Genomic DNA, 54333 nt, shown 5'->3' with positions numbered 1-54333 from the left:
TGTCGGCGTACTCGGCCAGCGGGCCGTTGACCAGGCGTCGGGCCTCGTCCAGTCGGTCATTGCCGGCGGCGGCGCGGATGGCTTGCTGCAATGCGTGATAGCGTTCGCTCAGGCCCATGAAGGTGTCGAACAGGGCGCGGTCATCCGCAGCGTTGATGGTGCGCTCGTAAGCCTTGAGGTCGCTCTCGAGCTGCTGGTTGATCTGGACGATCTTGTCCAGGGTGGCGTGGCGGGCGCTGCTGCTGTCCTCCAGGACACTGCGCAGGGTCAGGGCGCGGGCCCGGCCGAGGTTGCTGCTGACCTCGCCCAAGGCGAGTACGGAGGGCATCCAGGTGAGACGGATTTCGTCGGTGGCGCTGTCCATCCGCCGGGTTTCGTAGAGGGCGATCAGGCCCAGGGCCAGGACCAGGACCCCGAGCAGGGTGAACATTCCTGCTGCCCGAATACCGATCTTCATGTTCCGTAACTGCATGCGACGCTCCTTGACGGTGGCTGGCAGGCGTCAAGAGCGCGGACTGACCGGGCTCGGCTGGAAAGGCTCTCGATGCACTGCGAAAGGGGTTATATCCTCACGGTTCATGTTGTTTTTTCTGAATGATGACATAACGCCACTATTATTGACCAGTCGTTCAATGTAATGACGCATGCAAACAGGCCCGTCACTTCTGGGACGGGCCTATTATTTTCGTTCATGCGACGATCGGAATCAGCGGGTCAGCCGCCGCCAGGGCCTGGGCGCGGTCAGCGGCTGGTGGGTAGATCCATACCGAGTTGATCTGGCGCTTTAGGTCCTTGCCTTCCTGGCCCTGCAGCTTCAGTTCGCGGGTCCAGCCTTCGCTGTACGCGGCGCCCCAGTCGCCAAGATCCAGGCAGGTGACGTACTTGGGCTGGCGGTACGCCACCGGCGCCACGCCCAGCAGGTCGGCCATGGCGTTGTTGCCGCTGTGGCGGCCCATGGGGATGGCGTGCTGGCAGGTCATCAGGGCGTGGTTGCCCAGTTCGTCCACCGCGGCCCAGGCCATGTCGCCGGTGGCGTAGATGTGCGTCTGGCCGATCACCTTGAGGTGTTCGTCGACCCGCAGGCGACCGAAACCGTCACGCTCGCCGGCCACCTGCGCGGTCAGCGGGCTGGCCTTGACGCCGGCAGTCCAGATCCACGGTCTTGCTGGCGATGTACTCGCCGTTGTCCAGGGTCACGCCGCCAGCATCCACCGCCATCACCGAGGTGCCGGTCAGCCATTCGACACCCGCCTGTTCGCTGGCGGCGACAATGGCCGGGGTGATTCCGGCGCCGAGGGCGGCACCGACGCTGGCGCCACGGTCGATCAGCACCACGCGGGCATTGCCTTCACCGAGGATGGCGCGCAGGCGCGACGGCATCTCGGTGGCGGTCTCGATGCCAGTGAAGCCGCCGCCGCAGATCACCACGGTGTTGCGTGCCGGCGAGGCGGGGAGGCTGGCCAGGCCGTGCAGGTGCTGTTCCAGGCGCATGGCCGATTCCATCTGGTCGACATCAAAGCTGTGCTCGGCCAGGCCCGGCACGGCGGGGCGGGCCACCTGGCTGCCGGCGGCGAGAATCAGACGGTCGTAGGCGAGCTGCTGCGGCAGGCCATCGGCATCGCGATAGCCGACCTGGCGGGCAGCACTGTCGATGCTGTCGGCGGTGCCATGGATGAATTCCACGCCCACCACGTCGAACAGTGCCTCCAGCGGTGCCTGCATGGTGTGGACAGCGGCTTCGTAGAAGCGTGGACGGATGCGCAGTTGCGGCTGTGGGGCGAGCACGCTGATGCGCACGTCGTCGCGCTGGGCCTGGTCAAGCAGGCGGGCGGCGCTCAGGGCGCTCCAGACACCGGCAAAGCCGGCACCGATGATCAGGATACGAGAGGTCATGTAGGTGCTCCGCAAGGGTAGGAAAAAGGGCTTCGATGAGGCGTTCACTGCCCGCCGCATAACTACGACTTTATTGGTCGTAGTTTGATTCGGCAAGTGTTTTTTCCCGGGGCGTGTTTTCGCAAGCGTTGATGTATCGGCTGTAGCTAGCGTGTTTATTGGCTTATGTGGGGGTGTTGATGTACTTGCGCGGCGACGACCGGCTTTGCCTGTCATCAATGAAGAGCGTACTATTTGCGACAGATTTGGTCGGAGATTGATATGTCCCTTTACAGCGCCGGCGTCGAATACGGCATCCACTGCCTGCTATTTTTGGTGGACGAGCGCGGCGATAGTCGCGAGTCCAGCGTGCGCGACCTGGCTGAGTTGCAGGGCGTACCCCAGGAATACCTGGCCAAGGTTTTTACCAAGCTGGCTCGTGCCGGACTGGTGGCGGCGACCGAAGGCGTGCGCGGTGGCTTCCGTCTGGCGCGACCCTCCGACGAGATCACCGTGCTGGATATCGTCACGGCTATCGACGGGCCGAAGAAACTCTTCGATTGCCGGGAGATCCGCGAGCGTTGCGCGGTGTTCGAAGGCACCGCGCCGACCTGGGCCACCGAAGGCACCTGCGCGATCCATGCGGTGATGCTGGGGGCGCAGAAGCGCATGGAGGAGGCGCTGGCCCAGCAGACCATCCTCGACCTGGCGCGGCGTTTCGGGCGCAAGGCGCCCGCCGAGTTCGGGCAGAAGGTCAATGACTGGATGAGCGAGCGGCGCGACGGCAAGGGCGGTGCCGGGGAGATTCCGTTGCAGACCGTCTGACGACTGGGGTCGGTTTGGCGGCGCAACGGAAAATTATACTCAACCTCAAGGTAAATCCTTGGCTGGGCGATCGGCGCGTAGGCGTCAAGCCGAGGTAAGCTGGCAGAAAAGATCCCGCGAGAGGTCAACGTGGCTTCCTATACCTTGCGCCAACTCAGATACTTCGTCACCACGGTGGAGGCCGGCAGCGTCGCCGAGGCCTCGCGCCAGCTGTATATCGCCCAGCCGTCGATTTCCACTGCGATCAAGAGCCTGGAAGAGAGCTTCGGCGTGCAGCTGTTTATCCGCCATCACGCCCAGGGCGTGTCGCTGACGCCCAGCGGCAAGCGCTTCTACGCCAAGACCCGGGCCCTGCTGCAAATGGCCCATGAGTTCGAGCAGAACGCCTTGGCCGACAACGACACGGTGGCCGGGCAGATCGACATCGGCTGTTTCGAGACCGTGGCGCCTTTGTACCTGCCGCGGCTGATCGCCAGTTTCCGCCAGCGTTATCCGGGGGTGGATATCCGCCTGCGCGACGGCGAACAGCAGGACCTGATCCAGGGCTTGACGGCGGGCACTTTCGATCTGGCGTTCCTCTACGACCATGATCTGGACGGCACCATCGAAACCGAGCCGCTGATGCCGGCGCAGAAACCCTATGTGCTGCTGCCGGAAAAGCACCGTTTTGCAGGGCAAACCCAGGTATCGCTGCGCGACCTGTGCCCGGAGCCGATGATCCTGCTCGATGTGGCACCAAGCCGCACCTACTTCGTCAGTCTGTTCAATGAGCTGGGACTGACGCCGAACATTGTCTTCAGTTCGCCGTCCATCGAAATGGTCCGGGGCATGGTGGGGCAGGGCTTCGGCTTCTCGTTGCTGGTGACCCGGCCGCACTCCGAGTTTACCTATGACGGGCAGCGCCTGGTGACCCTCGACATCACCGAGCCCGTAGCCCTGTCGGGCTTGGCGGCGGCGCACCTCAAGCGGGTGCAGCTGACCAAACCGGCGCAATTGTTCGTGGAGTTCTGCCGTGAGGAGCTGGCGCAGCTGTAGGTGGCGACCACCCGTCGCGAAATTGACGTTGACGATCGAACGTCGACCTGCCGGTGCTTTCTTCCACTAAGGTGCTAGAGGTACTTCGACGAAGTCATTGCCTGGGCGAATGGACCTGTACCCAGGCATGGGCAATATCAATTGGCGACACGCTAGTCGAGGGCGTACCACACCCAACAGGCCATCCAGTACAGAGAGGGTCGTACCATGTCGTTGATTGGCGTTTCAATGCTTGAGATGCGGCAGATGATCGAACAGGCCTGCCTGCCTGACCGCTGCGAGGTGAGCTGCCCGGACGGCGAACACCTTACCATTCGCCTGGGACAGGGCGAGAGCCTGGACAGCTGCCTGACCGTGACCGGCGTGCCTGTGGCCAGTCTCAATTCCTGCCATGATTTGTTGGGATTGGTCGCTCGTGTGAAAGCACAGCGTGACGTTCAGCCAAGTGTGCGTAAGGCTATCGCTTAGCGTAAGGTTTATTGCAGCTCAAGTAGCAGGTTGATTCCGCCATCGCCGCATTTGACGGAGTCGCGGACCAATCCGCGGTAGCTACGCCCCTCCCAGGCGAAGGCGACACTGTGGGCCTTTTCCATCTTCACCGGCAAAGGTGGTTGGATATGCAGGCGCAAAGCTGCGCGGCCTTGTAGATTGATGGCCGCCAACTGAACCTGGCATTCGGCGCGCTGGGCCATCGGTCCGAACAGGGTATCGCGGACGAAGTCCAGTTCCAGCAAGACGCAGGGGGCGCGGCAGGGCATCTTCATGGTGGCTTTCCGGGGGCAGAGGCATACCTCGAACGTTGGAAGCTTAAAAGCACAAGACGTTCAAAATATTTCAGCCTGTGCCTTTGCTGGACGCCGAGGAGCGGCCTTTTGCCGACGGCGATCCGCTATGGCGCGCCGAGAATCTCCAGCACTTTATCGCGCAGCTGATCGATGCTGAACGGCTTGCCAATCAGGTGCATGCCCTCGGGCACAGTAAAGCTCTCGGCATAGCCGCTGGCGAACAGCACCGGCAGCAGGGGCCGGACCTCGCGCACCTTGGCGGCCAGTTCCTCGCCGCGCAGGTCGGGCAGGCCGACGTCGGTCATCAACAGGGCCAGGGGCTGGTCGGGATCCTCGATGATCTTAAGGGCCGCGCCGGCGCTGTCGGCCTCGATGGCGGTGTAGCCCAGTTCGTCGAGCACTTCGACTATCAGCATACGTACGATGTCGTCGTCTTCGACTACCAGAAGGTGCATGGTGCGGGTCCTGTTTCGATGGATTGTCTCTACTCTGTGCGCAAGGCGATGGCAGAAGTTCCCAAGCTTAACGGCATGGGCAAATAGATGGAACGATTGCTGCAGACAGGCTTCAAATACTGGCTAAATGCCCTGCCAGATCCACCAAAGCTGGTTAGACTCGCTGTATTCTCCGGCCAGTCTGGCACAGGCAGTATTTACAAGACGTAGCCGTCGGACTGTTCAATGGATTTTTTTCACTCGGGCACTTTCAGATGATTCAAGCAGCCTCGATGGACCAACGCAGCTTTCGCAAACTGCTGAGCCGCAACGTCGGCCTGCCCCTGGGCGTGGGGCTACTCGGTGCCGTGGCGTTTGTCGCGGTGATCAACTACCTGCTCTCGGCCATGCAGTGGGTCGAGCACACCGACCGGGTGATCGGCAATGCCAACGAGGCGATCAAGCTGTCGATCGACATGGAGACCGGCATGCGCGGCTTCCTGCTGACCGGCGAGGAGCGCTTTCTGGACCCTTACGAGGTGGCCAAGCCACGTATCCTGGGTAGCCTGGACACGTTGAAGGTGATGGTGGCGGACAACCCTCAGCAAGTCGACCGTATCGACCGCATCGCGGCCTTGCAGCGCGAGTGGAACACCTTCGGCAACGAAATGATCAGTCAGCGCCGCAACCAGGGCGACGTAACGTCGTCGATCGGTCGTGGGCGGGGCAAGCGCCTGACTGACGAGATCCGCAGTGAATTCGACGCCTTCATCAACTCCGAGCAGCAATTGCGCACGACGCGCAACGAGACGGTGAGCACGGTTACGGTCACGGCGATCTCGGCCTTCATATTGTTCATTGTCACGCTCAGCGCCTTGCTCGCCTACCTGGGGCGGCGCGACCTGCTGGCATTGTCGTCCAACTACGTGGCGAACCTGGAGGCCCAGCAACGCGCCGCCGAGCGCCTGGAACACCAGGCCTGGCTGCGCGCCGGACAGACCCAGCTGGCCGAGCAGGTACTGGGGCAACTGACGTTGCCCATGCTCGGGGACAATATCCTGCGCTTCTTCGCCGGCTATCTGGGCAGCGTGGTCGGCGCACTGTACGTACGCGACGAACATGGCCAATTGGTGCGCGTCGCCACCTATGGCCTGGACGCCGAACAGCAGGGTAGCGAGCCGCGCCTGGGCGATCATGCCGGCTTGTTGGGCGAGGCGGTGGTTCAAGGGCGCATGATGCGCCTGGACGCGTTGCCCGAGGACTACTACCGTTTGAGCTCGGGCCTGGGCCAGGGCCTGCCACGCAGCGGCGTGCTGGTGCCGTCCCACGACGATGGGCGGGTCAATGGTGTATTGGAACTGGGCTTCCTGCGCGCGCTGCAGGACCGAGACGTGGAGCTGCTGGAGCGGATCACCGAGAACCTGGGTATCTCCATCGAGAGCGCGCGCTACCGCCAGCGCCTGCAAGAGGTGCTGGCCGAGACCCAGCAGCTCAACGAGGAACTGCAGGTGCAGCAGGAGGAGCTCAAGACCGCCAACGAAGAGCTCGAGGAGCAGTCGCGGGTGCTCAAGGAGTCCCAGGCGCACCTGGAAACCCAGCAGGCGGAACTGGAGCAGACCAACGAGAAATTGGCCGAGCGCACCGAGGCCCTGGACCGCAAGAACAGTGAGCTCAACCAGGCCCAGGTCGAACTGCAGGCCCGTGCCGACGACCTGCAGCGTTCGAGCAAGTACAAGTCTGAGTTCCTCGCCAACATGTCCCATGAGCTGCGCACGCCGCTCAACAGCTCGCTGATCCTGGCCAAGCTGCTGGCCGAGAACGCCGAGGGCAATCTCAGCGGGGAGCAGGTCAAGTTTGCCGAGTCGATCTATTCGGCCGGCAACGACCTGCTGAACCTGATCAACGATATCCTCGATATCGCCAAGGTCGAGGCCGGCAAGATGGAGGTGCGCGCAGAGAGCACCCCGCTGGAACGCCTGGTCGAAGGCCTGCGGGGCATGTTCCAGCCGTTGGCCCAGGACAAGGGCCTGGGCTTCGAGGTGAAGCTCGAGCAACCATTGCCGGCGACCTTGTTCACCGATCGCCAGCGCCTGGAGCAGATTCTGAAGAACCTGCTTTCCAACGCCATCAAGTTCACCGAGCGCGGCCAGGTCAGCCTGGGCATCAGCCACCAGGCCGGCCTGGGCATCGTCTTCGCGGTGCGCGATACCGGTATCGGCATCGCCGCCGACCAGCAGAAGGCGATCTTCGGCGCCTTCCACCAGGTCGACGGCACCAGCAACCGTCGTTACGGCGGCACCGGGCTGGGCCTGTCGATCTCCCGCGACCTGGCGCACCTTTTGGGCGGGCAGATCAACGTCGACAGCAGCCCGGGGCAGGGCAGCGTGTTCAGCCTGATCCTGCCCGAGCACTTCGAACCGTCGGCGCAGCAGGTCGAGGTGCATAGCCTGCGTCCGGCGGTCGATGAACTGCCGCCTGCACCGCCGGTACCGGCGCCGGTGCACACCGAGCGTCCGGCCCCGACCTTCGCCGACGACCGCGCCCAGGCGCCGTTCGACAACCGCTGCATCCTGGTGATCGAGGACGAGCCGAACTTTGCCCGCATCCTTTTCGACCTGGCCCACGAACTGGGCTATAGCTGCCTGGTCGCCCATGCCGCCGATGAAGGCTTCGAGCTGGCCGCGCAGTACCTGCCCGACGCCATCCTGCTGGACATGCGCCTGCCCGACCATTCCGGGCTCACCGTGCTGCAGCGCCTGAAGGAACAGGCCGCTACCCGGCATATCCCGGTGCATATCATCTCGGTCGAGGACCGCGTCGAGGCGGCCATGCACATGGGCGCGGTGGGCTACGCGGTCAAGCCCACCAGCCGCGAGGAGCTCAAGGCGGTGTTCGGTCGCCTGGAGGCCAAGCTCACGCAGAAGCTCAAGCACATCCTGCTGGTGGAGGACGATGACCTGCAGCGCGAGAGCATTGCCCGCCTGATCGGCGACGACGATATCCAGATCACCGCGGTGGCCATGGCCCAGGACGCCCTCGCATTGCTGCGCGAGAACATCTACGACTGCATGATCATCGACCTCAAGCTGCCTGACATGCTCGGCAACGAGCTGCTCAAGCGCATGACCGCCGAGGATATCCGCAGCTTCCCGCCGGTGATCGTCTATACCGGGCGCAACCTCACCCGCGAGGAGGAGGCCGACCTGCTCAAGTACTCGCGCTCGATCATCATCAAGGGCGCCCGTTCGCCCGAGCGCCTGCTCGATGAGGTGACGCTGTTCCTGCACAAGGTCGAGTCGCAGCTGTCCAACGAGCGCCAGCGCATGCTCAAGACCGCGCGCAGTCGCGACAAGGTGTTCGAGGGGCGCAAGATCCTGCTGGTGGACGACGACGTGCGCAACATCTTTGCCCTGACCAGCGCCCTGGAGCACAAGGGCGCCATCGTCGAGATCGGCCGTAATGGGCGCGAGGCCATCGAGTGCCTGGAGGCCAACGACGACATCGACCTGGTGCTGATGGACGTGATGATGCCGGAGATGGACGGTTACGAGGCCACCCGCCTGATCCGCCAACAGCCACGCTGGCGCAAGCTGCCGATCATCGCCGTGACCGCCAAGGCGATGAAGGACGACCAGCAGCGCTGCCTGCAGGCCGGGGCCAACGACTACCTGGCCAAACCGATCGACCTGAACCGCCTGTTCTCGCTGATCCGGGTTTGGCTGCCGCAATTGGAGCGAATCTGAAATCTTGACCAGTGAACGCAACACCGATATCGAGATCCGGCTGCTGATCGAGGCGATCTACCTCAAGTACAGCTACGATTTTCGCGATTACTCCGGCGCCTCGATCAAGCGCCGGATTCTCCACGCCGTGCGCCAGTTCGAATGCCGCACGGTGTCGGCGCTGCAGGAGCGGGTGCTGCACGACCCGGGCATGTTCCTCGAGCTGCTGCAATACCTGACGATCCCGGTCAGCGAGATGTTCCGCGACCCTGGTCATTTCCTCGCCCTGCGCAACGAAGTGGTGCCATTGCTGCGCACCTGGCCGTCGCTGAAGATCTGGATCGCCGGCTGCAGTACCGGCGAGGAAGTGTACTCAATGGCTATCCTGCTGCGTGAGGAGGGCCTGCTGGAACGCACCATCCTTTACGCCACCGACATCAATCCGCACTCGCTGGAGCGCGCCAAGCAGGGCATCTACTCGATGCAGGTCATGAGCGAGTATGAGGAGAACTACCGCAAGTCCGGTGGTCGACGGGATTTCTCCGAGTACTACACCGCCGCCTATGGCAACGCCATCATGGACTCCAGCCTGCGTGACAACGTGACCTTCGCCGACCACAGCCTGGCCACCGATAGCGTGTTCTCCGAGACCCAGCTGGTGTCGTGCCGCAACGTGCTGATCTACTTCAACAAGGGCCTGCAGGACCGTGCCCTGGGCCTGTTCCACGAGTCGCTGTGCCACCGCGGCTTCCTGGTGCTGGGGAGCAAGGAGTCGGTGGACTTCTCGGCCTACAGTGAAGGCTTCGAGCCGCTGGTGCGGCCCGAGCGGATTTACCGCAAGACATGAACGGCGTGCGCGCAATCGTCATCGGCGCCTCGGCGGGCGGCGTCACGGCGCTGTTCAGCGTGCTTGGCGCGTTGCCGGCGGATTTCGCCATTCCGGTGCTGTGCGTGTTGCACCTGCCGGACGACCGCCACAGCCAGCTCGCCGAGGTGCTGCAGCGGCGTCTGCAGCGGCCGGTGCACGAAGCCCTCGACAAGGCGCGGATTGAACCGGGCCAGATCTACGTGGCGGGACCGGGCTATCACTTGTCGGTCGAGCGCGACTTCAGTTTCTCGCTCAGCCAGGAAGCGCCAGTGCATTTTTCGCGTCCGGCGATCGATTTTCTTTTCGAGTCGGCCGCCGATGCCTATGGCACGGGCCTGCTTGGCGTGCTGTTGACCGGGGCCAACGAAGACGGCGCCCGCGGACTGTTGCACATCAGACAAAGCGGAGGCCGGACAGTTGTCCAGGACCCCCGCGACGCACAGGTCGCGTTGATGCCGGAAGCCGCACTGGCCCTGCACGACCCCGACCATATTCTTTCCCTTGGCGGTATCGGGCAGCTGCTCGCTACCCTGGAATCCAGCGCATGCTAAGCCACATTACCGCGAAACTGCTGATCGTCGACGACCTGCCGGAGAACCTGCTGGCCCTCGACGCCCTGATCCAGGGCGAGGACCGCGAGGTGCACCAGGCGCAGTCAGCCGAGCAGGCCTTGTCGCTGCTGCTCGAACACGAATTCGCCCTCGCCATTCTCGATGTGCAGATGCCGGGCATGAATGGCTTCGAGCTGGCCGAGCTGATGCGCGGCACGGAAAAGACCCGCAACATCCCCATCGTCTTCGTCAGCGCCGCCGGGCGCGAGATGAACTATGCCTTCAAGGGTTACGAGAGCGGCGCCGTGGACTTCCTGCACAAACCGCTGGAACCCCTGGCGGTGAAGAGCAAGGTATCGGTGTTCGTCGACCTGTTCCGCCAGCGCAAGGCCCTGGATCGCCAGTTGCAGGCCCTGGAGCAGAGCCGCCAGGAGCAGGAGCTGCTGCTGGCCCAGCTGCAGCTGGCGCGTGGCGAGCTTGAGCGCGCGGTGCGCATGCGTGATGACTTCATGTCGATCGTCTCCCACGAGGTGCGCACGCCGCTCAACGGCTTGATCCTGGAAACCCAGCTGCGCCGCCTGCACTTGTCCCGTGGCAACTTGGCGGCGTTCAGCGAGGACAAGCTCAAGGCCATGGTCGAGCGCGACGAGCGCCAGATCAACAGCCTGATCCGCCTGGTCGAGGACATGCTCGATGTCTCGCGGATCCGTACCGGCAAGCTGTCGATCCGCCCCCGGACCTTCGACCTCGGTCAGCTTGTACGGGGGCTGGTGGAGAACTTCGCCGCCCAGGCTGGCGCGGTGGACACCCCTCTCGAACTGCAGCGCTGTGACGCCCTGCAGGGCGAGTGGGACGAGTTTCGGATTGAACAAGTGGTGGCCAACCTGTTGTCCAATGCCTTGCGCTATGGCGATCGCAAACCGGTACAGGTGCGGGTGTTCGAAGAAGCCGACATGGCCTGTGTGCAGGTGCAGGACCATGGCATCGGCATCGATGCCCAGCACCTGCAGCGGATCTTCCAGCAGTTCGAGCGCGTCGCCGCGCAGCAGGCCACGGGCGGTCTGGGCCTGGGCCTGTACATCTCCGAGCAGATCGTCCTGGCCCATGGCGGGCGGATCCAGGTCGACAGTCAGGCCGGTGTCGGCTCGACCTTCACCGTGCATCTGCCGCTGTCGGCACAGTCGCAACAATGTGACCCCGCCCGCGCAACCTCTGCGTAGCGCTGGGGTCTGATGGCCAACCTGTTGAATTTGAAGGCGTTGTCATGAGTGAAGATGCACAAGATGTAGTACTGGTGGTCGAGGATGAGCCGGCTATCCGCATGATCCTGCGCGATTACCTGGCCGGCGAGGGCTACCACGTGCTGGTGGCCGAGGACGGGGAGGAGGCGTTCGCGATCCTGGCGAGCAAGCCGCACCTGGACCTGATGGTCACCGACTTCCGCTTGCCTGGCGGGATTTCCGGGGTCGAGATCGCCGAGCCTGCGGTGAAGCTGCGCCCGGACCTGAAGGTGATCTTCATCAGTGGCTACCCGGCGGAGATCGCCGAGTCGGGCAGCCCGATCGCGCGCCAGGCACCGATCCTGGCCAAACCGTTCGACCTTGATACCTTGCACGAGCAGATTCAGGCGTTGTTGCGCTAGGCCAGGCACTGGGCACCGGCGTTCGCGGGCAAGTCTGCTGCAACGGGGAGCGTAGGACAGCCGCCCTCAGGCGAAAATGCATGCGTCTGGGGGAGCCGGCTTGCCGGCGAAAGGGCCGCAGAGCGGCCCCATTGCGACAAGTGGTGCCTCAACCAACCTGCGTGCGCAACAGCGCCATGGCCCGGTCGACCTGCTGCTCGTCATTGAGCAGGCTCGGCGCAAAGCGGATTACCGGCCCGACATCGCGGTCCACGGCATCGACCATGATTTTGTTGGCGTTGAGATAAGCCGCCACGGCGTCGGGGTCGCGGTCCTTGATACGGAAAAAGGTGAAGCCGGCGGAGAACTCGCGGCTGGTAGGCGTCACCAGCTCGATGGCGCGGTGCTCGGCCAGGCGCGCCTTGAGGTAGTCGTTGAGCTGGTGGATGCGCGCCTGGATATCGGCCTTGCCAAGCGCCAGGTGCAGCTTGAAGGCCTCGCCTAGCGCCCAGCGGTGCTCGAAGGCGTGATAGCCGCCCGGCGTCATGATGGTGCCGAAGTCTTCGTTGCGCGAGAAGGTGGCGAAGGTCGGCGTCAGGTGCTGCATCTGCTCCGAGGCTGCGCAGATGATTCCCGTGCCCCGCGGGCCGAACATCCACTTGTGGGTGCCGGCGATGAACCAGTCGCAGTTGAAGTCGGCAAAGCGCACGTTTTCCACGCCAAAACCATGCACGCCATCGACCACGTAGAGGATGCGCTCGGCCTCGTCGCGGTTGCGGTTGTGCTGGCGTACCAGCTCGCCGATGGCGCCCACCGGCAGCTTGACGCCGCTGCCCGAATGTACCCAGGTCATGCCCAGTACCCGAGTCTCGGGGCGGATGCTGCGGTCGATCAGGCTCAGTACGCGGTCGGTGGAAACCTCGCCGGGCTTGTCGAACAGGCGCAGCTTGCGCACCTGTGTACCGTGCTGGCGCTGGCGAAACGCCAGGCAGTTGTGGGTCGAGTAGTGCTCGTGCTCGGTGGTGAGGATCTCCTGGTGCGGCGCCACGTGCAGGCCGCCGTAGATCATGCCGAGGCCCTCGGTGGTGCTGCCGGTCAGGGCGATCTGGCGCGGGCGCACCTCCAGGTAGCGGCCTGCCCATTCACGGACCTCATCCTCGCGCTGCCATTCGTACTGGCTTTCCCAGTCCATGCACAGGGCCGGGTTGCGGTCCAGGGTGGCGCGATGACGGTTGATCGCCTCCTGCACCGGGCGTGGGTGGGCGGTGATCAGGAAGTTGGCGAAGTGCGCGACATCGGGCGCCAGGGGGAACAGTTGGCGCAGTTGGCGCCATTTGTCTGGGCCTTGCAGTGTCGGTGACGTCGGATCGGCGGCCAGGGCGCTGGGCAGCAAGGGCAGGCTGGCCGCCAGGGCGGCGGCCTGCTTGAGGAAGGCGCGCCGGTCAGTCATGGCGGGCTTCCCGGTTTTTGTCAAGCAGGGCCACCGGGTTGGCGGCTTTTTGCACCTGCCCCCACACACGCAGGAAGTTGCCCGCCCAGAGCTTGGCGATATCGGTTTCGGAGTAGCCACGGGTCAGCAGCTCGGCGGTTACGTTGCGGATCTCACTGACATTCATGAAGCCTGTGACGCCGCCGCCATCGTTGAAGTCGGAGCTGATGCCGACATGGTCGATGCCCATCTTCTTCACGGCGTAGTCGATGGCGTCGACGTATTCCTTGAGGCCGGCGCGGGGCTCCTCGTCGACGATGGCGTAGAGGCTGCTGGCATATTCGCCGAAGCGCGCCTCGGGCCAGATGGCGATGATCGGATCGCCCGGCATCAGCGCGTTGGTCAGGCCTTGCAGCGGTTGCAGGTCGAAGCGTGCGCGCAGGGCCTCGAGTTTTTCCAAGGTCGGCTTGCTCAGCGGCTTGAGGTAGGTGGTGAAGGCCACGACTTGCAGCACGCCGCCGCTGTCCTTGATCAGCTGCATCTCCTTGTCGGAGAGGTTGCGAGGGATGTCCACCAGCGCCCGCGGCGCCGAATGCGAGGCGACGAACGGCGCGCGGCTCAGGCGGGCCACATCTTCCAGGGCAAGGGTGGACATCTGCGAGACGTCGATGATCACGCCCAGGTCGTTGAGCCGCTTGACCGCCTGTTCGCCCAGGGGTGACAAGCCGCCGAGGGCGTCGGGGGTGTCGTTGAAGAACGGTAGCGGGCGCGACGAGTCGGCCCAGGCGTTGTTGCCGGTGTAGCTGAAGCCGAACATGCGCATGCCGCGCTTGCTCCACAGGTCGAGCTGAGACAGGTCGCTGCCTAGCGGGTAGGCGTTGAGCATGCTGATGAAGATGGCGAACTTGCCTTCGCCGTTCAGGCGGCGGAAGTCGTCGGGGGTGTAGGCGATGCCGACCTGATTGGGGAAGTCGCGCACGATTCCGCTGATGATCTTGTAGCGCACTTCCTGCTGGTTGCGGGCCTCGTCGACGAAGCCCGGGGTTGGGCGGTGCGGCGCGTTCGGGCCGTTCCACAGCTCGGGCCAGCCGAAGATGGTCAGTGCCGCGCCCGACAGCCGACCCTTGGCCGCTTTGGCCAGGTCGAACTGGCCACGACCGTCCTTGTCTGCCTCGTAGCCGTCGCTGCCGTAGCCCAGCGGCACGGTGACATGGCTGTCGAAGGAAAGCATATGTTCGTGCAGGTCGTTGGCTTGCTGCACGATCGCACGGGGATAGCCGCTGTCCTGCTTCCAGAAGTAGTAGCCGGCGGCTGCGCCCAGGGCGGCCACCAGGGCCAGGGGCAGGCCGATGTACAGGGCTTTGCGGGAACGGGTCTTGGTCATTGCCATCTCGTTGCGGGGCTGATCGGGTCGGTCTGCCGGCGGGGCAGGGCCTGGGTATCAGGTGGACGAACGAGTGGTGGGCAAATTTACTTCGAGAGGTGAGCGCCGCAGGTCAGGCCTGTTTTCACTGATTGATGATTTAAGAACGAGGAGGCCTGGCCGATAACTGTCATGTAAGAATTCACCTCAAGGAAGGTAAGAAATGGTTGGAATAACCGCAGCCAATCTCAACATCCCCAGCGTTGCTGGCGCCACGTCTTCGGGCGCATCGGCCAACTCGAACGCCTCGCCCGGCACACCCTCGGTCGACGAGCGGGGCGGCCTGGTGTTCAAGGGCGACACATTCAAGAACGAGACCAAGGCCGCAGAGATCGAAAGCAGCCTGGAAAGTAATGAAGATCCGGCCATCAAGGAGCAGCGCGAACAGATCAAGCGCCTGCAGAAGCAGTTGGCCGAAGAGCAGAAACAATTGGCCCAGTTGATGGAACAAGCCAGGCGCGACCCGTCCAAAATGGCAGCTGTCACGGCCAAGCAGGCCAGTATCGCCACCCTCACCGGACTGATCATGGCGGCAACCGCGCAACTGCTCGAAGCGCTGCGCCAAGCCGGGGGCACCAGCGCCGGCGGCTCGGTCGACACCAGCGCCTGAGGCGAGGGTCAACGCTACAGGGGCTGCCTTGCAGCCCCTTGGTCAGGTCTTCAGTCCACCGCCACGCGGGCGCGGTTCTGCCGCTCGCTCTTGTACTGCATGGCCACTGCCGGCGCCGGCTTGGCCGCGCCGGTCTCCAGCCACTGACGCATGCGGCTGGCGTCGGCGAAGTGGGTGTACTTGCCGTAGGCGTCGAGAATCACCATGGCCACCGGACGGTTGTCCATCTTCGTCAGCAGCACCAGGCAATGCCCCGCTTCGTTGGTGAAGCCGGTCTTGGTCAGGGCGATGTCCCAGTTGCTCTTGTTCACCAGATGGTCGGTGTTACGGAAGCCCAGGGTGTAGTTAGGCTTACGGAACGCCACGGTCTTCTCGCGGGTGGTCGACAGCTCGCTGAGCATCGGGTACTTGCGCGAGGCCATCAGCAGCTTGGCCAGGTCCTGGGCGGTGGACACGTTCAGGGTCGACAGGCCGGTCGGCTCGACGTAGCGGGTGTGGCTCATGCCCAGGCTGCGGGCCTTGGCGTTCATCGCCTTGATAAACGCGCCATAGCCGCCGGGGTAGTGGTTGGCCAGGGTATTGGCCGCGCGGTTTTCCGACGACATCAGGGTAATCAGCAACGTCTCGCGACGGTTCAGCTCACTGCCAAGGCGCACCCGCGAGTACACGCCCTTCATCTCCGGGTTGTTGGCGATGGTCATGCTGAGCATTTCGTCCATGGGCAGCTTGGCGTCGAGCACGACCATCGCGGTCATCAGCTTGGTGACCGAGGCGATGGGCCGCACGCGATCGGCGTGGCTGGCGTACAGCTCCTTGTTGGTGTTGAGGTCGATCAACAGGGCGCTGCCGGAGGCCAGGTGCAGCTTGCTGGGGTCGCGCTGGACCTGGGCCGGGGGTTGTGCAGCAGCGGTCGACGGTAGGGTCGCGGTTCCTGTGAGCAACAGCAGCAGGCTGAGGATGGACAGGGAAGTTTTCACGTTGAGGCTCACTAAATGTTGGTATGTCGTTGGCTGTGCAAGGGTTTTCCCCCAAAAAACCGTTGCATTCTGGAGTATGGCTCAGCGGCTGTCGAATGCCTTATATCTAAAGGGCGCAACGTGAACGAAATTTAATCCTGTACCAATTCTGTACCAATTACCGCTGCCTCAAGCTTGACCAGCTCGGACCAATCGTTCGCTGAATTCAGCCACTTCGCGTAGGTGGTGAGTAGGACCTGGACGGAGTGTCCAAGCTGTCCGGCGATGAATGCCGGGTTCATTCCTGACATGAGGCACATCGTGGCATAGGTGTGCCTGCAGTTGTACTGTGGGCTGGCCCGAATTGAGGTCGCTTCGACCGCCTGGTTGATGAAACCAGGCATGCTGCTGCCTTTCATGTGAGGGGACCTGCCGGCAGGCTGAAAGATGAACGGTGATTCAGCGGACACCCGCCTACCGTTTCGCTTTCGAGCGCTTGCAATCTTCCGGGCTCGTCCGAGAGCTGTCAGGGCGCGACTGTTGAGCATGATCGTTCGGGTTTTGGCGGGTGAACCGCCAATGAATGTGGCACTTGAAGACATGCGCGCGTATCACAGTGCGCATGATTCGGGAGCTCCGGCAGAAGAGGTTGAGCGCTTGCGGCTAATTGCGCAGCCCTCATTCAAGGCTGTTTCTGATTACCAGCTCTACGCGCTTGGGCATCATCCTCTGATTCGTCACTGAGCCGGCTCTATCAGCGTTGCTCCCTGGTTTCGCACGTTGCCCACGGCTGTTCCAACGCGGTACCACTCGAACGTCTCTGCCGGTTCACCCAGGTTCAGCACCAATTGTTCCGCGTGCTCGCTGGGCATGCCTGCTGCGATCCACTCGACCGCCAGAGCAGGCGACAGCACAACCGGTCGGCGGTCGTGCACATCGACCAGGCCGCCCTGGGCGTCTGCAGTGATCATCACGAACCCGTCGTGCTCATTGCCGGCGAACTGACCTATCGAGGCGCACAGGGCAGGGCGCCCATCTCGCCGGCGGATGTAATAGGGCTGCTTCTTCTGACCGCCTTCATCCGCCCACTCATACCAGCCATCCACGGGGGTGATAGCCCGGTGTGGCCAGATCGCCCGGAAGAAGGGGCCGTGAGCCACCTTCTCGACGCGGGCGTTAATCGGCGCGGCACGGTCGGTCGCCCAATGCGGCCGCCATCCCCATTTCACCAGGTCTGCCCTCGGGCCTGCGTCATCTACCCGGAGCACGGCGACCTGCGTGGTCGGCGCGACATTGTACCGCCCCAGGTCCCGGTCCCCGACGTTGTTACGCCAGGCCGCCGGCATGCTCAGGGCCTCCACGAAGTCATGGATACCGCGGTACTGGCTCAGCCTACCGCACATTTCCCATCCCTCCCGCTCGAACTGAAAGGATAGCCCGCCAAGCGGTACTGGCCTGACCATCCGTTTGGATGCTCAAGTACTGTATCAATATACAGTATTGGTGCCGTATGTACTTCCTTCTCGGCCGCCGCCGTGAGCTCGGCGTAGCCATCCCCAACGAAAAGCTCGCGAAGGTCACATCGGGCTGCTCACGGATGAATCTGCAGAGGAGTGGGAGAGGGACGAGCCAGGACGGATCGGGGTCGGCAGATCGCCGCATGGCTCAGCGGCTGTCGAATGCCTTATATCTAAAGGGCGCAGCGTGAAGTAAATTTAATCCGGCGCGTTTTGCGCCTCCTTCCTACGTGGTCAACCGGACGACCTGTCATGACGCTCACGATCGATTTCACCGACCAGGCCACCAGCCTGCATCACGATGCGATTCTCAAGCCTTTGCGCGCTTTCAACGACACTGTGATCGGCTCCCCCGAAGCGGCTACCGTCGCCTGGACGCTGCGCGATCCCGCCAGCGATGAAATCGTCGGCGGGCTGTATGCCAGGCTTGGCGGGCGCTGGTTATTCGTCGAGCTGCTGGTGGTGCCCGAGCGGATGCGCGGGCAGGGCACCGGGCGCGAGCTGATGGCCCAGGCCGAGGCGCTGGCGAGGGAGAAGGGCTGCTGCGGAATCTGGCTGGATACCTTCAGCTTCCAGGCGCCGGACTTCTATCGCAAGCTGGGGTTCGAGGTGTTTGGCGAGCTGGCCGACTTTCCGCCTGGGCATACCCGCCATTTCCTGCGCAAGCGGCTGGCTTAGCATCTTTAGACGCAGGCCTGCCCTGGCGTTGCGAGCTGAGGGGGGCTCAGCCAACCCGCAACCAGATCGCCGAGGCATCGTCGCTCATCTTGAACCGCGGGTAGCGCAGGCACGCGGCATCGTCCTGCTCGATACCCCGCAGTGTCCGTGCCAGGTCATCCAGGCCGTGGCTTTGCAGGCGCTTGAAGAAACCTGCCGGCTCATAGGCCCGATAGGTGTCGAACAACGCCGCGAAGCCATCGCTCATCAGCAGGACATCATCCCCCACGGCCACCGGCGCATGGCTATAGAGGGTGCCCTCGCGGGACAGGTCGGCATCGACGCCGAGCACGGCCCGGGGGCGCTCGCGGGAGGCGCGGCGATCGGCCAGCACGGCCGGGGTACGTACGCCATGGGCACCGGTACCAGGACCGAGGGCGGCGGCCTCGGCTTGCTCGGCCTCGCGGTCCGGCTCTGGGGTGAGGAAGCGGATACCTTGCGCGCCGCGATGCAGCACCACGCAGTCGGCCAAGTGCGCGCAGACCAGTTCCTCGCCCTCGATGGCCACCGCGGCAAAGGCGGCGCGCGGCAGTTCCCAGGTGGCCACGGGCTCGCGTCGGCGATCCTGCCGGTAGGCCTGGGCGATTGTGTCGAAGACCGTCTCGCAGACCTCGCGCAGTGGCCCCGAGGCATTGGCGAAGGCGCGCTGGGCCGTGGCCGAGAGCCAGGCGGCGCCTCCGCGCTCACCCAGCAGGCCGGGGGCGCCGAGGTCGGTGGCGCCGTCGATGACCCAGGCGTGGCGGTCGGCACTGCCGATACGATCGTCATTGGGCACATCGTGCTTGCCGGCCAGGCTCAGGGACTGGATCAGGTCGAAATGCATGTCGGGCTCCGGTTCGGTGGGATTCACCGACCTTGACCGTTGCGGCGCCCGGCGTCAAATGTCACGGCTTGGGTGCGCGGTCCCAGCAGTCACTGTCCAGGGCGCAGACACCGAATTGCCGATCCATCAGCGCCATGCGCCGCAGGTGGGCGTCGATGATGTCGCGGTTCACTTCGCTGTCGATGATGTAGCGGCTGTAGCGGTCGATCAGGCGGACCTTCCAGGCCTCGCGGGTGGCCGCATCCAGGGCGTCGGGCGCATTTGCCAGGCGTTGCAGGGTCAGGTCGTCGGCGCGCTTGAGCTGATCGGTGAAGGTGGTGATGTAGTGGGCACGCTGCGCTTCCTTGTGGCGCGCGGCGTCGGCATCGAAGGCGTCGAGGTTGTGTTGCCATTGCGCCCAGTAGGCGTCCGGCAACTGAAGATCGCGCTGCTGGCGCAGCTTGGCGACGACTTGCGCGTTGCTCTGACGCGGTGGTGGCTGGCGGTTCTGGCTGGCCAGCGGGTCCAGGGCGAGGGCCTGGGCGATCCAGGCATTGCGCGCCTCGCTGTCCGGCAGGATCGGGCCCAGCGGCGGGGCGTCTTCGCTGGTCGAGCGGGGCAGGCCCTTGCAGCCGGTGAGCGAAAGGAGCACTGACAGCACCAGCAGCGCAGGGAGGTTGTGACGCGGCATAAGTCTTCCTTGAGTAACTGCACAAGCGTGCATCCGGATGGATGCATGAGGGCTATCGGCGCTCGCGCGGCTGACTTGAACGCTCAGCCGAGTGTCTTGGCCATTTCCGCGGTCGGCGCCCAACCCAGGCCGGCATATACCGGTTGCCCAGCCTCGGTGGCGTGCAGCACCGCGAAGGCCAGGCCGCGCCGGGTGAACTCCGACTCGGCCAGACGCATCAGTTTCGAAGCCAGGCCCTGGCGGCGATGGGACGGCTCGACATAGACATTGAGCACATAGCCGCGCTGGTCCTGGCAGGGGTGGGCCGGATGCGGCGGCCAGTCGATCGCCATCAGGCCGATTGCCGCCACCGGCAGCGCGTCGTCCAGCAGCACGAAGCCGTAGTAGCGACCGTCCGCCAGTCTTGGCCGCAGCCAGGGGCCGAAGTGCTCGGTCATGCTTATGAGCCGCTGCGGGTCGCCGCCGGCTTCAAGGAACATGGCCTCGCGGTGGGCGCAGACCATGGCGTGGTCGCCCGGCAGCAGGCGGCGCAGGGTCAGGCCGGGAAAGTCGATCGCAGCTGGCAGGTCGTTCATGACGGGTCTCGTTGATCCAAGGCCTTGATCCTAGGCCCGCGCGGCGTCGGCGGTTAGATACAGATGGCCCGCAGACGCGGCATACAGCCCCTTGTCGCTCCCCAGGATTACGGCGATGATCCGCGGCAACCCGTTTGCCGACGAGGAGGCTTCGCATGCCCATTGCCCCGCTTTTGCGCTGCACCGACCTTGACGCCACCCGCCGTCATTACCGCGATGTGCTGCAGTTCACGGTCACCGACACCACGCAGTCGACCCTGACCGTGCAGTTGCGCGATTGCAGCCTGCTGTTCACCGAACAGGACCTGTGGCGCCTGCCGCCGGGGTGCGCCGGAACCTTCTACCTGGTGGTCGAGGACGTTGACAGCTATTACGCGCAAGTCCGCGAACTGGCGGATATCGCCTGGCCGTTGCACGACACGGAGTATGGTTCGCGGGAATTCGGCGTGCGTGATTGCAACGGCTATTACCTGGCCTTCAGCCAGCGGCATGGCGACGCCGTGCAAGCCGCACGGGTCGCCTTGTGATCCTGCGCGGCCCTGCGCTCCTGGCGATGTTGCTGCTTGCCGGCCCGGCCGTGGCCATGGACGGCAAGGGCAACTCGACCGATCACTTCACCGTCGGCTCGAGCCTCGCCACCGCCGCGGTGAGCGGCTCCACCAGCCATCCGGCGCGTACTTACCAGGCCGCCCGCGACGATGCGTTGCTGTTCATCGCCAGCGACGGGCGCCTGCGCGGCGCGCGACTGGAGCAGGCACTGGGCGAATACCGCCAACAGCACCCGAACAGTTCGCTGAACGACCGTGACCTGGCCCAGGCAATCGCCTGCCGCTGATAGCGCGTTTGCGGGCATGCCAGGACAGGGGGCTAGACTCGTGGTCAACGAGCTGGTTCCCAGGAGTCTGACATGACCGCCAAGAACACCATTTGCCTGTGGTATGACCACGATGCCGAGGACGCGGCGAACTTCTATGCCAGCATATTCCCCGACAGCCGGGTGACCGCCGTGCACACGGCGCCCGCCGACTATCCCTCGGGCAAGGCAGGCGATGTGATCACGGTGGAGTTCACCGTGATGGGCATCCCCTGCATCGGCCTCAATGGCGGCAAGGCGTTCAGCCACAGCGAGGCGTTCTCGTTCCAGGTGGCGACCGACAGCCAGGAGGAGACCGACCGCTACTGGGATGCCATCGTTGGCAACGGTGGCAGCGAGAGCGTGTGTGGCTGGTGCAAGGACAGGTGGGGCCTGTCCTGGCAGATCAGTCCGCGGGTACTGACCCAGGCGGTCGCCAGCCCCGATCGTGCCGTGGCGAAGCGGGCGTTCGAGGCGATGCTGCAGATGGGCAGGATCGACATCGCCGCCATCGAGAAGGCCATCAAGGGCTGAAGGCGAGAGGCCTCAATGCACGGTCTTGCGTTCCCTGACGCACACCCGTGCCTGCTCCGTCAGCGTGTCCAGTCGCTCGTCGCGCAGGCGCTCGGCGTCCATCATCGCAGCCTCGCCCTGTTGCTTGAGCAGGTAGGCATGGATCTGCCGGACCTCCACGGTCTGGTAGATCGGTGCGATATCCAGCCGCCCGATCAACGCACCGCTGGCTTGGCCGGTGCTGCTCATCAGTACCTGCGGTCCGGTGCTGGCGACCACCTGCAGGCCCATGTTCTCGAACCACGGCACCTGCTGGGCGAAGGTGCTCAGCTCGACGCAGGCATAGCGTTCACGGGCTGCATTTAGCAGGCCACGGGCAATGCCCTGGCGACGGTGGTCGGGAGACACTGCAAGGTAGGCCAGGGCACAGGCCTGCGGGTTGTCCTGGGCTGGCAGCACCAGGGCGAAGCCGAGCAACTGGTCCGGCGCCTCGGCATCCAGGGCCAGGGTCAACTCGACGGCCAGGCCGCGGGTGCCGTCGAGCGCCATCAGGTACTGGTGTACCTCCAGGCCGACGCCGTACTGGTACAGCGGGTAGAGCGGATTGTCCGGGCTGATGGCGACGCTGCTGAGCTGGCCGACGTGGTCGATCACCAGCTGGCGAATCTGGTTCTGGAAGGATTCGGGCGGCACGCCGTCGAGGCGGCGGAGGATGAACATCGCGGGTCGGGCTCCGGCAGGATTGAAACACACGCCCCGGAACGAGGCGGGTGATCATTCTACCCGGTGAGGCTAGCGCAGCCCAGCCAGCATCAGGTCGAGGTTCTGCACGGCGGCGCCCGAGGCGCCCTTGCCCAGGTTGTCGAACACCGCGGTGAGCAGCACCTGGCCGTGCTCGGGGTTGGCGTACAGGGCCAGGCGCAGGTCGTTGCTGTCGTTCAGCGCCTGCGGATCCAGCGCCGCCGCCGGGCCGTGCTGGTGCAGGGGCATCACTTGCACATGGCGGGCGCCCTGATAGTGCCGCTCGAGGCAGGCCTGCAACTGATCGGCGTCGACCCCGGGCAACAGGCGCAGTTGCAGCGGGATGCTCAGCACAATGCCCTGGCGGTAGTCGCCGTAACCGGGCACGAATACCGGGCGCGCGCTGAGCCCGGCGTGCTGCTGGATCTCCGGCACATGCTTGTGCGCCAGTTCCAGGCCATACAGCTGGAGGGTCGGCAGGTAGGCGTCGCTGCGCTGCTCATGGCGCTCGACGGCGGCCCGGCCACCCCCGGAGTAGCCGGAGATGGCGTGGATGCTGAGCGGGTAGTCGGCCGGCACCAGGCCGGCCTTGACCAGCGGATGCAGCAGGGCGATGGCGCCGGTGGGGTAGCAGCCGGGGTTGCTCACCCGGGTGGCCCGGGCGATGTGCTCGGCCTGTTGTTCGTTCAGTTCCGGCAGGCCGTAGACCCATTCGGGCGCGGTGCGGTGCGCGGAGCTGGCGTCGATCACACGTACCGCCGGATTGTGCAGGGTGGCCACGGCCTCGCGGGCGGCGTCGTCGGGCAGGCAGAGCACGGCGATATCGGCGCTGTTGATCGCCTCGCTGCGCCGTGCCGGGTCCTTGCGCTCGGCCTCGGGCAGGGTGAGCAGGCGCAGGTCCTGGCGGCCTTGGAGGCGGGCGTGGATCTGCAGGCCGGTGGTGCCTTGGTCGCCGTCGATGAATACGAGGGGGTGGTGCATGTCGGTGGTCCGCTGATGGGGAAGGATTGCCGTATCCTCGTCGTTCGCTGGGCGAAATAAAATTTGAATATAATGATCGCCGTATTCAGGAATTCTGAACTTGAGCGCATTGTCCCATGGGAGATCGCCCAGCCCTGTGGGAGCGGCCTTGCGGCGCGAAAGGCTGCTCCCACAGGGGCCAGCTAAACCCGTGAGTTACCGAGATCCCATGCGAGAAATCAGCCTCGACCGCTTGCGCACCCTGGTGGTGATCGCCGAACGTGCCTCTTTCGCCGATGCCGCCCGCCAGCTCAACCTGGCGCCCCCCACCATCAGCCTGCACGTGGCCGAGCTGGAGGCGCGCATCGGCGCGCCCTTGCTCACCCGCACCCGCGGCCACGTGCGGCCCACCGCAATCGGCGAGACCTTGCTGACCCGCGCCCGGCGTCTGCTGGTCGACGCCGACCAGGCCCTTGACGAGGTGCGCCGCCAGGTCGAGGGCCTGACCGGCCGGGTGCGGCTGGGCGCCTCGACCGGCGCCATCTCCCACCTGTTGCCCCAGGCCCTGGAAACGCTGCGGGTTGATCATCCGGGGATCGACGTGCAGGTCCAGGTGCTCACTTCGCAGGCATCCCTAGCGCGGTTGCGTGACGGCACCCTGGACATCGGCCTGGTGGCGTTGCCGCAGGTGGCGGGCAAGGGCTTGCGGATCACCCCGTGGCGGCGCGACCCGATCATGGCCTACATCCCTGCCGACTGGCAGCCACCGGCACGGGTAACGCCGGCCTGGCTCGCCGGACGGGCGCTGATCCTCAACGACAGCACCACGCAACTGTCGCGGGTGACCTCGGAGTGGTTCGCGGCAGCAGGGTTGTACCCTGAACCGCGGATCGAGCTGAACTACAACGATGCGATCAAGCGCCTGGTGGCCGCCGGCTACGGCGCCACCTTGCTGCCGCAGGAAGGCGAGGTTCATCCGCCATCGCCGCGTATCACCCGGCGGCCGTTGCGGCCGGGGTTGTGGCGCCAGTTGGGGATCGCCTGTCGCGAGGGGGCGCTGGAACGGGCGACGGGGCATGTGCTGGAAGCGTTGGGAAGGTTGCGGCAATAGACGGGGCTGAGCCTGTGGGAGCGATGCTGGCCCGCTCCCACGGCGTCTGTCATTGGTTGCGTTCGCGTGCGCGCAAGGCTGTCACCGTCTCGCCGCCGACACCCCAGTTGTCAGTGGCTACTTCCTCGATCACCACGAAGGTGCTTGCTGGCGGTTTGTTCAGTACCTGCTCCAGCAGGCGGGTGGTGCCTTCGATCAACTGACGCTTGTGTTCTGCCGTGACCCCTTCATCGGTCACGCGGATATGGACATAAGGCATGTGCGTCGCTCCAGGTTCAGTGCCAGGTGCCGGCGGTGCTGCCACCGTCGACGGGCAGGATGACACCGTTGACGAAACGGGCGTCGGTCAGGTACAGCACGGCGTCCACCACATCCTCGGGCGTGCCGGTGCGCCCGCTTGGCGACAGCGCGCCGAGCCCTTCGGTGTGGCCGCCGTGCAGCGGGGTGTCGATGATGCCAGGGGCCACCGCGTTGACCTGCACGCCGCTTGCTGCCAGCTCCAGGGCCAGGCCCTTGACCGCCTGGTTGAGCCCGCCCTTGACCAGCACCGGTAGAAGTGCCGGGACGCGGGTGTCCGGCTGCAGGGCCACCGAGGCGGTGATGGCGACGATATGCCCGTGCCCTTGGGCCTTCATGACCCGGGCTGCGGCCTGGGCGGGGTAGAAAAAGCCCTTGAGGTTGGTGCCGACCAGCGCGTCGACATCGGCCTCGGTGTAGTCGGTCACCGGCTTGGGAATGAAGATGCCGGCGTTGTTGACCAAGATGTCGACCCGGCCGAAGGCCTCCAGGGCGGTGGCGAACAGCCGTTCGGCGGTGGCTTTCTCGGCGATGTCGCCAGCCACGCCGATGAAGCCGGCCGGGTTGCCCAGGCGGGCGGCGGCCTCGTCGAGGCGGGCCTGGGTGCGGGCATTGCCGACCACGTTGTCGCCACGCTCGAGGTAGGTCTGGGCCAGGGCGAAGCCCAGGCCGCTGGAGGCGCCGGTGATGATGACGGTTCTTGCGTTGCTCATGGGAGGATCTCCGATCGTGCGAGGTGTTGCTCGGGTATGGAGTCACTGTAAGTTGCAACGACAGCTTGAAAAATGAGGCGTATGGCATTTCAATCAATACATCATGTAATTAATCGAGCCCGCCATGACCCGCCATTTCGATGACCTGCAACTGGGCAGCCTGGAGCTGTTCTGTCTCGCCGCCGATGCTGGCAGCTTTACCGAGGCGGCCACCCTGGCGGGCGTCACGCCAGCGGCGGTGAGCCGCTCGGTGGCGCGCCTGGAGGAACGTCTGGGCGTACGCCTGTTCGTGCGCACCACCCGGCAGATGCGCCTGAGCGAGGCCGGCCAGGCCTATTACCAGCATTGTCGCCAGGCGCTGGGCCAACTGGTCGAGGCCGAGCGCCAGGTCACCGGTGGCCAGCTCGAGCCCGCTGGCCGCTTGCGCATCAGCGCGCCGACGCCCTATGCCCATCACCGCCTGTTGCCGCTGCTGCCACGTTTTCGCCAGCGTTATCCCGGGGTGCAGGTGGATGTGCATGTCAGCAACCGCAACGTCGATTTCGCCGACGAACACTTCGACCTGGCGATTCGCGGCCGGGCGCCGGCCGATTCGCGCCTGGTGGCCCGGCGCCTGGAGGACGCCGAGCTGGTGGTGGTTGCCACACCCGGCTACCTGGCCCGTGCCGGTACGCCACGGACCCTGGAGGACCTGGCTGGGCACGAGTGCATCCAGTTCGAGTTGCCCAGCAGCGGCAGGCGGCCGACCTGGAGCTTTCGCCGTGACGGACAGCTGGTCGAGTTGCAGACCCAGGGTGCGTTCACCTGTCTGGGTGATTTCCTCGCCACCACGACCCTGGCGCGCCACGGTGGCGGCCTGATGCAGGCCTACCGTTTCACCGTGCAGGATGCGCTGGACAGTGGTGAGCTGGTCGAGGTGCTGGCCGGGCATGGCGGGACGTCGCGGCCTTTCATGCTGGTGTATCCGCAGGTCTGGCACATGCCGTTGAAGGTGCGGGTGTTCATCGACTTCCTGGTCGGCGAAGTTGCACTACCGTTGGGCTGAAGCCCCGGCGGGCGCGCGCTGGCGAACTATGCTCTGTGCTGCATCGGTTTCCCAGGAGAGCACGCCATGAAATCCATGACATTGTTAGGTTCTGTATGAAAACCTTTGAAACCTCACCGGAGTCTCTGGAGGCCTGATTTTCCGTAGAGTTCTCGCTTTTTAGGCGAAGGATTCTGCCATGTCCAAGCGATACGAACTTTCCGACGCAGAATGGGAAATAGTCGCGGATCTCTTTACCGCACATCGACGTACAGGACGCCCAAGAGTTGACGATCGCTTGATGCTCAACGGCGTGTTGTGGGTGCTGTGCTCAGGTGCAACCTGGCGGGACATGCCTGAACGATTCGGGCCGTGGTCGACGGTCTATCAACGATTTCGAGACTGGCGAAACCAAGGAACCTTCAACAAAATGCTCAAGCGGTTACACCTCAAACTCAATGCACAGGGCCAGATTGACTTGACCACCTGGTGCATCGACTCAACTGCCGTGAGGGCCACCCGAGCCTCTGCCGGAGCAGGCAAAAAAGGGGGGCTGAAGAACCAAAGGACCACGCACTTGGACGAAGCCGGGGCGGGTTGACGACGAAAATTCACATGGTCAGTGACGCCCGTGGCATCCCACTCCACTTCACGCTCTCTGGTGGTAATGCCAGCGACATCTCCCATGCTCAGCGCCTGCTGGACGGTGTCCACATCCCTTCGAATCGAGGTAGGCCACGCAAGCGCTGCCGCTGGCTCCTGGCCGACAAAGGCTATGACGCAGAATCCTTGCGGCAATACTGCGACCGCTATCGGATGCAGCCGGTGATTCCGCTGCGTGACATGAAACGCAAGCCGAAGCCGGGCTTGCCGCGGCTATTTGACAAGCCCAAGTATCGGCAGCGGAACGCTATCGAACGGCTATTTGGTTGGTTGAAGGAGCACCGCCGCCTGGGTACACGCTATTGCAAGCTAGCGGAAAGCTTCGCTGCGATGGTCACGCTGGCTTGCTGGCGGCGGTGTTTACGACATTACTTTTCGTACAGTGCCTAGCGATCACCTGCGTACTGAGTTTTGCCGCCCACGCCGAGGATGGCCCGGCGACCAACTGCGATGCCAAGATCAATGATCTGGAGAGCATCAGCAAGACCGATGGCCAGGCGTTGCACGGCGGCATGGCCCACGACTATCACGAGCTGCTCAAGCAGGCCAAGGACGCCCGGGACAAAGGTGACATGGCCAAGTGCCAAGCCTCGGCCGACCGCGCCAAGACCATCTACAACAAGGCGCGGGGCAAGTAACGCCCGGTACAGCTTTGCAGGACCGGGGTTGCCCGCTCCCTGAGGTATTACCCAGCGCTCTGGTGTAAGCTCTTGCGGACCTTTCCACGAGACCGCCGCATGACCTCGCCCAGCCCGCGCCTCGACAGCCTGCTCACCGGCTGCGCCCGACCGTTTACCCGCCCGGGTTCGCACAGCGCCATCGACAAGCAACCACGTCAAGGCCCGTTGGCGGTGACCTTCCTCGGCATCGCCGGCGACGAACAGGGCGATCTGCGCGTACACGGTGGCGTCGAGAAGGCCATCCACCATTATCCCCTTGAGCACTATTCGGACTGGGCCGCCGAACTGGGCGAGCACCCCTTGCTGACCCGGCCCGGCGCGTTTGGCGAGAACTTCAGCAGCTTCGGTTGGCGTGAAGCCGATGTCTGCCTGGGCGACCGGATCCGCGTCGGCACGGCATTGCTGGAAATCTCCCAGGGGCGCATGCCGTGCTGGAAGCTCAACGACCGCTTCGACGTGGCGCAGATGGCGTTGCGCGTGCAGCAGAGCGGGCGCACTGGCTGGTACTACCGGGTGCTGGAGGAGGGCGTGGTCGAGGCGGGCGATGCCCTGCATCTGGTCGAGCGTCCCCACGCCCAGTGGTCGGTGGCGCGGCTCTCGGCGGTCCTGTTCGACAAGCGGCTGGAGCCCGAGCTGTTGCGCGAATGCCTGGCGCTGCCGCTGGTGCCGAACTGGCGCAGGACACTGGAAAAGCGCCTGGAGCAACACCAGGTCGAGGACTGGACCTCGCGCCTGCAGGGCCGCAGCGAAGGCTGACCGGCGTCGCGTTCAACATTTATCAAGACAAGGAAAGCCCCATGGCCTTCGAACTGGATGATCGCCTGGTCATCGGTGTCGCCTCCAGCGCCGTGTTCGACCTCAGCGAATCGGACGCGGTGTTCCGTCGCGAGGGCGAGGCGCAGTACCGCAAGTACCAGGAGCAGCACTTGGACGTGCCGCTGGGAAAAGGCATCGCCTATCCCTTCATCAAGCGCCTGCTTGCGCTCAATGACCTGCGCGGCGATCCCGAGGACCCGCTGGTGGAGGTGGTGCTGCTGTCGCAAAACGATCCGGACACCGGCATGCGGGTGATGAAGACCATTGGCCACTATGGCCTGAACATGACCCGGGCGATCTTCACCCAGGGCCGTTCACCCTACGAGTACATTCCGGCGCTGAACATCGCCCTGTTCCTGTCCGCCGACAAGCAGCATGTCGACGCCGCGATCAAGGCCGGCTATCCGGCGGGGCAGGTGCTGGACTCGAAGTTCGACGATGACGAAAGCGATGACAACCTGCGCATCGCCTTCGACTTCGACGGTGTGCTGGCTGGAGACGAATCGGAGGCGGTGATGCAGTCGGGCGGGTTGGACAGTTTTCATGCTCATGAAGTGATCAACGTCACCCAGCCGCACAACCCCGGCCCGCTCAAGGAGTTCTTCGTGCGCATCGCCCGTATCCAGGCTGCCGAAGAGCAGCACAAGCTGGCGCATCCCGGCTATGAGAACCGCCTACGTGTGTCGATTGTCACGGCGCGCAACGCGCCCTCCCATGAGCGGGCGCTCAACACTCTGAAAAGCTGGGGAGTGATGGCCAATGACGCGTTCTTTCTCGGGGGCATAGAGAAGCGGCGGGTGCTGCAGGTGCTCAAGCCGCACATCTTCTTCGACGACCAGTCGGGGCACCTCAAGAGCACCAGCACGGTGGTGCCTTCGGTGCATGTTCCGTTCGGAGTGACCAACCGGGCGCGCTGAGCCACAGGGGCCGCGCAGCGGCCCCTGTTTTCCTGCGATCAGTGATCCGCCAATCCGTCATCCTGCGACAGCAGCGCCCTGGCCAGCTCCTCGTCACTGGCTTGCAATCCGGGATTGGCCTGGCGGACCTGCGCCAGCGCCGACTCCAGGTAAGCTCCGCGAATGGCGCCGCCGCTGGCGACGAAGGCCGACAGTTCGTCACGGGCGGGAATGATCCGTTTGTCGTCCTTGAAGGTCGAGTACAGCGAGGCGGACACCCCGGCCGAGGTAGCGACGTCACCGGCGTCGACACGGGCCAGGGCGGCACCGGCGGGGAGCAGGAGCAGCAGCGATGGGATGAGCAGTAAATGACGCATGGTGAGTCCTCCGCGAAGGTGAAGCCCAAGGGTGTTACTGCATGATGTTAAGAGCGCTGTGACGCGCTGGGAGTTCCGGCACGCTTGTCATATTGCGCCTGCAATACTGAGCCACGTTGTATTTGACCTACAACCCTCGCGCATGATCTTCTCGCAGTCCTGCCGTCCGTCAATCAAGGGAATGTGATGCCATGACCGAATACACGCTCCACTGCTTCGCCGAATCCGGCAACGCCTACAAGGTTGCGCTGATGCTGGAGCTCACCGGCCAGGACTGGGCGCCTGTGTTCGTCGATTTCTTCAACGGCCAGACCCGTGGTCAGGACTGGCGCGACGCGGTCAACGAGCAGGGGGAGGTGCCGGTGCTCGAGCATGCCGGGGAGAAACTCACCCAGTCGGCCTTGATTCTCGACTACCTGGCCGAACGCACCGGCCAGTTCGGCCCGCGCGACGACATCGAGAAGCGCGAGATCTGGCGTTGGATGCTCTTCGACAACCACAAATTCACCAGCTACTACGCGGCGTTGCGGTTCATCTTTTGCCTGAAGCAGATGGGCGAGTCGGATGTCACCCGTTTCCTGCGCGAGCGGGCCAGGGCGGCCTACCAGATCGTCGATGCACACCTGGCCAAGACGCCGTTCATGGTCGGCGGGCGCCTGACCATAGCCGACTTGTCCCTCGCAGGGTACGTGTACATGCCCGAGGACACGGGGTTGGCGCTCAGCGAGTTCCGTCATGTCGAAGCATGGAAGGCGCGTATTCAAGAAGTGCCGGGATGGAAGCATCCTTACGACCTGATGCCTGGAACCGCTGCTTGATCCCACTCAGGGCCAGTAGCGCGGGTTAACCTGCGATCACCGACGCAGCCGCTGCAGCGTATTGGGGCCGTTGTGCTGAAGGCGGCTCCTATCACAAGCGCGCCCCCCCATGAGACCGGGGCCGCGCCTGTGTCGGTCTAGGAGTGTGGGATGCTCCTGGCCTGCGGCACGCCGGCATACTGCGCCTTCAAATGCCCCTGCTCATCCAGCAGGTACGCATCCATCACCTCACGCACCACCGGCCCGGCCACCCGACCACCGGCCTCGCCGTTCTCGATCATCACCGCCACCACCATCGCCGGGTGCTCGGCCGGGGCGAAGCCGACGAACAGGGCGTTGTCGCGGTGGCGCTCGAGGGTCTTGTCGCGGTTGTAGCGTTCACCCTGCTTGATCGCCACCACCTGCGCCGTGCCGCTCTTGCCAGCGATGCGGTATTGCGCGCCGGCGGCGGCGGCGCGGGCGATGCCGCGCGGGTCGTGCATGACCATCTGCATGCCCTGGCTGACCTGGTCCCAGGCGTGCTTGTCGTGCAGCACGATGTCCGGCATCGGGTTGGGGTCGACCGGAGCCTGGCCACCGATGGTCAGCGCCAGGTGCGGGCGGTGCCACGCCCCCTTGCTCGCCAGCAGGCTGGTGGCCTGGGCCAGCTGCAGCGGCGTGACCTGCATGTAGCCCTGGCCGATGCCGAGGATCAGCGTCTCGCCGGGGAACCAGGCCTGTCGCCGGGTGGCGCGCTTCCAGGCCTGTGAAGGCATCAGCCCCGGTGCTTCCTCGAACATGTCCAGCGAGACCTTCTGGCCCAGGCCGAACTCGGCCATGTAGTCGTGCAGGCGGTCGATGCCCAGCTTGTGCGCCAGGTCGTAGAAGTAGGTGTCGTTGGAGCGCATGATCGCCGTGTACATGTCCACCCAGCCATCGCCCGTGCGGTTCCAGTTGCGGTACTTGTGGTCGTAGTTGGGCAGCTCGTAGTAGCCAGGGTCGAAGACCCGGCTGGCGGGGCTGATCACGCCGCTGTCGAGGCCGGCGATGGCCACTTCGGGCTTGACCGTCGAGCCGGGTGCATACAGCCCGCGCAGCACGCGGTTGAACAGCGGCCGGTCGATGGAGTCGCGCAGGGCGGCGTACTGCCTGTAGCTGATGCCCTTGACGAACAGGTTGGGGTCGAAGGCCGGGTTGCTGACCATCGCCAGCACATCGCCGTTGGCCGGGTCGAGCACCACCACCGCGCCACGCCGATCGCCCAGGGCCTTTTCGGCGGCTTGCTGCAGGTGGGCGTCGAGGCTCAGCACGATGTCCTTGCCTGGCACCGGGTCGTGGTGGTTGAGCACGCGCATCACCCGGCCCTGGGCGTTGGTCTCGACTTCCTCGTAGCCCACCTGGCCGTGCAGTTCGTTCTCGTAGAAGCGTTCGATACCAGTCTTGCCGATCGACTGGGTGCCGCGGTAGGCGGTACTGTCGAGGGTCTTGGCTTCCTTTTCGTTGATGCGCCCGACGTAGCCCACCGAATGGGCGAAGTGCTCGGCCAGTGGGTATTCGCGTATGAACTGCGGCTCGACCTCCAGCCCCGGCAGGCGGAACTGGTTGACCGCGATCAGGGCGATCTGCTCTTCGCTCAGGCCCACCAGCAGGGTCACCGGCTCGAACGGCTTGCGTCCGCGGCGCAGGTCCTTGTCGAACTGGTGGCGGTCGTCCTCGGACAGACCGAGGATCTGCGCCAGGCTGTCGAGCACCCGTGCCGGATCGCCGGCCCGTTCGCGGGTCATGGTCAGGTTGAAGCTGGGCTTGTTGTCGGCCAGCACCACGCCGTTGCGGTCATAGATCAGGCCGCGCTCGGGCGGGATCGGCAGCACGTGCACGCGGTTGTTTTCCGATACCGCGCTCTGCTGGTCGTGCTGCAGCACCTGCAGCACATAGAGCCGGCCCACCAGCACTGCCACCAGGCTCATCACCAGCAGGGCACAGGCCAGCAGCCGGCGGTTGACCAGATGCTTTTCCTTTTCGTGGTCCTTGAGGGGAATGGGCTGGGGCATGGACGTCGTGGCGCTACGGATGGGGTCGCGATGCTACGCGGGCGGGCAGGGCGGCTCAAGGCGGGGCCGGTTGCCCCGCCGCCCCGCGATGCCCGCCGGCCCCGGTGCCAAGGGGCTGACGGCTAACATGAAGTTTCCTTCATGTGCTGGGTCAAAGGCTGAGCGTCAGGCTCACACTGACATTGCGCGGTTCGCCCGGCAGCACCCACGCGCTGTTGTAGGAGCGTTCGTAGTACTTGCGATCGAACAGGTTGTTGAGGTTCAGGCCCACGGTCACCTGTTCGCTGGCCTTGTAGTGCGCCAGCAGGTCGACCGTGCTGTAGGCATCCAGGGTGAAGTGGCTGCCGGCCTGGCCGGAACGCTCGCCGACATAGTTGAACGCCGCGCCGATGTCCGATCCGCGCAGAGCGCCGTCCAAGAACTCGTACACGCCCATCACGCTGCCGCTGTTGCGGGCAATACCCAGCAGGTCGCTGCCCTTGGGCAGGGCCGCGTCGCCCTTGGTGACCTCGGCATCGATGTAGGCATAGGCGCCGATCACCCGTACGGCGTCGGTCAGTTGGCCGCTGAACTGCAGGTCCAGCCCCTGGCTGCGCGCCTTGCCGGCCGCCACGCTGTCGCCGAGCACGTCGGTGGTGATGACGTTCTCCTTGTCGATATGGAACAGCGCGATGGTCGCGCCCAGGCGGTTGTCGAGCAGGTCGAGCTTCAGTCCGGTCTCATAGCCCAGACCTTTCTCCGGCTTGTAGACCTGGCCCTGGGTGCCAATGGTATTGGGCTTGAACGACGTCGAGGCGTTGGCGAACACGCCGACCTGTGGGGTCAGCTGGTACAGCAGCCCCACGCGCGGCGTGGCGACGTCCTTTTCCTGGCTGTCGCTGGCACCGGTGGCGCGGTTCTGCGAAATCTGTTCGATGCGTTCCAGGCGCACGCCCACCAGCCCGCGCAGGCGCTCGGTGAAGGCGATCTGGTCCTGCAGATTGAGGGCATGGCTTTCGGTGTGCTCGAAGAAGTCGTTGGGCCGGGCGATGGCCGGCTTCGGCTTGCCGTATACCGGGTTGTAGATGTCCAGGCCATAGCCCGCCGAGGTCGCGCTTTGCGGGTATTTCTGGCTGTTGCGGTAGTTTTCGTATTCCAGCCCGATCAGCGCCTGGTGTTGCCAGCCCCCTAATTCGAACTGACCGTGCAGCTCGGCCTGGGTGATGTTGTCGTTCCATTCGAAATCACGTTCGCGATAGAAACGGGTGATCGTCGTGCCGACCAGGGCCTGGGGCTCGGAGCTGTTGCCCTTGAGCGTGCCCTGGGTGTAATGGTTGGCCAGGCGCAGTTTCCAGCTGTCGTCGAGAAAATGTTCCAGCGCCACGTCGAGGGTCTGGTTGTCGTTGCGGATCTTGCCGTCGTTGGGCTCGCCGAGAAAGGTCGAGCGCTTGACCGAGCCCATCTCGCCATTGACTGCCGGAATGCCTCGGTCAAACACCGACTCGGTGCGGGAGAACTCGGTGTCGATCAGCAGCCGCGTATCGGGCGACAGCTGCCAGCTCAGGGACGGGCTGACGATACGACGCTCGCTGCCGACATGGTCACGGAAGCTGCCGTTGTCCTCGACCGCCAGGTTGATCCGACCCAGCAGATTGCCTTGGCTGTCCAGCGGCGAGTTGGCATCCAGGGCGGTGCGGTAGCGGTCCCAACTGCCCGCGCTCAGGCTTAGGGTGCTGAAGGTTTCGGCCTGGGGGCGCTTGCTGACGATATTGACCAGCCCGCCAGGGTCGCCGCGGCCATAGAGGCTGGCGGCCGGGCCCTTGAGCACTTCGATGCGCTCGATGCTGGAGGTGTCCGGGGAACTGTAGCTGCCGCGGTTGATGGCGAAGCCGTTCTTGTACAGCTCGCCGGTGGTGAAGCCGCGCACACTGTAGTTGAGGAAGGTCAGGCCACCGAAGTTGTTCTGCCGCGACACGCCGCCGGCAAAGTCCAGGGCGCGGTCGATGCGGGTGGTGTTGAGGTCCTTGATCACCTGGGCGGGCACCACCTGGATGCTCTGCGGGGTGTCGCGGATATCGCTGTCGGTGCGGGTGGCGGTGGCCGAGCGGGTGGCGCGGTAGCCTTGCACCGGGCCGTCGGCGCGTTCTTCGAGGTAGGCGTCGGTGATTGAGGTTTCTTCCAGCAGCAGGGGTTGGGCTGCCGAGAGGGGTTGGCCGAACAGGCCCAGGGTGAGGCCGGCCAGAAGCGGTGCGCGAGGGTTCACAAGGGATCTCCAAATAATATGTAATAACGTAGCATTTATCGATGCGCTGACGCCATAGCGAAATGAGATCTGAGGAGTGATTGGCAGATGAAAATGATTCGCGTTATTGTAATGTTATTACGTAGCCGGAGGTTCCTATGCAAGTACTGTCCTCACTCAAGCAAGCCAAGCGTCGTCATCGTGACTGCCAGGTGGTCAAGCGTCGTGGCCGGATCTATGTGATCTGCAAGTCCAATCCGCGGTTCAAGGCCCGGCAGGGCGGGGTGAAGAAGAAGCGGGGGTAGCCTGTAAGGTGAGCGAAGGGGGCCGCTTTGCGGCCCCAGTGACGTTAACGAAGCGTCCTGCGCAAACGCCGCCAACCCAGCACCACGCCACTGATGGCAATCACCAACCCACCGCTGCTCAGGACGATGATCAGCCCTTCACGCAGCAGCGGCCGCGCCAGCAGCGGTTGCCAGTCCCAGCTGTGCAGCAGGTTGAACAACCAGCGGCCGGTGCGTTGCGCCCGGTCATGGTTGGCCACCATCATGCCGCTGGCCGGATCCAGGTAGACCCAGGTAGCGGCCGGGTCATCGAAGCGCAGGCGCAGCACGGGCAATGGGCGGGATTGGAAACCGTACATGCTCTGCGGGTCGCGGGCGAAGTAGTGGAAGTCGTAAGCGCTCTGCCAGTCGTCTTGCACCGCCATGCCTGGGGCCATGGTCTGCGCGGCCGCCAGCAGCCGTTGCCGGGCAAACGCCCGGGTCGGCGGCGCGCCGTCTTCGAGGATACGGCTGTCGCCGTTGGCATTACGCGCCACCATGTAGGTGACGTCGGCCAGGCGCTGCCACTGCAATTCGACGGTGTTGAAACCTGCCTCCTCGCGCAACCGCGCCAACGCGGTGGCAACCGGCAGCTTGAGGTCGGCGGCGTGCAGCGGGCCGGGTTGCAGGGCGATCTGCGAACGGCTGTCGGTCAGGCCCCAGGGGCGCATCGACATCAAGCCGCTGAACACCCACAACACCAGCACCCCACCGAACAACAGCCCACCGATGTGGTGCCAGCGCAGCCAGCCTCCGGGGTAGGGGCTGCGCGAGCCGCTGCGATAGCGCTTGCGCAACCGCAGGCGCAGGATGCCCACCGCCATGCCCAGGATCGCCATCAGCGTACCGAGCACGGACAGGCCGATCACCAGCGTGCGCCAGCCGTTGTCGAAGCCGAACCCGCCGCGCAGGGGATAGAGCCAGTGCAGCCAGGCACCGACCCAGTTCCAGGCGCGTTCCTGCGCGGTGGCGTCGCGCACCACTTCACCGCTGCGCCCGGACAGGTACAGCCAGGTGCCGGCGGCATCGTCCACCCGCACCCGATGCAAGGGCCGGTCAGCGTCCAGGGCCCGGGAGTGGGTCCACATGTCCTCGTCCACCGTGCCTTGATAGGCCAGTGCCGAGTCACCGGTGTACTGCCGCGCATTGGCCAGGGCCCAGGCGGCATCCGCATGAACCAGGGGCTCGCCGCTGGTGGCATCAAGGGTGACGCGGCGACCGTCGGCCAGTTCCAGCAGGTAGTGTGCTTGCCCGCCCAGGCTGGTCAGACGCAGCGCCTTCAACGGCTGTTGCGCCCACTGCGTCGGCAGTTCGGCGCAGCATCCCGCCGGCAGTGCCGGCAGGTGGGCCAGGCGCTCGGCCGGGGTCAGCTTGGGGTAGCCGACATACAGCATGACCACCCCGGAGACGAACCACAGCGCCATGAACAGGCAGGCGACGATGCCCAGCCAGCGGTGCCACAGGTACAGCTGGCGCTTCAGGCCCATCAGTAGCGCCACTGCACAGCCACTTCCAGGCTGCGTGGCTCACCCAGGTAGTACTGGGTGTTGGTCTGGTGGATGAAACGCGCATAGACCTCGTCGGTGAGGTTGCGCAGCCGCGCGCTGAGCTGCACGTGCTTGTCCAGGTCGTGGGTCATGGACAGCCCATAGACGGTGTACGACGGCACCCAGGCGGTGTTGGCGGTGTTGGCGTACACCGACGACACATAGCGGGCGTCGGCGCCGACCTGCCAGCCCGGCGCCAGGTCGTAGGTCAGCCACAGGTTGGCGACCCGGTCGGGGATGTTCACCGGGTGCTTGCCCTTGCGCGAGTACACCACGCCGCCGATGGTCTCGTTGAACTCGTCGTACTCGGCGTTGACCCAGCTGAAGTTGCCCGCCGCCAGCAGCTTGGGCGTGACCTTGAACGAGGCCGCCAGCTCGAGGCCGGTGGAGGTCTGCTGGCCCGCCTGCTCGGTGGTATTAGGCACGGTCGAGGAGGGCACCGAGATGTTCTTGCGCACGATGCGGTAGGCCGCCGCGGTGGCCGAACCGCGCCCGTCGAGGAAGTCGAACTTGCTGCCCACTTCCACCTGGCGCCCGGTGCTCAGGTCGAAGTCGCCGACCTGGCTGAGCGAGGCGCCAGTGAGCGAGCCGCCCGGCGGCTCGGCCGAGGTGCTGTACTGGGTGTACAGGCTGATATTGGACGTCAGGTCGTAGACCAGGCCCAGGCGCCCGGTGAAGGCGTCCCAACGCCGGTCCAGCTTGGCCCGGCTCACGTGGTCGACCACGTCGAAGTCGATATGGTCGTAGCGCAGTGCCGATATCAGCGACAGTTGGTCGGTCAGGCGGGTGCGGTTCTCGACAAAGCCCGCCGTGGTGTCGGTGGTAGTGCTGCGGCCTTTGGCGCGCGGCGCGTCCATGCCGGGGATGTCGAGGAAGTGGTCGGGCTGGAAGCCATTCGGGTCGATGATGTCGAAGGCACCTTTGGACAGCGGATAGGCGGTCTGCTGGTTGCGGCTGTAGTCCACGCCGAACGCCCAGTCGCTGGCCAGACCGAACAGCTGGCCTTGATGGGTCAATTCGGTGCGATTGCCGTTGACCTCCTGGTCGTGGCGCTGGCGGTAACCGCCGGGGCGGGCGATGTTGGTGTTGCTGGCGTTGTAGCGGTACACCTCGAGGTTGCGATAATCGCGCTGGCCGTTGTAGTGGTAGAAGGTGTTGCGCAGCTGGTTGCTGTCGTCGATGCGGTAGTCGGTGATCGAGCGCAGCCAGCGGGTGCGCTGCTCGTAGCGGCCGTCCTCGACGTTGTAGTTGTTGAAGCGATTGTGTTTGTCGATGTGCAGGGTGCCGACCGCCGGCTGCAACACCGGCGTGCCCCAGTACGGGCTGTCTTCCTTCTCTTCCAGGTACTCGATGGCCAGGGTGTGCGAGAGCTGCTCGTTGATGTCGCTGAGCAGCGAGAAGGCCAGGTTGCCGGCACCGTTCTCCTGGCGGTCGATGTAGCCATTGGTACTGGTGCGGCTGTAGTCGAGCCGCGCGTAGTGGCGCGGGCCGTCGCCGCTGTTGAGCGCCTTGTTGAAGCCGACCGAGGTTTCCAGGGTGTCGTAGCGGCCGTAGCTGACGCGGCCTTCGAAGCTGTCCTCATCGCGGTTGGCCAGTTTGGTGATCATGTTCAGGCTGCCGCCGACCGCTCCACTGCCGTTGAGGAACGACGAGGGGCCGCCGAGCAGTTCGACGCGGTCGTAGATCCACGCGCCAACCGGGCGCGCCGTGGCGCCGTACTGCAGGTTGATGCCGTTGAACAACTGGCTGATCTGGGCGCCGTTGAAACCACGGTAAGACACGTAGCCGCCCCAGCCGGGCGGTGCCGAGGCGTTGACCCCGGGCAGGGCGTTGGCGGCGTCCTGGAAGTTGCGCGCGCCGATGCGCTCCATGGTCTTGCGGTCGGCAACGCTGACTGAGGCGGGGTTTTCGCGGGCGCTGAGGTTCAGCCGCGAGCCGCTTTCGATGGGGCGGTCAAGATCGAGCGTGGTGGCTTCTTTGGGTTGGTCGGCGGTGGCCGTGACGTTGCTGGCGGGCAGGGTCAGGGTGTCATCCTGCGCCCAGGCGCAGGTTGCGCTGCCTACGAGCAGCGCCAAAGTGGTCATGCGGAACATGCAAGGCTTCCTGGCTGAAATCGGTGGGCGCACGCCCGCTGCCGATCAGGCAGTAGTACTTGGGCGTGGCGATGTCAGAACGCGAGAAGCGAAGCGGGGGAGGCGCGCGGATTGACCAGGGGCCAGCGCTGCTTGGGCAGGGGCGGCGCGGGTTGTCTGGGTAAGGGTTTGCTCGACTCCCCGGCGAGCAAGGCCAGCAGGCCGAAGAACACCGCCAGCAGGGTGGCGCTTAACAGGCTGGCGATCACGCAGTCGCCGCCGGCAGGCAGCACCGGGTCGGTGATGTCCTGGTCGCCCTTGAACACGCCGCTGCTGTCGGCCGCGCACCAGGCGGCGTCATCCAGGCCGGCCAGGCGCAAGCCTGCCATCTGTCCATGGCCCATGGCGCACAGCAACGAGCCGAACAAGATGCTGAAATACAGCACCCAGGCGACTTGCGATCGTGTGTGGCGGGCCAGCTTCATCGGCAAAGCTCGAAGGGAATGGGTTGGGCGTGCGGATTCTACAACTTTTGACACATCTGCCTAGAGTGTTCCTGCGATAAAAAGCATTCGAAACGATACGCCTGCCTGGCTTGACGCCTCTGGGCCCCAGGTGTTCAGATGCCGACCGATTTCAGGTGTCCCATGCCGCCGCGCATGGGGTTAAACGGGAAACCGGTACGAGTCCGGTGCTGCCCCCGCAACGGTATGCAAGTGATGCCTTCGACAGACCACTGTGGCCAATGCGCCATGGGAAGGTGAAGGCGTCTAGTCTTGCGAGCCCGGAGACCGGCCTGGAATGTGGTAGGCAAACTCCTGCGGTGGGCGGGCATGGGCCGGTATTGGCGTGTGCGCGATCCGTGCTCCTGCGTGCTTCTGCGAAAGTCACTTTCGAGAAGAGCATGATTGCTGTGATTCACTCCCGACGTTTATCCCCCAAGGCCCGGACCCTGCTTCTGGGATGCCTGGCCAGCCCCCTGGCACTGGCCGAAAACACGCCCCTGGTCCTCGACCAGCAGATCGTCGTCGCGCCGTCGGTGGAGTCGACCACCGTCGCCGCCATGGCCCAGTACGGCAGCAAGGTCGAGATCGTCAACCGTGAGCAGATCGAGCGCGCCGGCCCCGGCGCCGACATCACCCGGGTGATGCAGATGTTCATCCCCGGCTTCTACGTCGCGCCGAAGAACGGCCCGTTCGACTACGGTACCTATTCGCTGCTCGGCGGGCGTAACGACGACACCCTGATCCTGCTCGACGGCGTGCGCTTGAACAACCGCCTGTACGGCGGCCTGTACCTGGACACCCTGCCGGCCAACGCGGTGGAGCGCATCGAGGTGCTCAAGGGCGGCCAGAGCCTGTTATTCGGTACCCAGGCGGTGGCCGGGGTGATCAATATCGTCACCCGCAGCCCGCAGAGCCGCGAGGCTTCGGGTGAGGTCAACCTGGGCCTGGACAGCTTCGCCGGCAGCAGCAAGGACGCCCGCGTCGAGCGGATCTTCAGTAACGGCTTCGGCGACCTGGGCCTGCTGGCCTATGTCAGCCACAACGTCTCCGACGGCTACCAGCCGTTTCGCAACCGCGACTACAGCGGCAACGTCAGCGACAAGAAACGCGGTTACGAGGTGACCACCTTCGGCGGCAAGGCGGTCCAGGCCTTCGGCGACGATGCGCGGCTGGAACTGTTCTACCAGTACACCGACGCCAACCTTGATTTCGCCCGGCCAGTGAACAACTACAAGACCACCAACGACCGCGTGCAGCAGATCGCCACGGCGACCTTCGAGCAGCGCCTCAACGAGCGCCTGAGCTACTTCATCAAGGGCCACGTCAACGATTGGGACACCCGCTACACCCGCATCAACAACCGTGACGATGGCAGCCGTAACGTGGTCAACCACGACGACTACTGGGGTTTCACCGACTGGGGCGTGCAGGCCGAGGGCAAGGCCGAACTCGACGGCGGCCATGTGCTGGTGTTCGGTTCCGACAACCAGTGGTTCAAGGGCCAGGACGATGTGCTGGTGATCGACGACAACAAGGCCCAGGCCAATGCGCTGTATGCCCAGCTGCGGCCCAGGATCGAGGCCTTGCCGGACTGGCACCCGAGCCTTGGCGTGCGCCACGAGGCCATGAGCGGCGGCGACAGCGCCACCGTCGGCATGCTTACCTCGCTGTACGACCTGAACGACAACTGGCAACTGCGTAGCCAGTACGGCAGCGCCTACAAACTGCCCAACGCCGAGCAGCTGTTCGTCAACGAGCCCGGCGACGAGATCGGCAACCGCGACCTCAAGCCCGAGAAGAGCCGCAACGCCGAGCTTGGCCTGGACAACCACGGCCTGCTGCTGGCGCGCGAATTCAGCGCCAGCGTCACCGTGTTCCGGCGCAAGATCACCGACCTGATCACCCTGGACGGCAGCCAGTGGGTGAACGGCCAAGGCCAGGTGCAGATGCGGGGTTTCGAGGCCGATGCACGTATCCAGCTCGACGACCAATGGAGCCTGCAGGCCGACATGACCCGTAACCTCACCGAGTCGCGCACCGGGGCGACGATCAACGACGTGCCGAGTTTTTTCGCCCGCTCGCGGCTCGGCTACGAATCGGCGGACCGCATGTGGGGTGCCGGAGGGGCCATTCGCTACATTCGCGACGTGGTCAGCTCCAAGGGCGTCGAGTACGGCCATTACTCGGTGGTCGACGTCGATGCCTACCGCTACCTGGACGGTGCCCGCCAGCACCGGTTGAGCCTGCTGGTGGAGAACCTGTTCGACCGCGACTATGTCACCAGCCGGGCGAGCAACGTCGACAATCTCGGACGGCCGTTCACCAGCGAACTGCGGTACACCTACACCTTCTGAGGGGCGTGAGCATGGACTACCAGCGCGTGTTGTTCGTCGGCCCTGGCCTGGGCGTTGGCTCTGCGGCCGAAGCCTTTGGCGCCGAGGTCCGCGACCTGCGTGGCCGCGAGGCGGGCCGGGATATCGTAGATACCCTGGAGGGCTTCGATGGGCTGTGGGTGGTTATCCGCGAGGCCCTTGACCAGGGTGTTGAGCGCTTGCTGGTAGTGGACCTGGAACCCACCTCGGACAGCGCCTACCTTGACTGGCTGCGCGATGAGCTGGGGCGTCTGGCGCAAGGTCGGGCCGGTGTCTGGGTCACGGCCCAGGCCTTGGGCCGTCGCGGCCTGGACGCGCGGGCGGCCTGTGCCAGCATCGGTGAGCACACCCGCCACCTGCCGTGCGACCAGGTCAACGCGGTGGCCAGCGATCCGGACTGGTCGCGTGTGCCCGAGCATGCCCGCCAAGTGTTCCTGTGCACCGGCCCGCGCTGTGTGCGGCGCGGTGCCTTGCCGTTGTGGAAACGCCTGCGCCGGCGGCTGCTGGACCATGACTTGATCGAGACGCCGGGCGGCGTGCTGCTGACTCGCACTGGTTGCCAGTTCCCCTGCAACCTGGGGCCAGTACTGACGGTGCACCCGGACGGCTGCTGGTATCGGGTACGTGATGATCGGGAGGTGGAGGAATTGGTGGAAATGCATCTACAGGGCGCAAGGATCGCCGAAAGACTGCTGATCAAAGGAGGGGCTGGCGATGCGTAGCGCCTGGCTGCTGTCGTTGGCCTTGTGCTGTGGCACACCGGTCCTGGCCGGCAGCTATCGCAACTGTGGGCAGGACTGGCAACGGCCCGCTGCGGCGCCTGCGCGTATCGTCGCCCTCAACCAGCACGCGGCCGACCTGCTGCTCGCCCTCGGCGCCGGGCCATCGATGGTCGGCGTGGCCTACCTGGACGACAACGGCGCCGCCTACACGCAGGGCCGCTACCAGGGCGTGCCGGTGATCGCCCGGGAGTACCCGGCCAGCGAGGTGCTGTATGCGCAAAGGCCTGACCTGGTGGTCGGCGGATTCGCCTCGGCCTTTGGCGACGGGGTCAGCTCGCGAACTCGGCTGGCCGGCAACGGGATCTCCAGCTATTTGCTTGAATCGGCCTGTGCCGGCCATTCGCTGGATTACTACGCCCATGTCCGGCGTGACCTGACCCTCCTCGGCGAGCTGCTGGGCCGGCAGGCAAGGGCCCAGGCGCTGATCGAAGCGATGGACGCGGACCTGGCGCGGGCCAGGGCGATTGTTGCGAACGGCAGGCCGTTGTCGGTGTTCTACCTCGACAGTGAGGTCCGGGGGCTGGACAGCGAAGGCGGGCGGGGTTTCGTCACGCCGTTGCTGGCCGCCGCCGGAGCGCGCAACGTGCTCGGTGGGCTTGACCAGTATCGCGTGACAGTCAGCCGCGAGTCGCTGCTGAGCAGCGACCCCGATGTGATCCTGCTGGCCGACGCCCTGTGGTCGCCGGCCAGTCGCAAGCGTCAGTTGCTGACCCGCGACCCGGTGCTCTCGAGCCTGCGGGCGGTGCGCGAGAACCGCTTGATCGATATCCCATTCACTGAGTTGGTGCCGACGCCGGCTAGCGGGCGGGTGGCCCTGGAGCTGGCGCAGCGGCTCAGGGAAATGGCTGTTCCATAGCTGGCCTACTCGCCGATGACCAACTGTCGCGCCAACTGGTTGTGACGCTCCAGCACCCGCGGCAGGTCGACGGTGGTGATGCGTCCGTCCTGCACCACCACGCGCCCGTTGATCACGCTGGTGTCGACATGGGTCGGGGTACAGAACACCAGCGCTGCCAGCGGGTCATGCAGGGCGCCGGCATAGGCCACATGACCCAGGTCGAAGGCCACGAAGTCGGCGACCATGCCTGGGGCGAGGGCGCCGATATCGTTGCGGTTGAGTACCTTGGCACCGCCCAAGGTGGCGATCTCCAGCGCCTCGCGGGCGGTCATCGCATCTGGCCCGAAACCGACCCGTTGCAGCAGCAGCGCCTGGCGCACCTCGCCGATCATGCTGGCGCCGTCGTTGGACGCCGAACCATCGACCCCCAGGCCCACCGGCACGCCGTGGTCGCGCATCTTGCGGATAGGCGCGATACCCGAAGCCAGGCGCATGTTCGAGCACGGGCAGTGGGCGACGCCGGTGCCGGTGCGGGCGAACAGCTCGATGCCATGCTGGTCGAGCTGCACGCAGTGGGCGTGCCACACGTCGTAGCCGACCCAGCCCAGGTCCTCGGCGTACTCGGCCGGGGTCATGCCGAACTTCTCGCGGCTGTAGGCGATGTCGTTGACGTTCTCCGCCAGGTGGGTGTGCAGCGACACGCCATACTGACGGGCCAGCACCGCCGCCTCGCGCATCAGGTCGCGGCTGACCGAGAACGGCGAGCAGGGCGCCACCACCACACGCAGCATCGAGCCGTGGCGGGCATCGTGGTAGTCCTCGATCAGACGCTGCGACTCCTTGAGGATGTCGCTTTCCTTCTCCACCACCGAATCCGGCGGCAGGCCGCCCTGGCTGCGGCCGACGCTCATGCTGCCGCGGGCGGCGTGAAAGCGCATGCCGATCTGCTCGGCGGCGTGGATGCTGTCGTCGAGCTTGCAACCGTTGGGGTAGATGTACAGGTGGTCGCTGGAGGTAGTGCAGCCCGAGAGGATCAGCTCGGCCATGGCGGTCTGGGTCGATACCGAGATCATCTCCGGGGTCAGTCGCGCCCAGATCGGGTAGAGGTTGGTCAGCCAGTTGAACAGCTCGCCGTCCTGGGCCGCTGGCACCACGCGGGTAAGGCTCTGGTACATGTGGTGGTGGGTGTTGACCAGGCCAGGGATGACCACCTTGCCGGTCATGTCGAGGATCACGTCGGCGTGCTGTGGCAGGGTATCGCTGGGGCCGACCTGCTTGATCACGTTGTCTTCGATGTAGAGCCCGCCGCGTTTGATCTCGCGGCGCTCGCCGTCCATGGTCACCAGCAGTTCGGCGTTCTTGACCAGTAATGTCTTGGGCATGAGGGTCCCCTCCCGGTTGGGGTGTGTTTTCTGAGTGTAGGGAGGCACCCGGCGTTCGCACCGGGCGCGACTGAGCTGTCAGGCGCGGCGAGGCCGGGCGTCGAAAGCTGGGGCGAACGATGTGCCGTGCACGCGTAGCGCCGGTGAGGGCATTGGCAGCGTGTGGGCAGACGGTAGCAGGACGGATGCGGCGTTCAGGACGCACGGCATTCGAGCAGGAAACCCGATGAGGGTGGGCGGTAGCGGATGTCGCATGGCTTGTGCCTGTCGCAATACGCAACGGCGATGACCGTTGTCGTAGGCGCCGCGTAGTGTAAACAGAATTGCTTTTTTTTGTATACGGGATATTTGCTGGCGAGCCCACGAGTGCCATGAACACGGCGTGGGCGATGGGGCACTGCATGCTTGATGCCGATATGCCAGTATGCGACTGTCTCGCTGCCGACTACGCTGTGGCCGGCATGTTCGCATTGGCTGATTACACTGTGGAAATCACCACACGGGGAGTACCTGGAATGGGCTGCGCGTTGATCGAGCATGCGCCAAGGCGGGTGTCTGCGGGGGGCAGGCATTGATGAACAACCATGGCCGGAGTATTTCCCTGCAGTGGCTGGTGGCGCTGGCGATCATGCTGGGCATGCTGGCGCTTGGCTCGGCCCTGGCCTGGCAGGGTTACCTGGGTGTGCGCCAGACGCTGGTGGCCGCCGCTGGTGATGCCGCCCAGCAGGTCGGCAGGACCATCGACGAGCGCGCCCGGCGCCTGGTCGATCCGGTGCAGAGCAGTATCCGCCTGCTGGCCTTCGATGGCTCTGCGGGCACAATGGCGCAGCACCTGGAGCGCCTGCCGCAACTGGTCGAGACCCTGCGCGCCAATCGCATGCTCAGTGCTGCCTACCTTGGTTATCCCAATGGCGAGTTCCTGCTGGTCCGTCGCCTGCGGGATCCACAGTTGCTTCAGCGCTTCGCGGCCCCGGCGAATACGACGTTCCTGGTGCAGACCGTCAGCCTTGGCGCAGACGGTGCGTTGCACGGCGAATGGCGTTTCTATGACCAGGCAATGACCCTGCTGCTGCAACAGCCCAAACCGGATTATCGCTACGATCCGCGCCAACGGCCTTGGTTCGTCGAAGCCTCGGCGCAATCCACCACTGTGCTCACCCGCCCTTATGTGTTCTTCACCACCCGCGAGATCGGCCTGACCATGGCCCAGCGTAGCGTCGATGGCGCGGCGGTGATTGGCATGGACGTCTCGATCACCGACCTGGCCAGCGAGAGCCGCGACCTGCGCATGACCGCCGGCACCGAGATCGCCGTGGTCGATGACCAGGGCAGCGTGGTGGCTTATCCGGACCTGCAACGGGTGATCGTTCGCGAGGGCGACGCGGTGCGTCTGTCGCGCATTGATGAGCTGGGTATTGCCAGCCTTGCGCGGGTCCACAACGATGCTCTCCAAGGTACGCGTCCACAGGCGTACCAGGTCGAGGGGAAGACCTGGTACGGCATGCGCGTGCCGCTGACCACCGTGGCCGGGCAGGACCTGCAGCTGCTGATCGCCGTGCCGGCCCATGAGCTGCTGGCCGGAGCGCGCCAGGTGCTGTTCGAGCAACTGCTCTGGGCCGCGGCGCTGGCGGCCGTGCTGTTGCTGCTTGGTGGCTTGCTGGGCCGGCGTATCGGTCGCCCGCTGCGGCGGCTCACCGAGCAGGTGCAGGGCCTGGCCGGTTTTGATTTCAGCCGCGAGGTGGGGGTGCTCTCGCGGGTCTCGGAGGTGCGTGAGCTGAGCCGGGTGCTGAGCCGCATGTCCGGTACCATCCGCAACTTCCAGGCGATCACACTCACCCTCAGCCGCGAGACCCAGCTCGAACGCATGCTCGACAGCGTGCTCAACCATCTGGTGGCCGCCGCCAGCGCCAGTGCCGGTGCGGTGTACCTGTACGACGCGGACAACGCTCGCCTGCGCCTGGCCGCGGCCTGCCGGGCACAGGACTATCCGGGACAGCTGGCGGTCCACGAAGAGGATCATCAGGATCTGGCCAGCGCCGTGACCCAGGCCCTGTCGCTGCAAGGGCGCAGCCTGGCGGTGGTACTCAACGACCGTGGCCAGGCGCTGCTCGGCATCCTGGTGCTGCAACTGGAGGACGAACATGCAGGGCAGGCGTTCCGGCGTTTCGTCGACGAGTTGTCCGGCGCCGCCGCCATGGCCATCGAGACGCGTCAGCTGATCGAGTCCCAGCAGCGCCTGCTGGATGCCATGATCAAGCTGCTGGCCGATGCCATCGACGCCAAGAGCCCCTATACCGGCGGCCATTGCGAGCGCGTGCCGCAGCTGGCGCAGATGCTCCTGGACCAGGCCGTTCAGGCCGACAGCGGCCCCTATGCCGCCTTCACCATGAACGAGGCCGAGCGCTATGAGTTTCGCGTGGCCGCCTGGCTGCACGATTGCGGCAAGATCACCAGCCCCGAGTACGTGGTGGACAAGGCGACCAAGCTCGAGACCTTGTACAACCGCATCCACGAGGTGCGGATGCGCTTCGAAGTGCTCTGGCGCGACAGCGAGATCGCCTATTGGCAAAGCGTGGCCAATGGCGACGACGAGGCGGTGCTGCGACGCCAGCTGGAACAAAGCCGGGCCGAGCTGCAGGACGAGTTCGCCTTCGTCGCCAACGCCAATATTGGCGGCGAGTTCATGCAGGAGGCCGACATCGAGCGCCTGCGCCTTATCGGCCAGCGCCGCTGGCTGCGGCACTTCGACAACCGCCTGGGCATCTCCCGCGACGAGGCCGCGTGCTTCGCCGACACGCCACCCGCGCCCTTGCCGGTGGAGGAGCCGCTGCTTGCCGACCGCGACGAGCACCAGGTGCCCTGGGGGCCGCGCAAGCCACCGGTGGCCAAGGACGATCCGCGTAACTGCTGGGGCTTCGATATGCACCTGCCGGCCCATGCCAGCAACCACGGCGAACTGTACAACCTGTCGATCCGCCGGGGCACGCTCAACGACGAGGAGCGCTTCAAGATCAACGAGCACATCGTGCAGACCATCATCATGCTCAGCGCCTTGCCGTTTCCGCGTCAGCTGCGGCGTGTGCCGGCGATTGCCGGCAACCACCACGAGAAGATGGACGGCAGCGGCTATCCACGCCGGCTCGGCCAGGACGCGCTGGGCATTCCCGAGCGGGTGATGGCGATCGCCGACATTTTCGAGGCGCTGACGGCGGCGGATCGGCCGTACAAGGCGCCCAAGACCTTGTCCGAGTCGGTGAAGATCCTGGTCTTCATGGCGCGTGACAACCATCTCGACGGGCAGTTGCTGCGGCTGTTTCTCAGCTCCGGCGTGTACCGGCAGTATGCCGAGCAGTTCCTGCGCCCCGAGCAGATCGACGAGGTGGACGTGGCCTACTGGCTGACGCAACTGTAGGCGTTGCCGGGCCTGTCAACGCAGGCGCCGGTTCCAGTCGCCCCCGTGATCGCGCCAGCAGGCTTCCTCGCTGTCGAAACGCACGTGCCAGGCCACATGATCCAGCACGATTCCAGCATCCGCCAGCGCCTGGGCCGTCAGTGCGATCATCCGCGCCTTGTCCGCGCCGGCCAGGGCCCGGGCCTTGTCGGTGTCGTCGGTGAAGACCCAGGTGATGCGCAGGCTGGCGGGGAAGTCGTCGAGGTCTACCTGGTGGGTGAGCCAGGCGAAGCCGACGATCTCGCCCTGGGCGGTGGCGCAGGCTTCGGTCAGGCAGGCGACCATTTCCCGCTCCAGGCGCGCCAAGGCATGTTTGCCTGTAGCCATCATACGTTGTCGATCTGCTGGCAGAAGCGAAGTCGGTTGCCGAACGGGTCGACCACCTGCATTTCCAGGCCCCAGTCGACCGCCTCGGCTTGTGGGCGCGCATAGCCATAGCGCTTGGCCATGAGCTCGCCCTCCAGGGCCTTGAGGTCCTCGACCCGGGCGAACACCGCCGCGCCCGGCGTAGCGTCGCCGTGGTGCTCGGACAGGTGCAGGATCAGGCCGTCGCGGTGAACCTGCATGTACAGCGGCAGGTCCGGGGCAAACCGGTGTTCCCAGTCGAGCTGGAAACCGAGGAAATCGAGGTAGAACTCCCGGGCTTTGTCGACCGAGAAGATCCGCAGGATCGGAATGGCGGGGGCGAATTGCATGAGGGCGTCCTTGGCTCGAAAAAGGGCAGGGTGGTCACTTTAGCGCAGTTCGCCACGGAGGCTGGCACTTGAATTGCGCACCGGGGCGCAGCCGCTCTGGGCCGCAGCCTCGCGGCGTGACTGGCGGTCCGAAAGTTTCATCATCGTTCATCTGCGCAGTTGGCCCGTTCCCTGCTATATCCCCTCAGCGAATATTGATCGAGCGGTCAGCCCGGCGTGCCCGAAAGCCCCCCGCGCTTGACCCTCAATCCGGCCGCCAGGCCACGGATTTCAGGGGTTCCAGGATGTCGTTGGCGCAACAGATCGACCCACCGCAGGCAGACCCGGGCTGGAGCGCCCATCTGCAGTTGCGCTTTGTCCAGCGTGAAGGCGTGACCCGCCTTGGTGCGCGCCGTCATGTCGGACCTCTTTTGGTGCAGCGGCCGTTCTATCCGGAGGGCGCACCGTGCCATGTCTATGTGCTGCACCCGCCCGGGGGGATCGTCGCCGGTGACCGGCTGGAACTGGACATCCACCTGGAGGCCGGCAGCCACGCCTTGCTGACCATGCCCGGCGCCAGCAAGTTCTACCGCAGCATCGGCCCCACCGCACGGCTGGCCCAGCGCTTTCACCTCGCCACCGGCAGCACCCTGGAGTGGCTGCCCCAGGACAGCATTTTCTTCAACGGCGCCCGAGCCCGCCTGGACAGCCGTTTCACCCTTGAGCCCGGTGCCCGCTTGCTGGCCTGGGAGACGCTGTGCCTGGGCCGCCCGGTGATGAACGAACGCTTCGAGCAGGGCGCCCTGGACAGCCGGCTACTTATCGAATTACCCGGTGAGCCCGGCCTGCACGAGCGCCTGCGTATCGAAGGCGGGCAACTGGACAAACTGGCCGGGCACCCGCTGGTCGCCACGTTCTGCGCCGCACCGGCCGACCAGGCGCTGCTCGAGCAGGTACGCCAGGCCCTCGACGAACTGGCCACGCCCGCCGGCGCGACCCTGCTCGGCCCGCTGCTGGTGATCCGCCTGCTCGACCACGACAACCAACACCTGCAACGCAACCTGCAGCGCCTCTGGCACCTGCTGCGCCCGGCCGTGCTCGGCCTGGCGCCGTGCCCGCCGCGCATCTGGGCCACCTGAAGAGAGCCGCCATGGAGCTGACCCCGCGAGAGAAAGACAAACTGCTGCTGTTCACCGCCGCCTTGCTGGCCGAGCGGCGTCTGGCCCGTGGCCTGAAACTCAATTACCCGGAAGCGGTGGCACTGATCAGCGCCGCCGTGCTCGAAGGCGCCCGCGATGGCCGCACGGTGGCCGAGCTGATGAGCCTGGGCCGCGAGGTGCTGGTGCGCGAGCAGGTGATGGCTGGCGTGCCGGAGATGCTGCACGACGTCCAGGTCGAGGCGACCTTCCCCGACGGCACCAAGCTGGTGACCGTGCATGAACCCATCGTTTGAGGAGGCCGGCATGATCCCCGGAGAAGTCCAGGTCGCCGAGGGCGACATCGAACTCAACGTTGGCCGCCAGACCCTCAGCGTGAGCGTGGCCAACCATGGCGACCGTCCGGTGCAGGTGGGCTCGCACTATCATTTCTACGAAGTCAACGACGCCCTGGTGTTCGAGCGCGAGCCGACCCGTGGCTTTCGCCTGGATATTGCGGCCGGCACCGCGGTGCGCTTCGAGCCGGGACAGGCCCGCACCGTGCAACTGGTGGCCTATGCCGGCAAGCGCGAGGTGTACGGCTTTCAGGGCAAGGTGATGGGCGCGCTGGAGGGCAAGGCATGAGCCGTATTTCCCGTCGGGCCTACGCCGACATGTTCGGGCCCACTGTCGGCGACCGCGTGCGCCTGGCCGACACCGCGCTGTGGGTGGAGGTGGAGAAGGACTTCACGATCTATGGCGAAGAGGTCAAGTTCGGCGGCGGCAAGGTGATCCGCGACGGCATGGGCCAGGGCCAGATGCTGGCGGCCGAGGCCATGGACCTGGTGCTGACCAACGCGTTGATCATCGACCACTGGGGCATCGTCAAGGCCGATATCGGCGTCAAGCACGGCCGTATCGCCGCCATTGGCAAGGCCGGCAACCCTGATGTGCAGCCCGGCGTGACGGTGCCGGTAGGGCCGGGCACCGAGGTGATCGCCGCCGAAGGCAAGATCGTCACCGCAGGCGGCATCGACTCGCATATCCACTTCATCTGCCCGCAGCAGGTGGACGAGGCGTTGACCAGCGGCGTGACCACCTTCATCGGCGGCGGCACCGGGCCGGCCACCGGCACCAACGCCACCACCTGCACCCCCGGCCCCTGGTACCTGGCGCGCATGCTCCAGGCCGCAGACTGCCTGCCGATCAACATCGGCCTGCTGGGCAAGGGCAACGCCTCGCGCCCCGAGGCCCTGCGCGAGCAGATCGCTGCCGGCGCCGTGGGCCTCAAGCTGCACGAGGACTGGGGCTCGACGCCCGCCGCCATCGACTGCTGCCTGGGCGTGGCCGAGGAGATGGACATCCAGGTGGCGATCCACACCGACACGCTCAACGAGTCGGGTTGCATTGAGGACACCCTGGCCGCCATCGGCGAGCGCACCATTCACACCTTCCACACCGAAGGGGCAGGTGGCGGCCACGCGCCGGACATCATCCGCGCGGCGGGGCAGGCCAACGTGCTGCCGTCCTCGACCAATCCGACGCTGCCCTACACCGTGAACACGGTGGACGAGCATCTCGACATGCTCATGGTCTGCCACCACCTGGACCCGAGCATCGCCGAGGACGTGGCTTTCGCCGAGTCGCGCATCCGCCGCGAGACCATCGCCGCCGAGGATATCCTCCACGACATGGGCGCCTTCGCCATGACCTCGTCCGACTCCCAGGCCATGGGCCGGGTCGGCGAGGTGGTGCTGCGCACCTGGCAGGTGGCGCACCAGATGAAGCTGCGCCGTGGCCCGCTGGCGCCGGATGGCGCCTACAGCGACAACTTCCGGGTCAAGCGCTACATCGCCAAGTACACCCTCAACCCGGCGCTGACCCATGGCATCGCCCACGAGGTCGGTTCGGTGGAGGTGGGCAAGCTCGCCGACCTGGTGCTGTGGGCGCCGGCGTTCTTCGCGGTCAAGCCGGCGCTGGTGCTCAAGGGCGGGATGATCGCCACGGCGCCAATGGGCGATATCAACGGCTCGATCCCGACCCCGCAACCGGTGCACTACCGGCCTATGTTCGGCGCCCTGGGCGCGGCGCGGCATGCCACGCGCATGACCTTTCTGCCCCAGGCCGCCCTGGACCGTGGCCTGCCCCATGAGCTGAAGCTGCAGAGCCTGATCGGCGTGGCCCATGGCTGTCGGCGGGTGCGCAAGGCCGACATGGTCCACAACACCCTGCAACCGCTGATCGAGGTCGATGCCCAGACCTACCAGGTGCGCGCCGACGGCGAGTTGCTGGTGTGCGAGCCGGCCCACGAGCTGCCGCTGGCGCAGCGTTATTTCCTGTTCTGAAGGAGCGAACATGATTGTCCTCACCCGTCGCATCACCCAAGCCGGCGCCATCACCGGCACCGTCACCCTCGATGTCGACAGCCGCATCAAGAGCCGTCTGCGCGTCACCCTCGAGGATGGCCGCGAGGCCGGATTGATGCTCGAGCGCGGCCATCTGCTGCGTGGCGGCGAACTGCTGAGCGACGCCGAAGGCACTCAGGTAATCCAGGTACTGGCCGCGCCGGAGGCGGTGTCCACGGTGCGCTGCGCCGACCCGCACCTGCTGGCCCGCGCCGCCTACCACCTGGGCAACCGCCATGTGCCGCTGCAGATCGAGCCGGGCCTGTTGCGTTACCAGCACGACCATGTGCTCGACGACATGCTGCGCGGCCTGGGGCTGGAGGTGGTCGCCGAACAGGCGCCGTTCGAGCCCGAGGCCGGCGCCTACCAGAGCGCGCCACACGGACATTCCCACGGCCACGCCCATCCGTTCGTTCGTTTGCCTGCCCATTCCTGACCTCACCCTGGAGCCCACAATGAAAAAGACTTTCGCCCTGGTACTGCTGATGGTGGCCCTGCCGGCCTTCGCCCACCCCGGCCACGACGCCAACCCGTTGCAGGACGGCCTGCTGCACCCGCTGACCGGCCTCGATCACCTGCTGATGCTGCTCGGTACCGGCGTGCTCGCCGCCCTGACCCGACGCAACCTGGCCCTGCCGTTGGCGACCCTGGCGGCGATGTTTGTTGGCGCGGTGTGCGGCCATCTGTTCGGCGACGTGGTTGGTATGGAGCAGATGATCCTCGGCTCGCTGCTGGTGGCCGCCGCCGCCATGCTGCTGCCGAGCCGCCAGTTGCTGCTGTCGCTGATCATGCCGGTGTTCGCCCTGTTCCACGGCTGGGCCCACGGCGTGGAAGCCACCCCCAGCGCGTTCTGGCAGTTCAGCGCCGGCTTCGTCACGGTCAGCGGCCTGCTGCTGGCGGTGGGCTTCGGCGTCGGCTGCCTGCTGCGTCGTCATGCCGGCCTGCAGAAAGCCTTTGGCGGCGGCCTGCTGGCCGGTGCCGCCCTGGTGCTGGCCGGCTGATGACCAGCGACCTGGCGTTGCTGCGCCTGTTGCAGCTGGCCAGCCCCGGCCTGCCCGTGGGCGGCTTCACCTACTCGCAAGGCCTGGAGTGGGCCGTGGAAGCCGGCTGGGTGAAGGGTGCCAAGGGCTTCGCGGCCTGGCAGCGCGAGCAGTTGCGCGACACCCTCGGCCATCTCGATTGGCCGCTGCTGGCACGCCTTTACCGGGCATGCCAGGCAGACGATGCCGATGCCTTCGCCCACTGGAGCCTGTTCCTGCTGGCCAACCGCGAGACTGCCGAACTGCGCCTTGAAGAGCGCCAGCGCGGCAGCGCCCTGGCACGCCTGCTCGATGGCTGGCAACTGGCGCAGGCTCCGGCCTGGCGCGCCAGCCTCGAACTCAGTCAGTTGGGCGGCATGGCCTGGCTCGGCGCGCATTGGTCGATTCCTCTGCGCCAGCTCGCCCTGGGCCATGGCTTCGCCTGGCTGGAAGGGGCGGTGATGGCGGGGGTGAAGCTGGTGCCGTTCGGCCAGCAGGCCGCCCAGACCTTGCTGCGTGACCTGGGCGAGGAGCTGCCCGCGGTGCTCGATCATGCCCTGGCCCTCGACGACGACCAGCTCGGCGGCGGTCTGCCGCTGCTGGCCATCGCCTCATCGCGTCACGAAACCCAATACACCCGTTTGTTCCGTTCCTGAGGACTGCCTAGATGGAAAACTACC

At 65.3% G+C, this 54333-nt stretch carries 57 protein-coding genes, 1 pseudogene and 1 riboswitch (1 of these 59 running past the window's edge); of the genes and pseudogenes, 33 read left to right on the top strand and 25 right to left on the bottom strand.

Annotated features, from left to right (window positions below; all coding sequences use genetic code 11):
* On the bottom strand, positions 1–430 hold the 5' portion of the coding sequence (locus CC207_RS11125; RefSeq protein ID WP_371916445.1) for a methyl-accepting chemotaxis protein. The gene continues 1154 nt to the left of window position 1, outside the view; the window shows 430 of its 1584 coding nt (coding positions 1–430); its start codon is at positions 428–430; the stop codon falls past the left edge of the window.
* A 259-nt stretch (positions 431–689) separates the two neighbouring features.
* Positions 690–1893: pseudogene (locus tag CC207_RS11120) on the bottom strand (NAD(P)/FAD-dependent oxidoreductase).
* 261 nt (positions 1894–2154) lie between these two features.
* Here CC207_RS11120 and CC207_RS11115 point away from each other — a divergent pair.
* The 3 genes from CC207_RS11115 to CC207_RS11105 all read left to right on the top strand — a co-directional run bounded on the left by CC207_RS11115 (position 2155) and on the right by CC207_RS11105 (position 4200).
* On the top strand, positions 2155–2697 hold the full coding sequence (locus CC207_RS11115) for an Rrf2 family transcriptional regulator (protein ID WP_028689397.1): 543 nt from the start codon (positions 2155–2157) through the stop codon (positions 2695–2697).
* Between the two features lie 129 nt (positions 2698–2826).
* Positions 2827–3732, top strand: coding sequence for a LysR family transcriptional regulator (locus tag CC207_RS11110; RefSeq protein ID WP_088852094.1), 906 nt, complete (start codon positions 2827–2829; stop codon positions 3730–3732).
* Positions 3733–3939: 207 nt separating this feature from the next.
* A complete protein-coding gene (locus CC207_RS11105) occupies positions 3940–4200 on the top strand; it encodes a DUF1652 domain-containing protein (RefSeq protein WP_028689399.1) in 261 nt (86 codons plus the stop codon).
* A gap of 8 nt (positions 4201–4208) precedes the next feature.
* Here the strand turns inward: CC207_RS11105 and CC207_RS11100 are convergent, their stop codons facing one another.
* Positions 4209–4496 carry a hypothetical protein gene (locus tag CC207_RS11100; protein WP_028689400.1) on the bottom strand — a complete coding sequence of 96 codons (288 nt, stop codon included), beginning with the start codon at positions 4494–4496 and terminating at the stop codon, positions 4209–4211.
* A gap of 125 nt (positions 4497–4621) precedes the next feature.
* Positions 4622–4972: a response regulator gene (locus CC207_RS11095; protein ID WP_028689401.1), complete on the bottom strand. Its 351-nt coding sequence runs from the start codon at positions 4970–4972 to the stop codon at positions 4622–4624.
* A gap of 254 nt (positions 4973–5226) precedes the next feature.
* Between CC207_RS11095 and CC207_RS11090 the strand changes: the two genes are divergently transcribed.
* Genes CC207_RS11090 through CC207_RS11070 form a run of 5 tightly spaced genes read left to right on the top strand, consistent with a single transcriptional unit; the run spans position 5227 to position 11734 of the window.
* On the top strand, positions 5227–8694 hold the full coding sequence (locus CC207_RS11090) for a response regulator (protein ID WP_088852093.1): 3468 nt from the start codon (positions 5227–5229) through the stop codon (positions 8692–8694).
* Positions 8695–8698: 4 nt separating this feature from the next.
* Positions 8699–9520 carry a protein-glutamate O-methyltransferase CheR gene (locus tag CC207_RS11085; RefSeq protein ID WP_088852092.1) on the top strand — a complete coding sequence of 274 codons (822 nt, stop codon included), beginning with the start codon at positions 8699–8701 and terminating at the stop codon, positions 9518–9520.
* Positions 9517–10092, top strand: coding sequence for a chemotaxis protein CheB (locus CC207_RS11080; protein WP_028689404.1), 576 nt, complete (start codon positions 9517–9519; stop codon positions 10090–10092). Before CC207_RS11085 ends, CC207_RS11080 begins: the two co-directional genes overlap by 4 nt.
* On the top strand, positions 10086–11312 hold the full coding sequence (locus CC207_RS11075; RefSeq protein WP_028689405.1) for a hybrid sensor histidine kinase/response regulator: 1227 nt from the start codon (positions 10086–10088) through the stop codon (positions 11310–11312). Before CC207_RS11080 ends, CC207_RS11075 begins: the two co-directional genes overlap by 7 nt.
* Before the next feature lie 44 nt (positions 11313–11356).
* Complete coding sequence (locus tag CC207_RS11070) at positions 11357–11734, top strand: response regulator (protein ID WP_028689406.1); 378 nt, start codon at positions 11357–11359, stop codon at positions 11732–11734.
* A 148-nt stretch (positions 11735–11882) separates the two neighbouring features.
* On the opposite strand, the gene CC207_RS11065 is transcribed toward CC207_RS11070, so the two are convergent.
* A complete protein-coding gene (locus tag CC207_RS11065) occupies positions 11883–13163 on the bottom strand; it encodes an aminotransferase class V-fold PLP-dependent enzyme (RefSeq protein ID WP_088852091.1) in 1281 nt (426 codons plus the stop codon).
* A complete protein-coding gene (pvdM, locus tag CC207_RS11060; RefSeq protein ID WP_062364281.1) occupies positions 13156–14526 on the bottom strand; it encodes a pyoverdine-tailoring dipeptidase-like protein PvdM in 1371 nt (456 codons plus the stop codon). Before pvdM ends, CC207_RS11065 begins: the two co-directional genes overlap by 8 nt.
* Before the next feature lie 202 nt (positions 14527–14728).
* Here pvdM and CC207_RS11055 point away from each other — a divergent pair, with 202 nt between their 5' ends.
* Positions 14729–15175, top strand: a complete 447-nt coding sequence (locus tag CC207_RS11055; RefSeq protein WP_028689408.1) for a hypothetical protein — start codon at positions 14729–14731, stop codon at positions 15173–15175.
* A gap of 50 nt (positions 15176–15225) precedes the next feature.
* Here the strand turns inward: CC207_RS11055 and pbpG are convergent, their stop codons facing one another.
* Together pbpG and CC207_RS11045 are read right to left on the bottom strand one after the other, a co-directional pair.
* Positions 15226–16152: a D-alanyl-D-alanine endopeptidase gene (gene pbpG, locus CC207_RS11050; protein ID WP_028689409.1), complete on the bottom strand. Its 927-nt coding sequence runs from the start codon at positions 16150–16152 to the stop codon at positions 15226–15228.
* Between the two features lie 131 nt (positions 16153–16283).
* Complete coding sequence (locus CC207_RS11045) at positions 16284–16550, bottom strand: hypothetical protein (RefSeq protein ID WP_338148723.1); 267 nt, start codon at positions 16548–16550, stop codon at positions 16284–16286.
* A gap of 127 nt (positions 16551–16677) precedes the next feature.
* Between CC207_RS11045 and CC207_RS11040 the strand changes: the two genes are divergently transcribed.
* Entirely contained in the window at positions 16678–16875 is a 198-nt protein-coding gene (locus CC207_RS11040; protein ID WP_088852154.1) for a hypothetical protein, read from the top strand.
* Here CC207_RS11040 and CC207_RS11035 read toward each other — a convergent pair.
* Positions 16869–17534, bottom strand: coding sequence for an SOS response-associated peptidase (locus CC207_RS11035; RefSeq protein ID WP_088852153.1), 666 nt, complete (start codon positions 17532–17534; stop codon positions 16869–16871). The two genes, CC207_RS11040 and CC207_RS11035, sit on opposite strands and share 7 nt — an antisense overlap.
* A gap of 366 nt (positions 17535–17900) precedes the next feature.
* Here CC207_RS11035 and CC207_RS11025 point away from each other — a divergent pair, with 366 nt between their 5' ends.
* On the top strand, positions 17901–18326 hold the full coding sequence (locus CC207_RS11025) for an N-acetyltransferase (RefSeq protein ID WP_028689412.1): 426 nt from the start codon (positions 17901–17903) through the stop codon (positions 18324–18326).
* A 46-nt stretch (positions 18327–18372) separates the two neighbouring features.
* On the opposite strand, the gene CC207_RS11020 is transcribed toward CC207_RS11025, so the two are convergent.
* From CC207_RS11020 to CC207_RS11010, 3 genes are all read right to left on the bottom strand, one after another.
* Positions 18373–19188, bottom strand: a complete 816-nt coding sequence (locus CC207_RS11020; RefSeq protein WP_028689413.1) for a protein phosphatase 2C domain-containing protein — start codon at positions 19186–19188, stop codon at positions 18373–18375.
* 61 nt (positions 19189–19249) lie between these two features.
* Entirely contained in the window at positions 19250–19858 is a 609-nt protein-coding gene (locus CC207_RS11015) for a hypothetical protein (protein ID WP_028689414.1), read from the bottom strand.
* A gap of 83 nt (positions 19859–19941) precedes the next feature.
* Complete coding sequence (locus CC207_RS11010; protein WP_028689415.1) at positions 19942–20433, bottom strand: GNAT family N-acetyltransferase; 492 nt, start codon at positions 20431–20433, stop codon at positions 19942–19944.
* 155 nt (positions 20434–20588) lie between these two features.
* Here CC207_RS11010 and CC207_RS11005 point away from each other — a divergent pair, with 155 nt between their 5' ends.
* From CC207_RS11005 to CC207_RS10995, 3 genes are all read left to right on the top strand, one after another.
* Positions 20589–20960 (top strand): VOC family protein, encoded by a 372-nt coding sequence (locus CC207_RS11005; protein ID WP_088852088.1) that lies wholly within the window; start codon positions 20589–20591, stop codon positions 20958–20960.
* A 26-nt stretch (positions 20961–20986) separates the two neighbouring features.
* Positions 20987–21268, top strand: coding sequence for a DUF2388 domain-containing protein (locus tag CC207_RS11000; RefSeq protein WP_036985876.1), 282 nt, complete (start codon positions 20987–20989; stop codon positions 21266–21268).
* A 72-nt stretch (positions 21269–21340) separates the two neighbouring features.
* A complete protein-coding gene (locus tag CC207_RS10995; RefSeq protein WP_062364272.1) occupies positions 21341–21820 on the top strand; it encodes a VOC family protein in 480 nt (159 codons plus the stop codon).
* A 12-nt stretch (positions 21821–21832) separates the two neighbouring features.
* Here the strand turns inward: CC207_RS10995 and CC207_RS10990 are convergent, their stop codons facing one another.
* Both CC207_RS10990 and argC read right to left on the bottom strand, forming a co-directional pair.
* Positions 21833–22519: a GNAT family N-acetyltransferase gene (locus tag CC207_RS10990; RefSeq protein WP_028689418.1), complete on the bottom strand. Its 687-nt coding sequence runs from the start codon at positions 22517–22519 to the stop codon at positions 21833–21835.
* A gap of 72 nt (positions 22520–22591) precedes the next feature.
* Positions 22592–23521 carry an N-acetyl-gamma-glutamyl-phosphate reductase gene (gene argC, locus CC207_RS10985; RefSeq protein WP_088852087.1) on the bottom strand — a complete coding sequence of 310 codons (930 nt, stop codon included), beginning with the start codon at positions 23519–23521 and terminating at the stop codon, positions 22592–22594.
* 208 nt (positions 23522–23729) lie between these two features.
* On the opposite strand from argC, the gene CC207_RS10980 reads away from it, so the two are divergent.
* Positions 23730–24611, top strand: a complete 882-nt coding sequence (locus tag CC207_RS10980; protein ID WP_088852086.1) for a LysR family transcriptional regulator — start codon at positions 23730–23732, stop codon at positions 24609–24611.
* A gap of 49 nt (positions 24612–24660) precedes the next feature.
* On the opposite strand, the gene CC207_RS10975 is transcribed toward CC207_RS10980, so the two are convergent.
* Together CC207_RS10975 and CC207_RS10970 are read right to left on the bottom strand one after the other, a co-directional pair.
* The gene (locus CC207_RS10975) at positions 24661–24870 is read right to left on the bottom strand and encodes a 4-oxalocrotonate tautomerase family protein (RefSeq protein ID WP_028689421.1); all 210 of its coding nucleotides are present in this window, start codon (positions 24868–24870) and stop codon (positions 24661–24663) included.
* 16 nt (positions 24871–24886) lie between these two features.
* On the bottom strand, positions 24887–25621 hold the full coding sequence (locus tag CC207_RS10970) for an SDR family NAD(P)-dependent oxidoreductase (protein WP_088852085.1): 735 nt from the start codon (positions 25619–25621) through the stop codon (positions 24887–24889).
* 124 nt (positions 25622–25745) lie between these two features.
* On the opposite strand from CC207_RS10970, the gene CC207_RS10965 reads away from it, so the two are divergent.
* From CC207_RS10965 to CC207_RS10945, 5 genes are all read left to right on the top strand, one after another.
* Positions 25746–26666, top strand: a complete 921-nt coding sequence (locus CC207_RS10965) for a LysR family transcriptional regulator (RefSeq protein ID WP_088852084.1) — start codon at positions 25746–25748, stop codon at positions 26664–26666.
* A gap of 178 nt (positions 26667–26844) precedes the next feature.
* A protein-coding gene (locus CC207_RS10960; RefSeq protein WP_088852083.1) for an IS5-like element ISPsp10 family transposase occupies positions 26845–27698 on the top strand; the annotation gives its coding sequence in 2 pieces (ribosomal slippage) (positions 26845–27186 and positions 27189–27698; 852 coding nt in all).
* The gene (locus tag CC207_RS10955) at positions 27665–27946 is read left to right on the top strand and encodes a hypothetical protein (protein ID WP_088852152.1); all 282 of its coding nucleotides are present in this window, start codon (positions 27665–27667) and stop codon (positions 27944–27946) included. Before CC207_RS10960 ends, CC207_RS10955 begins: the two co-directional genes overlap by 34 nt.
* A 99-nt stretch (positions 27947–28045) precedes the next feature.
* A complete protein-coding gene (locus CC207_RS10950) occupies positions 28046–28744 on the top strand; it encodes an MOSC domain-containing protein (protein ID WP_028689425.1) in 699 nt (232 codons plus the stop codon).
* Between the two features lie 41 nt (positions 28745–28785).
* Positions 28786–29721 carry a 5'-nucleotidase gene (locus CC207_RS10945; RefSeq protein WP_028689426.1) on the top strand — a complete coding sequence of 312 codons (936 nt, stop codon included), beginning with the start codon at positions 28786–28788 and terminating at the stop codon, positions 29719–29721.
* Between the two features lie 38 nt (positions 29722–29759).
* Here the strand turns inward: CC207_RS10945 and CC207_RS10940 are convergent, their stop codons facing one another.
* Positions 29760–30077 (bottom strand): DUF2388 domain-containing protein, encoded by a 318-nt coding sequence (locus tag CC207_RS10940; RefSeq protein ID WP_028689427.1) that lies wholly within the window; start codon positions 30075–30077, stop codon positions 29760–29762.
* A 191-nt stretch (positions 30078–30268) separates the two neighbouring features.
* Between CC207_RS10940 and CC207_RS10935 the strand changes: the two genes are divergently transcribed.
* Positions 30269–30895: a glutathione S-transferase family protein gene (locus CC207_RS10935; RefSeq protein WP_028689428.1), complete on the top strand. Its 627-nt coding sequence runs from the start codon at positions 30269–30271 to the stop codon at positions 30893–30895.
* Between the two features lie 137 nt (positions 30896–31032).
* Here CC207_RS10935 and mrdA read toward each other — a convergent pair whose 3' ends face one another.
* Positions 31033–32925, bottom strand: a complete 1893-nt coding sequence (gene mrdA, locus CC207_RS10930; protein WP_028689429.1) for a penicillin-binding protein 2 — start codon at positions 32923–32925, stop codon at positions 31033–31035.
* A 151-nt stretch (positions 32926–33076) separates the two neighbouring features.
* Positions 33077–35167: a TonB-dependent siderophore receptor gene (locus CC207_RS10925; protein ID WP_028689430.1), complete on the bottom strand. Its 2091-nt coding sequence runs from the start codon at positions 35165–35167 to the stop codon at positions 33077–33079.
* 137 nt (positions 35168–35304) lie between these two features.
* Between CC207_RS10925 and ykgO the strand changes: the two genes are divergently transcribed.
* On the top strand, positions 35305–35451 hold the full coding sequence (gene ykgO / locus CC207_RS10920) for a type B 50S ribosomal protein L36 (protein ID WP_023632134.1): 147 nt from the start codon (positions 35305–35307) through the stop codon (positions 35449–35451).
* A 44-nt stretch (positions 35452–35495) separates the two neighbouring features.
* Here ykgO and CC207_RS10915 read toward each other — a convergent pair whose 3' ends face one another.
* From CC207_RS10915 to CC207_RS10905, 3 genes are all read right to left on the bottom strand, one after another.
* Positions 35496–36956, bottom strand: coding sequence for a PepSY domain-containing protein (locus tag CC207_RS10915; RefSeq protein ID WP_088852082.1), 1461 nt, complete (start codon positions 36954–36956; stop codon positions 35496–35498).
* On the bottom strand, positions 36956–39109 hold the full coding sequence (locus CC207_RS10910) for a TonB-dependent siderophore receptor (protein WP_088852081.1): 2154 nt from the start codon (positions 39107–39109) through the stop codon (positions 36956–36958). The genes CC207_RS10915 and CC207_RS10910 overlap by 1 nt, the downstream gene beginning before the upstream one ends.
* A gap of 74 nt (positions 39110–39183) precedes the next feature.
* A complete protein-coding gene (locus CC207_RS10905; protein ID WP_088852080.1) occupies positions 39184–39573 on the bottom strand; it encodes a DUF2946 family protein in 390 nt (129 codons plus the stop codon).
* Between the two features lie 136 nt (positions 39574–39709).
* A riboswitch (cobalamin riboswitch) is annotated at positions 39710–39903 on the top strand.
* An 89-nt stretch (positions 39904–39992) separates the two neighbouring features.
* Here CC207_RS10905 and CC207_RS10900 point away from each other — a divergent pair.
* From CC207_RS10900 to CC207_RS10890, 3 genes are read left to right on the top strand one after another with little or no spacing between them, the layout of a single operon-like run.
* On the top strand, positions 39993–41948 hold the full coding sequence (locus tag CC207_RS10900; RefSeq protein ID WP_088852079.1) for a TonB-dependent siderophore receptor: 1956 nt from the start codon (positions 39993–39995) through the stop codon (positions 41946–41948).
* An 11-nt stretch (positions 41949–41959) separates the two neighbouring features.
* Positions 41960–42688 (top strand): hypothetical protein, encoded by a 729-nt coding sequence (locus CC207_RS10895; protein ID WP_036985845.1) that lies wholly within the window; start codon positions 41960–41962, stop codon positions 42686–42688.
* Entirely contained in the window at positions 42681–43604 is a 924-nt protein-coding gene (locus CC207_RS10890; RefSeq protein ID WP_028689435.1) for an ABC transporter substrate-binding protein, read from the top strand. The genes CC207_RS10895 and CC207_RS10890 overlap by 8 nt, the downstream gene beginning before the upstream one ends.
* Before the next feature lie 5 nt (positions 43605–43609).
* Here CC207_RS10890 and CC207_RS10885 read toward each other — a convergent pair whose 3' ends face one another.
* Positions 43610–44968 (bottom strand): 8-oxoguanine deaminase, encoded by a 1359-nt coding sequence (locus tag CC207_RS10885; protein WP_088852077.1) that lies wholly within the window; start codon positions 44966–44968, stop codon positions 43610–43612.
* Positions 44969–45542: 574 nt separating this feature from the next.
* Here CC207_RS10885 and CC207_RS10875 point away from each other — a divergent pair.
* Positions 45543–48380, top strand: a complete 2838-nt coding sequence (locus CC207_RS10875; protein WP_088852075.1) for an HD domain-containing phosphohydrolase — start codon at positions 45543–45545, stop codon at positions 48378–48380.
* Between the two features lie 15 nt (positions 48381–48395).
* Here CC207_RS10875 and CC207_RS10870 read toward each other — a convergent pair whose 3' ends face one another.
* Both CC207_RS10870 and CC207_RS10865 read right to left on the bottom strand, forming a co-directional pair.
* Positions 48396–48749, bottom strand: coding sequence for a hypothetical protein (locus CC207_RS10870; RefSeq protein WP_088852074.1), 354 nt, complete (start codon positions 48747–48749; stop codon positions 48396–48398).
* Positions 48746–49114, bottom strand: a complete 369-nt coding sequence (locus CC207_RS10865) for a glyoxalase superfamily protein (RefSeq protein ID WP_028689440.1) — start codon at positions 49112–49114, stop codon at positions 48746–48748. Before CC207_RS10865 ends, CC207_RS10870 begins: the two co-directional genes overlap by 4 nt.
* Positions 49115–49398: 284 nt before the next feature.
* Between CC207_RS10865 and CC207_RS10860 the strand changes: the two genes are divergently transcribed.
* The 7 genes from CC207_RS10860 to CC207_RS10830 are packed head-to-tail and all read left to right on the top strand — an operon-like array spanning position 49399 to position 54309.
* The gene (locus CC207_RS10860) at positions 49399–50232 is read left to right on the top strand and encodes an urease accessory protein UreD (RefSeq protein WP_069017708.1); all 834 of its coding nucleotides are present in this window, start codon (positions 49399–49401) and stop codon (positions 50230–50232) included.
* An 11-nt stretch (positions 50233–50243) separates the two neighbouring features.
* On the top strand, positions 50244–50546 hold the full coding sequence (locus CC207_RS10855) for an urease subunit gamma (protein ID WP_038706005.1): 303 nt from the start codon (positions 50244–50246) through the stop codon (positions 50544–50546).
* A gap of 10 nt (positions 50547–50556) precedes the next feature.
* On the top strand, positions 50557–50874 hold the full coding sequence (locus CC207_RS10850; RefSeq protein ID WP_028689443.1) for an urease subunit beta: 318 nt from the start codon (positions 50557–50559) through the stop codon (positions 50872–50874).
* On the top strand, positions 50871–52574 hold the full coding sequence (gene ureC, locus CC207_RS10845) for an urease subunit alpha (RefSeq protein WP_028689444.1): 1704 nt from the start codon (positions 50871–50873) through the stop codon (positions 52572–52574). Before CC207_RS10850 ends, ureC begins: the two co-directional genes overlap by 4 nt.
* 10 nt (positions 52575–52584) lie before the next feature.
* Positions 52585–53070 carry an urease accessory protein UreE gene (gene ureE / locus CC207_RS10840; protein WP_028689445.1) on the top strand — a complete coding sequence of 162 codons (486 nt, stop codon included), beginning with the start codon at positions 52585–52587 and terminating at the stop codon, positions 53068–53070.
* A 19-nt stretch (positions 53071–53089) separates the two neighbouring features.
* On the top strand, positions 53090–53635 hold the full coding sequence (locus tag CC207_RS10835) for a HupE/UreJ family protein (protein WP_028689446.1): 546 nt from the start codon (positions 53090–53092) through the stop codon (positions 53633–53635).
* Complete coding sequence (locus CC207_RS10830) at positions 53635–54309, top strand: urease accessory protein UreF (protein WP_028689447.1); 675 nt, start codon at positions 53635–53637, stop codon at positions 54307–54309. The genes CC207_RS10835 and CC207_RS10830 overlap by 1 nt, the downstream gene beginning before the upstream one ends.
* Positions 54310–54333: the final 24 nt, after the last annotated feature.

It is taken from the genome of Pseudomonas sp. DrBHI1 (genome assembly GCF_002205115.1).
GTDB classification, from domain to species: domain Bacteria; phylum Pseudomonadota; class Gammaproteobacteria; order Pseudomonadales; family Pseudomonadaceae; genus Aquipseudomonas; species Aquipseudomonas mosselii.
Note: the sequence above shows the minus strand (reverse complement) of the source record. Positions and strands in the feature narration are given on the sequence as shown.

Excerpts from the sequence above, each read along its gene's own strand:
- CC207_RS11115 (WP_028689397.1), top strand. The coding sequence starts at position 2,155 with ATGTCCCTTTACAGCGCCGGCGTCGAATACGGCATCCACTGCCTGCTA.
- CC207_RS11105 (WP_028689399.1), top strand. The coding sequence starts at position 3,940 with ATGTCGTTGATTGGCGTTTCAATGCTTGAGATGCGGCAGATGATCGAA.
- CC207_RS11100 (WP_028689400.1), bottom strand. The coding sequence starts at position 4,496 with ATGAAGATGCCCTGCCGCGCCCCCTGCGTCTTGCTGGAACTGGACTTC.
- CC207_RS11095 (WP_028689401.1), bottom strand. The coding sequence starts at position 4,972 with ATGCACCTTCTGGTAGTCGAAGACGACGACATCGTACGTATGCTGATA.
- CC207_RS11090 (WP_088852093.1), top strand. The coding sequence starts at position 5,227 with ATGATTCAAGCAGCCTCGATGGACCAACGCAGCTTTCGCAAACTGCTG.
- CC207_RS11080 (WP_028689404.1), top strand. The coding sequence starts at position 9,517 with ATGAACGGCGTGCGCGCAATCGTCATCGGCGCCTCGGCGGGCGGCGTC.
- CC207_RS11075 (WP_028689405.1), top strand. The coding sequence starts at position 10,086 with ATGCTAAGCCACATTACCGCGAAACTGCTGATCGTCGACGACCTGCCG.
- CC207_RS11070 (WP_028689406.1), top strand. The coding sequence starts at position 11,357 with ATGAGTGAAGATGCACAAGATGTAGTACTGGTGGTCGAGGATGAGCCG.
- CC207_RS11065 (WP_088852091.1), bottom strand. The coding sequence starts at position 13,163 with ATGACTGACCGGCGCGCCTTCCTCAAGCAGGCCGCCGCCCTGGCGGCC.
- pvdM (WP_062364281.1), bottom strand. The coding sequence starts at position 14,526 with ATGACCAAGACCCGTTCCCGCAAAGCCCTGTACATCGGCCTGCCCCTG.
- CC207_RS11055 (WP_028689408.1), top strand. The coding sequence starts at position 14,729 with ATGGTTGGAATAACCGCAGCCAATCTCAACATCCCCAGCGTTGCTGGC.
- CC207_RS11045 (WP_338148723.1), bottom strand. The coding sequence starts at position 16,550 with ATGAAAGGCAGCAGCATGCCTGGTTTCATCAACCAGGCGGTCGAAGCG.
- CC207_RS11040 (WP_088852154.1), top strand. The coding sequence starts at position 16,678 with ATGATCGTTCGGGTTTTGGCGGGTGAACCGCCAATGAATGTGGCACTT.
- CC207_RS11035 (WP_088852153.1), bottom strand. The coding sequence starts at position 17,534 with ATGTGCGGTAGGCTGAGCCAGTACCGCGGTATCCATGACTTCGTGGAG.
- CC207_RS11025 (WP_028689412.1), top strand. The coding sequence starts at position 17,901 with ATGACGCTCACGATCGATTTCACCGACCAGGCCACCAGCCTGCATCAC.
- CC207_RS11020 (WP_028689413.1), bottom strand. The coding sequence starts at position 19,188 with ATGCATTTCGACCTGATCCAGTCCCTGAGCCTGGCCGGCAAGCACGAT.
- CC207_RS11015 (WP_028689414.1), bottom strand. The coding sequence starts at position 19,858 with ATGCCGCGTCACAACCTCCCTGCGCTGCTGGTGCTGTCAGTGCTCCTT.
- CC207_RS11010 (WP_028689415.1), bottom strand. The coding sequence starts at position 20,433 with ATGAACGACCTGCCAGCTGCGATCGACTTTCCCGGCCTGACCCTGCGC.
- CC207_RS11005 (WP_088852088.1), top strand. The coding sequence starts at position 20,589 with ATGCCCATTGCCCCGCTTTTGCGCTGCACCGACCTTGACGCCACCCGC.
- CC207_RS11000 (WP_036985876.1), top strand. The coding sequence starts at position 20,987 with ATGTTGCTGCTTGCCGGCCCGGCCGTGGCCATGGACGGCAAGGGCAAC.
- CC207_RS10995 (WP_062364272.1), top strand. The coding sequence starts at position 21,341 with ATGACCGCCAAGAACACCATTTGCCTGTGGTATGACCACGATGCCGAG.
- CC207_RS10990 (WP_028689418.1), bottom strand. The coding sequence starts at position 22,519 with ATGTTCATCCTCCGCCGCCTCGACGGCGTGCCGCCCGAATCCTTCCAG.
- argC (WP_088852087.1), bottom strand. The coding sequence starts at position 23,521 with ATGCACCACCCCCTCGTATTCATCGACGGCGACCAAGGCACCACCGGC.
- CC207_RS10980 (WP_088852086.1), top strand. The coding sequence starts at position 23,730 with ATGCGAGAAATCAGCCTCGACCGCTTGCGCACCCTGGTGGTGATCGCC.
- CC207_RS10975 (WP_028689421.1), bottom strand. The coding sequence starts at position 24,870 with ATGCCTTATGTCCATATCCGCGTGACCGATGAAGGGGTCACGGCAGAA.
- CC207_RS10970 (WP_088852085.1), bottom strand. The coding sequence starts at position 25,621 with ATGAGCAACGCAAGAACCGTCATCATCACCGGCGCCTCCAGCGGCCTG.
- CC207_RS10965 (WP_088852084.1), top strand. The coding sequence starts at position 25,746 with ATGACCCGCCATTTCGATGACCTGCAACTGGGCAGCCTGGAGCTGTTC.
- CC207_RS10950 (WP_028689425.1), top strand. The coding sequence starts at position 28,046 with ATGACCTCGCCCAGCCCGCGCCTCGACAGCCTGCTCACCGGCTGCGCC.
- CC207_RS10945 (WP_028689426.1), top strand. The coding sequence starts at position 28,786 with ATGGCCTTCGAACTGGATGATCGCCTGGTCATCGGTGTCGCCTCCAGC.
- CC207_RS10940 (WP_028689427.1), bottom strand. The coding sequence starts at position 30,077 with ATGCGTCATTTACTGCTCATCCCATCGCTGCTGCTCCTGCTCCCCGCC.
- CC207_RS10935 (WP_028689428.1), top strand. The coding sequence starts at position 30,269 with ATGACCGAATACACGCTCCACTGCTTCGCCGAATCCGGCAACGCCTAC.
- mrdA (WP_028689429.1), bottom strand. The coding sequence starts at position 32,925 with ATGCCCCAGCCCATTCCCCTCAAGGACCACGAAAAGGAAAAGCATCTG.
- ykgO (WP_023632134.1), top strand. The coding sequence starts at position 35,305 with ATGCAAGTACTGTCCTCACTCAAGCAAGCCAAGCGTCGTCATCGTGAC.
- CC207_RS10915 (WP_088852082.1), bottom strand. The coding sequence starts at position 36,956 with ATGGGCCTGAAGCGCCAGCTGTACCTGTGGCACCGCTGGCTGGGCATC.
- CC207_RS10910 (WP_088852081.1), bottom strand. The coding sequence starts at position 39,109 with ATGTTCCGCATGACCACTTTGGCGCTGCTCGTAGGCAGCGCAACCTGC.
- CC207_RS10905 (WP_088852080.1), bottom strand. The coding sequence starts at position 39,573 with ATGAAGCTGGCCCGCCACACACGATCGCAAGTCGCCTGGGTGCTGTAT.
- CC207_RS10900 (WP_088852079.1), top strand. The coding sequence starts at position 39,993 with ATGATTGCTGTGATTCACTCCCGACGTTTATCCCCCAAGGCCCGGACC.
- CC207_RS10895 (WP_036985845.1), top strand. The coding sequence starts at position 41,960 with ATGGACTACCAGCGCGTGTTGTTCGTCGGCCCTGGCCTGGGCGTTGGC.
- CC207_RS10890 (WP_028689435.1), top strand. The coding sequence starts at position 42,681 with ATGCGTAGCGCCTGGCTGCTGTCGTTGGCCTTGTGCTGTGGCACACCG.
- CC207_RS10885 (WP_088852077.1), bottom strand. The coding sequence starts at position 44,968 with ATGCCCAAGACATTACTGGTCAAGAACGCCGAACTGCTGGTGACCATG.
- CC207_RS10875 (WP_088852075.1), top strand. The coding sequence starts at position 45,543 with ATGAACAACCATGGCCGGAGTATTTCCCTGCAGTGGCTGGTGGCGCTG.
- CC207_RS10870 (WP_088852074.1), bottom strand. The coding sequence starts at position 48,749 with ATGATGGCTACAGGCAAACATGCCTTGGCGCGCCTGGAGCGGGAAATG.
- CC207_RS10865 (WP_028689440.1), bottom strand. The coding sequence starts at position 49,114 with ATGCAATTCGCCCCCGCCATTCCGATCCTGCGGATCTTCTCGGTCGAC.
- CC207_RS10860 (WP_069017708.1), top strand. The coding sequence starts at position 49,399 with ATGTCGTTGGCGCAACAGATCGACCCACCGCAGGCAGACCCGGGCTGG.
- CC207_RS10855 (WP_038706005.1), top strand. The coding sequence starts at position 50,244 with ATGGAGCTGACCCCGCGAGAGAAAGACAAACTGCTGCTGTTCACCGCC.
- CC207_RS10850 (WP_028689443.1), top strand. The coding sequence starts at position 50,557 with ATGATCCCCGGAGAAGTCCAGGTCGCCGAGGGCGACATCGAACTCAAC.
- ureC (WP_028689444.1), top strand. The coding sequence starts at position 50,871 with ATGAGCCGTATTTCCCGTCGGGCCTACGCCGACATGTTCGGGCCCACT.
- ureE (WP_028689445.1), top strand. The coding sequence starts at position 52,585 with ATGATTGTCCTCACCCGTCGCATCACCCAAGCCGGCGCCATCACCGGC.
- CC207_RS10835 (WP_028689446.1), top strand. The coding sequence starts at position 53,090 with ATGAAAAAGACTTTCGCCCTGGTACTGCTGATGGTGGCCCTGCCGGCC.
- CC207_RS10830 (WP_028689447.1), top strand. The coding sequence starts at position 53,635 with ATGACCAGCGACCTGGCGTTGCTGCGCCTGTTGCAGCTGGCCAGCCCC.